The sequence below is a fragment of the Collinsella sp. LCP21S3_C7 genome (genome assembly GCF_052118485.1).
In the GTDB taxonomy this organism is placed as follows: domain Bacteria; phylum Actinomycetota; class Coriobacteriia; order Coriobacteriales; family Coriobacteriaceae; genus Collinsella.
Genome location: NZ_JBQKHC010000002.1, coordinates 55,190 through 112,860, shown reverse-complemented (window position 1 = coordinate 112,860; position 57,671 = coordinate 55,190). Strand labels below are relative to the sequence as shown.

General features: G+C 59.2%; 46 protein-coding genes and 5 tRNA genes (2 of these 51 running past the window's edge). 35 read left to right on the top strand and 16 right to left on the bottom strand.

The annotated features are described in order from the left end of the window. The 6 genes from ispD to ACTQ1E_RS01815 form a co-directional block, all read left to right on the top strand. Positions 1-430 carry the 3' portion of a 2-C-methyl-D-erythritol 4-phosphate cytidylyltransferase gene (gene ispD, locus ACTQ1E_RS01840; protein WP_441564464.1) on the top strand. Its footprint begins 299 nt before the window's first position, so only the last 430 of its 729 coding nucleotides appear in the window; its start codon lies beyond the left edge, outside the window; the stop codon is at positions 428-430. Next, positions 420-914: a 2-C-methyl-D-erythritol 2,4-cyclodiphosphate synthase gene (gene ispF / locus ACTQ1E_RS01835; protein WP_006234975.1), complete on the top strand. Its 495-nt coding sequence runs from the start codon at positions 420-422 to the stop codon at positions 912-914. The genes ispD and ispF overlap by 11 nt, the downstream gene beginning before the upstream one ends. 3 nt (positions 915-917) lie before the next feature. Further along, positions 918-2,384 carry a cysteine--tRNA ligase gene (cysS, locus tag ACTQ1E_RS01830; protein WP_441564463.1) on the top strand — a complete coding sequence of 489 codons (1,467 nt, stop codon included), beginning with the start codon at positions 918-920 and terminating at the stop codon, positions 2,382-2,384. A gap of 167 nt (positions 2,385-2,551) precedes the next feature. Next, a complete protein-coding gene (gene rlmB / locus ACTQ1E_RS01825; RefSeq protein WP_427796169.1) occupies positions 2,552-3,466 on the top strand; it encodes a 23S rRNA (guanosine(2251)-2'-O)-methyltransferase RlmB in 915 nt (304 codons plus the stop codon). A gap of 3 nt (positions 3,467-3,469) precedes the next feature. Continuing rightward, on the top strand, positions 3,470-4,147 hold the full coding sequence (locus tag ACTQ1E_RS01820; protein ID WP_427718358.1) for an NYN domain-containing protein: 678 nt from the start codon (positions 3,470-3,472) through the stop codon (positions 4,145-4,147). Between the two features lie 225 nt (positions 4,148-4,372). Continuing rightward, positions 4,373-4,447 (top strand) — tRNA-Thr (locus ACTQ1E_RS01815). Between the two features lie 632 nt (positions 4,448-5,079). On the opposite strand, the gene ACTQ1E_RS01810 is transcribed toward ACTQ1E_RS01815, so the two are convergent. After that, positions 5,080-5,235 (bottom strand): hypothetical protein, encoded by a 156-nt coding sequence (locus ACTQ1E_RS01810; RefSeq protein WP_441564462.1) that lies wholly within the window; start codon positions 5,233-5,235, stop codon positions 5,080-5,082. Positions 5,236-5,528: 293 nt separating this feature from the next. Here ACTQ1E_RS01810 and ACTQ1E_RS01805 point away from each other — a divergent pair, with 293 nt between their 5' ends. The 12 genes from ACTQ1E_RS01805 to rplA all read left to right on the top strand — a co-directional run bounded on the left by ACTQ1E_RS01805 (position 5,529) and on the right by rplA (position 12,147). After that, positions 5,529-6,200 carry a hypothetical protein gene (locus tag ACTQ1E_RS01805; RefSeq protein ID WP_441564461.1) on the top strand — a complete coding sequence of 224 codons (672 nt, stop codon included), beginning with the start codon at positions 5,529-5,531 and terminating at the stop codon, positions 6,198-6,200. A 161-nt stretch (positions 6,201-6,361) separates the two neighbouring features. Next, positions 6,362-7,228: a hypothetical protein gene (locus ACTQ1E_RS01800; protein ID WP_441547186.1), complete on the top strand. Its 867-nt coding sequence runs from the start codon at positions 6,362-6,364 to the stop codon at positions 7,226-7,228. A 539-nt stretch (positions 7,229-7,767) separates the two neighbouring features. After that, positions 7,768-7,849, top strand: a tRNA-Tyr gene (locus ACTQ1E_RS01795). Positions 7,850-7,859: 10 nt separating this feature from the next. After that, a tRNA-Thr gene (locus ACTQ1E_RS01790) sits at positions 7,860-7,935 on the top strand. Positions 7,936-7,938: 3 nt separating this feature from the next. Continuing rightward, positions 7,939-8,015, top strand: a tRNA-Met gene (locus tag ACTQ1E_RS01785). A 96-nt stretch (positions 8,016-8,111) separates the two neighbouring features. Next, complete coding sequence (gene tuf / locus ACTQ1E_RS01780) at positions 8,112-9,302, top strand: elongation factor Tu (protein ID WP_154514756.1); 1,191 nt, start codon at positions 8,112-8,114, stop codon at positions 9,300-9,302. Positions 9,303-9,562: 260 nt separating this feature from the next. After that, on the top strand, positions 9,563-9,730 hold the full coding sequence (gene rpmG, locus ACTQ1E_RS01775; RefSeq protein WP_427795067.1) for a 50S ribosomal protein L33: 168 nt from the start codon (positions 9,563-9,565) through the stop codon (positions 9,728-9,730). Between the two features lie 13 nt (positions 9,731-9,743). Continuing rightward, a tRNA-Trp gene (locus ACTQ1E_RS01770) sits at positions 9,744-9,819 on the top strand. 76 nt (positions 9,820-9,895) lie between these two features. Beyond that, entirely contained in the window at positions 9,896-10,234 is a 339-nt protein-coding gene (gene secE, locus ACTQ1E_RS01765; protein ID WP_154514754.1) for a preprotein translocase subunit SecE, read from the top strand. A gap of 3 nt (positions 10,235-10,237) precedes the next feature. Further along, entirely contained in the window at positions 10,238-10,774 is a 537-nt protein-coding gene (nusG, locus tag ACTQ1E_RS01760; protein ID WP_427718370.1) for a transcription termination/antitermination protein NusG, read from the top strand. 120 nt (positions 10,775-10,894) lie between these two features. Further along, the gene (rplK, locus tag ACTQ1E_RS01755) at positions 10,895-11,323 is read left to right on the top strand and encodes a 50S ribosomal protein L11 (protein WP_441564460.1); all 429 of its coding nucleotides are present in this window, start codon (positions 10,895-10,897) and stop codon (positions 11,321-11,323) included. 116 nt (positions 11,324-11,439) lie between these two features. Further along, entirely contained in the window at positions 11,440-12,147 is a 708-nt protein-coding gene (gene rplA / locus ACTQ1E_RS01750) for a 50S ribosomal protein L1 (RefSeq protein ID WP_154514750.1), read from the top strand. Between the two features lie 127 nt (positions 12,148-12,274). On the opposite strand, the gene ACTQ1E_RS01745 is transcribed toward rplA, so the two are convergent. The 10 genes from ACTQ1E_RS01745 to ACTQ1E_RS01700 all read right to left on the bottom strand — a co-directional run bounded on the left by ACTQ1E_RS01745 (position 12,275) and on the right by ACTQ1E_RS01700 (position 24,293). Continuing rightward, positions 12,275-12,985, bottom strand: coding sequence for a metallophosphoesterase family protein (locus ACTQ1E_RS01745; protein WP_441564459.1), 711 nt, complete (start codon positions 12,983-12,985; stop codon positions 12,275-12,277). Then, positions 12,982-14,898, bottom strand: a complete 1,917-nt coding sequence (locus ACTQ1E_RS01740; protein WP_427793567.1) for a BMP family ABC transporter substrate-binding protein — start codon at positions 14,896-14,898, stop codon at positions 12,982-12,984. The genes ACTQ1E_RS01745 and ACTQ1E_RS01740 overlap by 4 nt, the downstream gene beginning before the upstream one ends. A 116-nt stretch (positions 14,899-15,014) precedes the next feature. Further along, positions 15,015-15,782 carry a mechanosensitive ion channel family protein gene (locus ACTQ1E_RS01735; RefSeq protein WP_441564458.1) on the bottom strand — a complete coding sequence of 256 codons (768 nt, stop codon included), beginning with the start codon at positions 15,780-15,782 and terminating at the stop codon, positions 15,015-15,017. 128 nt (positions 15,783-15,910) lie between these two features. Then, positions 15,911-17,938, bottom strand: a complete 2,028-nt coding sequence (locus ACTQ1E_RS01730; RefSeq protein WP_441564457.1) for a bifunctional metallophosphatase/5'-nucleotidase — start codon at positions 17,936-17,938, stop codon at positions 15,911-15,913. Positions 17,939-18,054: 116 nt separating this feature from the next. Next, entirely contained in the window at positions 18,055-18,849 is a 795-nt protein-coding gene (locus ACTQ1E_RS01725) for an ABC transporter ATP-binding protein (protein ID WP_117839998.1), read from the bottom strand. Beyond that, entirely contained in the window at positions 18,842-19,765 is a 924-nt protein-coding gene (locus ACTQ1E_RS01720; protein ID WP_427718394.1) for an ABC transporter permease, read from the bottom strand. Before ACTQ1E_RS01720 ends, ACTQ1E_RS01725 begins: the two co-directional genes overlap by 8 nt. 203 nt (positions 19,766-19,968) lie before the next feature. After that, positions 19,969-20,949: an ABC transporter substrate-binding protein gene (locus tag ACTQ1E_RS01715; RefSeq protein ID WP_441564456.1), complete on the bottom strand. Its 981-nt coding sequence runs from the start codon at positions 20,947-20,949 to the stop codon at positions 19,969-19,971. Positions 20,950-21,107: 158 nt separating this feature from the next. After that, a complete protein-coding gene (locus ACTQ1E_RS01710) occupies positions 21,108-21,896 on the bottom strand; it encodes a hypothetical protein (protein WP_441564455.1) in 789 nt (262 codons plus the stop codon). Between the two features lie 250 nt (positions 21,897-22,146). Continuing rightward, positions 22,147-23,550, bottom strand: coding sequence for an asparagine--tRNA ligase (gene asnS / locus ACTQ1E_RS01705; RefSeq protein WP_441564454.1), 1,404 nt, complete (start codon positions 23,548-23,550; stop codon positions 22,147-22,149). A 179-nt stretch (positions 23,551-23,729) separates the two neighbouring features. Next, positions 23,730-24,293: a PTS sugar transporter subunit IIA gene (locus tag ACTQ1E_RS01700; RefSeq protein WP_154514730.1), complete on the bottom strand. Its 564-nt coding sequence runs from the start codon at positions 24,291-24,293 to the stop codon at positions 23,730-23,732. 247 nt (positions 24,294-24,540) lie between these two features. Here ACTQ1E_RS01700 and ACTQ1E_RS01695 point away from each other — a divergent pair, with 247 nt between their 5' ends. The 3 genes from ACTQ1E_RS01695 (at position 24,541) to ACTQ1E_RS01685 (ending at position 29,652) form a co-directional block, all read left to right on the top strand. Further along, positions 24,541-25,440, top strand: a complete 900-nt coding sequence (locus tag ACTQ1E_RS01695; protein WP_441056791.1) for an alpha/beta hydrolase — start codon at positions 24,541-24,543, stop codon at positions 25,438-25,440. Between the two features lie 480 nt (positions 25,441-25,920). Then, positions 25,921-28,332, top strand: a complete 2,412-nt coding sequence (gene feoB, locus ACTQ1E_RS01690; RefSeq protein ID WP_441564453.1) for a ferrous iron transport protein B — start codon at positions 25,921-25,923, stop codon at positions 28,330-28,332. Positions 28,333-28,455: 123 nt separating this feature from the next. Next, entirely contained in the window at positions 28,456-29,652 is a 1,197-nt protein-coding gene (locus tag ACTQ1E_RS01685) for an MFS transporter (protein WP_441564452.1), read from the top strand. Between the two features lie 220 nt (positions 29,653-29,872). Here the strand turns inward: ACTQ1E_RS01685 and ACTQ1E_RS01680 are convergent, their stop codons facing one another. The 4 genes from ACTQ1E_RS01680 to ACTQ1E_RS01665 are packed head-to-tail and all read right to left on the bottom strand — an operon-like array spanning position 29,873 to position 37,030. Next, entirely contained in the window at positions 29,873-30,241 is a 369-nt protein-coding gene (locus tag ACTQ1E_RS01680) for a DUF6985 domain-containing protein (RefSeq protein WP_154514722.1), read from the bottom strand. Continuing rightward, entirely contained in the window at positions 30,234-30,923 is a 690-nt protein-coding gene (locus ACTQ1E_RS01675) for an HNH endonuclease signature motif containing protein (protein WP_441042019.1), read from the bottom strand. Before ACTQ1E_RS01675 ends, ACTQ1E_RS01680 begins: the two co-directional genes overlap by 8 nt. Next, positions 30,923-34,438: an ATP-binding protein gene (locus ACTQ1E_RS01670; protein WP_441564451.1), complete on the bottom strand. Its 3,516-nt coding sequence runs from the start codon at positions 34,436-34,438 to the stop codon at positions 30,923-30,925. The genes ACTQ1E_RS01675 and ACTQ1E_RS01670 overlap by 1 nt, the downstream gene beginning before the upstream one ends. A gap of 9 nt (positions 34,439-34,447) precedes the next feature. Next, complete coding sequence (locus tag ACTQ1E_RS01665) at positions 34,448-37,030, bottom strand: dynamin family protein (protein ID WP_441564450.1); 2,583 nt, start codon at positions 37,028-37,030, stop codon at positions 34,448-34,450. A gap of 237 nt (positions 37,031-37,267) precedes the next feature. On the opposite strand from ACTQ1E_RS01665, the gene ACTQ1E_RS01660 reads away from it, so the two are divergent. Both ACTQ1E_RS01660 and ACTQ1E_RS01655 read left to right on the top strand, forming a co-directional pair. Continuing rightward, positions 37,268-38,644: an alpha-amylase family glycosyl hydrolase gene (locus tag ACTQ1E_RS01660; RefSeq protein ID WP_441564449.1), complete on the top strand. Its 1,377-nt coding sequence runs from the start codon at positions 37,268-37,270 to the stop codon at positions 38,642-38,644. Positions 38,645-38,647: 3 nt separating this feature from the next. Further along, the gene (locus ACTQ1E_RS01655) at positions 38,648-39,211 is read left to right on the top strand and encodes a uracil-DNA glycosylase family protein (protein WP_441564448.1); all 564 of its coding nucleotides are present in this window, start codon (positions 38,648-38,650) and stop codon (positions 39,209-39,211) included. 1 nt (position 39,212) lies between these two features. Here the strand turns inward: ACTQ1E_RS01655 and ACTQ1E_RS01650 are convergent, their stop codons facing one another. After that, positions 39,213-39,872, bottom strand: coding sequence for a hypothetical protein (locus ACTQ1E_RS01650; RefSeq protein WP_441564447.1), 660 nt, complete (start codon positions 39,870-39,872; stop codon positions 39,213-39,215). A gap of 93 nt (positions 39,873-39,965) precedes the next feature. Here ACTQ1E_RS01650 and ACTQ1E_RS01645 point away from each other — a divergent pair, with 93 nt between their 5' ends. The 12 genes from ACTQ1E_RS01645 to ACTQ1E_RS01590 form a co-directional block, all read left to right on the top strand. Next, on the top strand, positions 39,966-41,102 hold the full coding sequence (locus ACTQ1E_RS01645) for a pyridoxal phosphate-dependent aminotransferase (protein ID WP_441564446.1): 1,137 nt from the start codon (positions 39,966-39,968) through the stop codon (positions 41,100-41,102). Positions 41,103-41,609: 507 nt separating this feature from the next. Beyond that, positions 41,610-42,131: a 50S ribosomal protein L10 gene (rplJ, locus tag ACTQ1E_RS01640; protein WP_117646079.1), complete on the top strand. Its 522-nt coding sequence runs from the start codon at positions 41,610-41,612 to the stop codon at positions 42,129-42,131. Between the two features lie 102 nt (positions 42,132-42,233). Further along, the gene (rplL, locus tag ACTQ1E_RS01635) at positions 42,234-42,611 is read left to right on the top strand and encodes a 50S ribosomal protein L7/L12 (RefSeq protein ID WP_154514707.1); all 378 of its coding nucleotides are present in this window, start codon (positions 42,234-42,236) and stop codon (positions 42,609-42,611) included. Positions 42,612-42,922: 311 nt separating this feature from the next. Beyond that, on the top strand, positions 42,923-43,831 hold the full coding sequence (locus ACTQ1E_RS01630) for a UTP--glucose-1-phosphate uridylyltransferase (RefSeq protein ID WP_368136490.1): 909 nt from the start codon (positions 42,923-42,925) through the stop codon (positions 43,829-43,831). Positions 43,832-44,390: 559 nt separating this feature from the next. After that, a complete protein-coding gene (gene rpoB / locus ACTQ1E_RS01625) occupies positions 44,391-47,819 on the top strand; it encodes a DNA-directed RNA polymerase subunit beta (RefSeq protein WP_441564501.1) in 3,429 nt (1,142 codons plus the stop codon). 6 nt (positions 47,820-47,825) lie between these two features. Beyond that, complete coding sequence (locus tag ACTQ1E_RS01620) at positions 47,826-52,301, top strand: DNA-directed RNA polymerase subunit beta' (protein ID WP_441564445.1); 4,476 nt, start codon at positions 47,826-47,828, stop codon at positions 52,299-52,301. A 438-nt stretch (positions 52,302-52,739) separates the two neighbouring features. Further along, on the top strand, positions 52,740-53,117 hold the full coding sequence (rpsL, locus tag ACTQ1E_RS01615; RefSeq protein ID WP_154514699.1) for a 30S ribosomal protein S12: 378 nt from the start codon (positions 52,740-52,742) through the stop codon (positions 53,115-53,117). 73 nt (positions 53,118-53,190) lie between these two features. Beyond that, positions 53,191-53,664 carry a 30S ribosomal protein S7 gene (gene rpsG, locus ACTQ1E_RS01610; protein WP_006235013.1) on the top strand — a complete coding sequence of 158 codons (474 nt, stop codon included), beginning with the start codon at positions 53,191-53,193 and terminating at the stop codon, positions 53,662-53,664. A gap of 19 nt (positions 53,665-53,683) precedes the next feature. Further along, positions 53,684-55,783: an elongation factor G gene (fusA, locus tag ACTQ1E_RS01605; protein ID WP_154514697.1), complete on the top strand. Its 2,100-nt coding sequence runs from the start codon at positions 53,684-53,686 to the stop codon at positions 55,781-55,783. A gap of 60 nt (positions 55,784-55,843) precedes the next feature. Continuing rightward, positions 55,844-56,152, top strand: coding sequence for a 30S ribosomal protein S10 (gene rpsJ / locus ACTQ1E_RS01600; protein WP_427717612.1), 309 nt, complete (start codon positions 55,844-55,846; stop codon positions 56,150-56,152). A gap of 141 nt (positions 56,153-56,293) precedes the next feature. Further along, the gene (locus ACTQ1E_RS01595) at positions 56,294-57,448 is read left to right on the top strand and encodes a cation diffusion facilitator family transporter (RefSeq protein WP_441554677.1); all 1,155 of its coding nucleotides are present in this window, start codon (positions 56,294-56,296) and stop codon (positions 57,446-57,448) included. A 39-nt stretch (positions 57,449-57,487) separates the two neighbouring features. Then, positions 57,488-57,671 carry the 5' portion of a histidine phosphatase family protein gene (locus ACTQ1E_RS01590; RefSeq protein ID WP_441564444.1) on the top strand. The gene runs 437 nt beyond the window's last position, so 184 of the gene's 621 nt are visible here — the first part of the coding sequence; it begins with the start codon at positions 57,488-57,490; its stop codon lies off the right edge, out of view.

Here is a 57,671-nt window from a genome sequence, read left to right as displayed (position 1 = left end):
TGAATACGTCGCCATTCACGACGGCGCTCGTCCGCTCATTACTACCGAGGCCATCGATCACGCTATCGACGTGCTCGTGAGTGACCGCTCGCTCGACGGTGTCGTGTGTGGCCAGCCCGCGATCGACACGCTCAAGATCGTCGATGGGGACAACATCGTCGAGACGCCGCCACGCGAACTCTATTGGGCCGCGCAGACGCCGCAGATCTTTAGTGTCGACGCCATGAAACGCGCCCATGCCGCGGCGATTGCCGAGGGCTTTATCGGTACGGACGATTCGTCACTGGTCGAGCGCATGGGTGGGCGCGTCCACTGCGTCCAGAGCCCGCGCGACAACCTTAAGGTGACGGTGCCCGAGGACTTGCGTCCCGTAACCGCGATTTTGCTCGGGCGGATGGCCGAGAGAGAGGACCTTCCCCATGTTCAGTAACCTGCGCATTGGCCACGGCTACGACGTCCACCGTTTGGTGGAGGGGCGTCGATGTATCATCGGCGGGGTCGACATTCCCTACGAGCGCGGCCTGCTGGGCCACTCGGATGCCGATGTGCTCGCGCACGCGCTGGCCGACGCTATTCTGGGCGCCTGCCGCGGGGGAGACATTGGCAAGCTGTTCCCCGACACCGACCCCGCCTACGAGGGTGCCGACTCGATGGTGTTGCTTGCCCGCGTAATGGACTATGCGCGCGAGCTGGGCTTTGAGTTTGTCGATGCCGACTGCACCATTGCCTGCCAGCAGCCTAAGATCACCCCGCACCGCGATGCCATGCGTGCCAACTTGGCCCATGCCCTGGGCGTTGACGTCGAAAACGTGGGCGTCGCCGCCACCACGACCGAAAAGCTCGGTTGGGAAGGTCAAGGCGAGGGAATTGGCGCCTGGGCCGTCTGCCTGCTACAGAAAACCGTTAAGGAGTAACGAATGCGTATCTACAACAGCGCTACCCATAAAAAGGAAGAGTTCCAGCCCATCGAGCCCGGCAAGGTCCGTATGTACGTGTGCGGACCCACGGTTTACGACAACATCCACATCGGCAACGCCCGCACGTTCATCAGCTTCGATGTGATTCGACGCTGGCTCATCGCGAGCGGCTACGAGGTCACGTTCGCCCAGAACCTTACCGATGTCGACGACAAGATCATCAAGCGCGCCAACGAACAGGGCCGTACGGCCACCGAGGTCGCGACGGAGTTCTCGGATAAGTTTATTGGCGTCATGCGCGCTGCCAACGTGCTCGATCCCGATGTGCGCCCCCGCGCCACCAAGGAGATCGGCCCCATGATTGCCATGATCAAGGCGCTCATCGAGCAGGGCCACGCTTACGCCGCCGATAACGGCGACGTGTACTTTTCCGTGCGCAGCGATCCCAACTACGGTCAGGTCTCGGGCCGCAACATCGACGACCTTATGGTGGGTGCGCGCATCGAGGAGAACGAGGACAAGAACGACCCGCTCGACTTTGCCCTGTGGAAGGCCGCCAAGCCCGGCGAGCCCAGCTGGCCGAGCCCCTGGGGCGAGGGCCGTCCCGGTTGGCACACCGAGTGCGCCGCCATGGTGCACCGCTACCTGGGTACCCCGATCGACATTCACGGCGGTGGCTCCGACCTTGCCTTCCCGCATCACGAGAACGAGTGCGCCCAGGCTGCCTGCGCCTGGCACCAGGGCTTCTCCAACACCTGGATGCACACGGGCATGCTGCTGGTCGACGGCGAGAAGATGTCCAAGTCGCTTGGTAACTTCTTTACGCTGGCCGAGGTGCTCGAGCAGCACTCCGCTGCCGCTCTGCGCCTGCTGATGCTGCAGACGAGCTATCGCTCGCCGCTCGACTTCTCCTGGGAGCGCCTGGAGGGTGCCGAGAATTCGCTCACGCGTATCGCCGGTACGGTCGAGAACCTGCGCTGGGCCGCGAACCATGCGACGGCCGATGCCGATGAGGCAGCATCTGAGGCGTTTGCCGCCAAGGCTGCCGAGACCCGTGCCGCCTTTAAGGAGTGCATGGACGACGACTTTAACACCGCCGGTGCCATGGGCGCCGTCTTTGGTTTTGTCACCGAGTGCAATCAGTATCTGGAGCAGGCGGGCGACGCTGCCGACAAGGCCGCGGCTCTTGCTGCCGCCGATACGCTGGTCGAGCTGCTCGATACGTTTGGCGTTGAGCTTCCCGAGCCCAAGGTCGAGCTGCCGCTAGGCCTTTTGGGCGTTGCTGCCGGCTTGGTTGCCTACACTGGTGACGACGTGGACGAGGCCGCTGCCAAGATTCTCGAGGCTCGCGCCGAGGCCCGTGCCGCCAAGAACTGGGACTTGGCAGACGCCATCCGCGATCAGCTCAAGGACTTGGGCCTGACGATTGAAGATACCGCCGCCGGCACCCGTATCAAATCCCTCTAACCCCTGCGGGTTTCCCAAGCACCCGACCGCCCGAGCCACGGCACCTTGCCTTTCAATCGTCGGGCATGACCTCAAGGTCTATGCCCTCTTCTTTCAAGGCAATCTGCCGCACCTCGGGCGGTCGGTCTATTTGTTTCGTTTGATAGTTGTATTTAGGAGGCCGTCCTATGGCCGACAATCGCAAGCGTGCGCCTCGTGGCGGCAAGCAGGCCGCTTCTGGCTCGCGTCCGATTCGCCGAAATGACCGCGCTGCCGCTTCCAAGGGCCAGCGCGATCGCACCCAAGCTGCGCGTCCGCAGCGCGATCGCAACCGCGACGCTGTCCAGGCTCCCAAGGGCGAGTTTATCGAAGGCCGTCGTGCTGCCGTCGAGGCCCTGCGCACCGGTTTTCCCATCAAGTGCGCGCTCATTGCCGAGGGCGGGGAGCGCGATGCCGCCCTGTCTCGTCTGGTCGATGACCTCAACGCCGCGGGTGTCCGCATTAAGTATGTGCCGCGCGCGCAGCTCGATGCGCTGTCGAGCCACGGCGCTCACCAGGGCATTGCACTCGAGGTGGGCAACTTCCCTTATGCGGATGTCGCCGATATCCTCGACCGTGCAGGCGAGGGTCCGGCACTTGTCGTGGTGCTCGACCACGTGACCGACGACGGTAACTTTGGCGCTATCGTGCGCTCCGCCGAGGTCGTGGGCGCCGCGGGCGTCATCATCGCCAACAAGCGCGCTGCCGGCGTGACCGTGGGCAGCTATAAGACCTCCGCCGGCGCCGTCATGCATCTGCCTATCGCACAGGTCCCCAATATCGCTCGTGCACTCGACGATCTTAAGGCCGCTGGCTTTTGGGTGGGCGGTGCCTCCGAGCACGCCGAGGGCAGTTGCTGGGATGCTCCCTTCGAGGGCCGCGTGGCGCTTGTCATGGGCTCCGAGGGCGACGGCATCTCGCGCCTGGTACTCGAGAAATGCGACTTTTTGACCAAGCTTCCTCAGCGTGGCATGACCGAGAGCCTCAACGTTGCCCAGGCAACGACGGCACTGTGCTTTGAGTGGCTACGTCGCAATGCCGGCGAGCTCATGGGGGAGGAGTAGCGCATGTCCAAGAAGAACCGCGCCAAGTCTAAGGCCAAGCGCTTTGGCGAAGGCTCGGCCAAGCCGATCGTCTCGGCCGCGACCTACGGCGTGGGCGGCAATGCGTTTGCGCAGGCTATCGCCGACCCGGTCTCCACGGTGCACTCCAATAAGCCCGAGCTGCTGGTGGTCGACGGCTACAACGTGATCCACTGCACGCCGCGCTACGAAAAGCTCGTGTACGACCATTCCGACGATCCGTATTCCAGCGACGTTCACGATATGGCGCGCACCGCCCTTATCAACGACGTCGCCGCCTTTGCCCAGGGCCGCTACGAGGCCGTAATTGTGTTTGACGGTGCAGGCAATATCTCTAGCGAGCGTCCCAACTTGCCGGCTCGCGGCGTGCGCATCGAGTTTTCGCCGACGGGCGTATCGGCCGATACCGTGGTACAAAAGCTCTGCATCGAGGCGCGCGAGGAAGGCCGCGCGTGCTCCGTGGTATCGAGTGACGGCACAATTCAAGCCGTCGTCATGGGCAAGGGCGTTACGCGTATCTCGAGCCGCATGCTGGTGGACGAGATCAAACAGATCGATAACGACGTCCGCGAGGCAGAGGAAGCTCCGCAGATCAAGATGACTCTGGGCAGTCGCCTGAGCCCCGATGCCCTGGCCAAGCTCAAGGCCCTGCGCGGGAGGTAGGTAAACCTTCTATGGGGAGCTGCTTTCTCGATTGATCAACCAACTGGTTTGTAATCAATGGGTTGCGGCTTGGCATCGCCAAAACGAATAGTTTTTGGTTCTGGCGAACAGATAAAACTATTCGTTCTGACGAATAGTTTTGAGATGTGGTCGGTCAAAGGGCCTGTTGCGCCTTGTCCGCAATTCCTTTATTCTTAATTGGCTTCGCGCGAAAGCGCCAAGTGTGCCAGTGTGGCGCAACGGTAGCGCAACTGATTTGTAATCAGTGGGTTGCGGGTTCGATTCCTGTCACTGGCTCCATGAGAGTTTCGGGCTCTGTTCCCTAGTGGGACAGGGCCCGTTTCTTGTGGGCAGCTAGATTCGACTGCCCGCCGTCAGTTTAAAAGCTTTCAGGTACAAGATTCCCCCGATAACGTACATGCAGGCATCAAGCGGATCTGGGGTACTAAACTCGAGCGCCATGGGCGCAAGTACTTCCCAGCAGATTGAGCATCCCACCGATAATGCCAAGCTACTTGCAAAGTTGCATATCGGCGTTTTCCCGCTCACCGTTTCGCAGAGGACGTTTACGTAGGCGGGAAAAATGATTCCTCCGCACAGATCTCCGAGCTGATAATGGGCGAAGTCGTAGGGGAGGAAAAAGTCGAAGCTCGCAATGTATCTGTTAACGAGATACACGATGCCGGCAAGCAGCGGCAGAAGATTTGCGCTGGAAATAAGCGCAGATCTGAATCGTTTAGCCACAGACCGCAAACATAGTCAGGCCAAGGCAAATGCCCAAAGCAATGATGATGATCTGGCTGCAGCCGTTACCCGAAGGGACCATGACACTCTCTTTCTCGATACATTAGTAAATTAAAGTATGCCACAGCCAGCAGCGTATTTGTTGAGCAACAACCCGTGGCCGCCGGCACGCTTTCGGTTTGTATCGCCTAAAACGTCAGTCGAATGACCGGGTGCTCGCCGTGATAACTCTTGACAATAGCGCTGGCGTTATCGACAGCCACGAGATTCCTGAGCCTATTGGGGAATCCGCCCGCAATGAGGGCAAATACGACGGCGATGGCAAGGGCACAGTACGCGACCAAGCGTGCCTTCTTGCGAAATTCCCCAAGCTGATCGACCTTATCTCAGTAAAACATTCTGGCGATGATTAGTTGCTTGTGGAGTGTCGCACATGCGGAGGTAGAGGGTGAGGCGTCTCGGCGACGTTGCGTATGGGTGCACCTGCAACGGTATGTGATTCCGCCCAGTTAACCCTCCAGCCCACAATAACCAAGCACTGCTTGGTCGTTTGATATGGCCCCACAAAAGAGAATGGGATCAACAAGGTCAGCGAAACGGAATCGTTGGCATCAGGTCTACGGAAAGGAAAAAGACCATGATTTACCCTCTTTGCGACATTGCCGGCAGGGACAGGGAAACAGATAAGCCGATCGTCAGTACTTGTGTCATGGATATGCAGATGCAGCTACTACGCTACTTTCGCGATTATGGCTTGGATAACGATCCGGATTGGCGCGAGTCCCTCGATACCATTCTCGAGTCTCAACGAGAAGACGGTTGTTTTCCTCTGAGCAGCTATTGCCATATGCCCAGTGATGCACGTGTCGATTTTCTCTATCGACCTACGTACGCTTGCTGCCAGATCATGATGCGAGCCCTATTGGGTGGAAAGCTATCGGACGAGCAGGAGCAACGCGTCAAAACTGCCCTGTCTCGCGGTCTTGCTTTTTCCTGCGGGCGTGGTCTTAATGGTCACGGTATCGAAGATCTTGAGCGCCAGTGCGAGGATGTTGCCGATTTTGGCCATGCGGGGATTACGGAAATAGCCGAGCGTTATCCCATGCTGTGCCCCGAGTTTTTCTCTCTCATTAACAAAATTGGAGACGCATACGTTGAGCGAATCGCCAACGGGGATGTGATTTACTACTTTGGATCAAATCTTGCACAGAAGATTTTGACGGCGGCAGAGTCCCTGGGCCGGACCAATCTGTCGCTCGACAAAATCCAGCGCTATCTTGAGGTGGACTCGAAGAGAAAAAATCGATAGGTTAAAGATTAGAAAGGCGGGCGCCGCCAATGCTGCTTGGACAGTTCATAAAAAGAAACATGCCAGATGCGGCCGAGCTCAACGATATGATTTCCCGTCCAGGCGAGGGATATGCTATTAGCCAGATGGCGGTAGCGCCCGTCGATACGGGGAGCTTGCGTATGCACATCAAAGCATATGCAAATGGACCCGATGGTCCATATTTGGAGGGACGCCTTGCTCTCTACCATCAGGTGCACGAGCTTTTTGCGCTGCTTGCGGCCGAGCCGCCCAACAAAGGCATGAAGGGCTACGAGCTCAAGGATTCCTTTATTGGCGGTGAAGAGGCAGACCTGATTATGCTCACCGTTTCCCACGAAGAGCGCTCGCAGGAAGACATCGCCTATAACGTTTTGCTGTGTAGCAAGAACGCGGTGGGGGAGCGCCGTGCCAGGATTCGCGATGGCGTGCGTATCGGCGGCATGTGCGTAGCCGAGGAGTTTGGGTATCGCGGCGAATTCAGGTCCTCGGTGCACCCGCTGGCGCTGCCGCTCAATTTGAGCGAGGTCTATGTGCTTATGGATGCGCTGGCTGCCTATGAGCGCGGATGCAGCCGGTTTGATCCCCATGGTAGGACGGCTCGGCGTATTGCAGGCATGATCAAGCGCGAGCTGAGCGGTTACGCTAAGGAGAAACTTGGTTCGCGTTTGGAGGGGATGGGCTTTGCTCAACTGGAGGAGGTCGACCCCATGTTTGTTCCTGATATTCCAGGGGATAAAGTGCCTGAGGGCAGATCTTCGCAGGTTGCCAATTGGCTCTTATATGAAAAGGCTGGTCGCTGGGCGCGTGTGTGTCTCGCGGGTGGCGGGAGCGTGCAAGGGATTATCTTGCCGCGAGCTGAGCTTGGCCGCTTCTTTGCGAGTCGTCCACAAGCGGCGAGGGATGGTGCGGCCCAAGCGGATTCACGACCCAAGTGTGTTGTCTGGCGAAGCGATGATGACTACGACGTTATCGATTGGGCAGATGTCGTGGATGTAAGGCGAGAATAGATAAATGTCTCGATCTGTAACACGAAGGGGCGGAAAACCGTTCTAACTGTTACAGAATGAGACGTAAGCTAGGGTCTCTGCGAAACATCTCGATCTGTAACAAATAGGGAAGGAAAACCGTTCTTGCTGTTACAGATTTAGATAAACGGGAGACCGCCAGGAAAACATCTCGATCTGTAACAAATAGGGGAGAAAATGTTCTCTAAATGTTACAGATCGAGACAAAGGCCGGACCGGTCCCAGTCATCCTGGTTGAGCGAGGATATTCGGACGCACGAGGATCGTTATCGAAAGTCGATACCGCAAGGGTACTCCACCACACCAAAGTGTTCCCTCGGGAAATGTCGCCAGCGCAGCCAAATCCGCCGTCCTTCATATCTAAATTCAGCAAAACCGCAGGTCAAAGGTATATAGATACGCCCGGTACCGTGTATTTAGAGGTTTTCGTTGACAGCCCCCAAGGTTGCATCGTATTATCTTTTTCGTTCGCGGGGGCGGAGGCCCAAAAGACCAAAGAACCTGCGGATACTTGAACGATTGGGAGTTTGCCCGAGTGGTTAATGGGGACGGGCTGTAAACCCGTTGGCTCTGCCTACATAGGTTCGAATCCTATAGCTCCCACCCGTCAAGTGCCTGTATAGCTCAGTCGGTAGAGCACTTCGTTGGTAACGAAGAGGTCACCAGTTCAAGTCTGGTTGCAGGCTCCATCCGGCGGTGTAGCTCAGTTGGTTAGAGCACACGGTTCATACCCGTGGCGTCACTGGTTCGAATCCAGTCACCGCTACCATAGGTAACACGGTGGCTTCTCAATAGTATGTTGAGAGGCCACTATGGTATAAAGGCATAGTCCCGTCCGGGGACGACCTGTTTAGAGGAGGGCTTTATGGCCAAAGAGAAGTTTGAGCGCACTAAGCCGCATGTTAACATCGGCACCATTGGTCACGTTGACCACGGCAAGACCACGCTGACCGCTGCCATCACCAAGGTTCTCTCCGAGACCGAGGGCTGCAAGGCTGACTTCACTGCGTTCGAGAACATCGACAAGGCTCCCGAGGAGCGCGAGCGCGGCATTACGATCTCCGTCTCCCACGTCGAGTACGAGACTGCTGCCCGTCACTACGCTCACGTTGACTGCCCGGGCCACGCTGACTACGTCAAGAACATGATCTCCGGTGCTGCTCAGATGGACGGCGCTATCCTGGTCATCGCCGCTACCGACGGCCCCATGGCTCAGACCCGCGAGCACATCCTGCTCGCCCGTCAGGTCGGCGTTCCCTACATCGTCGTCTTCCTGAACAAGTGCGACATGGTCGACGATGACGAGCTCATCGACCTCGTCGAGATGGAGACCCGTGAGCTCCTTTCCGAGTACGAATTCCCCGGCGACGACATCCCCGTCATCCGTGGTTCCGCTCTGGGCGCTCTCGAGGGCGACGCCAAGTGGATGGACGCCATTCGCGAGCTCATGTCTGCCGTCGACGAGTACATCCCGACGCCTGCTCGTGACAACGACCTCCCGTTCCTGATGGCCGTTGAGGACGTTATGACCATCTCCGGCCGTGGTACCGTTGCTACCGGCCGTGTCGAGCGCGGTGAGCTCAAGCTCAACGAGCCCGTCGAGATCGTCGGCATCAAGGATACCCAGAACACCGTCGTTACCGGTATCGAGATGTTCCGTAAGTCCATGGACTTCTGCGAGGCTGGCGACAACGTCGGTCTGCTGCTCCGCGGCATCAAGCGCGAGGACATCGAGCGCGGCCAGGTTCTCTGCAAGCCCGGTTCGGTTACCCCGCACACCAAGTTCACCGGTGAGATCTACGTTCTGACCAAGGAGGAGGGCGGCCGTCACACCCCGTTCTTCGATGGTTATCGTCCTCAGTTCTACTTCCGTACCACCGACGTTACCGGTACGGTCAAGCTCCCCGAGGGCACCGAGATGGCTATGCCTGGTGACCACATCACCATCGAGGGCGACCTCATTCATCCGATCGCTATGGAGGAGGGTCTGCGCTTCGCTATCCGCGAGGGTGGCCACACCGTCGGTTCGGGCATCGTCTCCACGATCATTGAGTAAATTAGCTCTCTGATACAGCTGACTTAGAGAACCCGGCACTTATATGGGTGCCGGGTTCTTTTCTACGTGGGTCTTTTTGCCTGATGATTACGCTTAGCTCGCTCTTAAGTTGAGCGTGAGGAATCGATTAGATCTCGTTGGCTCCATTGATGTGTTCCAAATATGAATGGATCTACCGAGAACCAATTGATTCGAGGTTTTCGTTGACAGCACTTACGTAGAGCTGATAAAGTACCAACTCGTGCCCGTACGGGGCGGATATGAAAGGTTCAGGATACATGCGTACTCTAGTTACTCTTGCGTGCACTGAGTGCAAGCGCCGCAACTATACGACCACTAAGAACAAGGCGAACATGCCTGATCGTATGGAGATCAAGAAGTATTGCCCCTGGTGCCGTCACCACACGCTGCACAAAGAGACTCGCTAGTCTCTAGTCACATACGCCAGTAGTTCAATTGGTAGAGCATCGGTCTCCAAAACCGAGTGTTGAGGGTTCGAGTCCTTCCTGGCGTGCCAGTCATTATTCCGTAAGCTCCCATTTGGGGGCTTACGGTTTACTCATGTATAAGCGCATTGCGCGGAGGTAACCCAAATGGCCAACAAGAAGAACAAGAAGAAGGCACAGCAGCAGGCGCCTGCCAACAAAGCTGCCGCCAACTCCAAGGTTGAGGCCAAGAAGGCCGTTGCCAAGAAGAGCGAGAAGGCTGCGAAGTCCAAGAAGAACGAGAAGCCCGGTTTCTTCGCCCGCACCAAGAAGTATTTTGCTTCGGTGAAGTCCGAGATGAAGCGTGTCACGTGGCCCGATAAGAAGGAGCTCGTGAACTACTCGGTCGTCGTTTGCGCTTCTCTGATCGTCGTCGGCGTCGTCATCGCTCTGCTCGATGCTGGCTTTGGCGAGGCTCTTGCTCTGTTCTCTGGATTGAGGGGCTAAACCATGTCTAAGCGTTGGTACGTCGTCCACACTTACTCTGGATACGAGAACCGCGTTAAGTCCGATCTCGAGCATCGCATCGAGACCATGGGCATGCAGGATCGTATCTTTGATATTGAGATTCCTATGGAGCGCGTCACCGAGATCAAAGAGGGTGGCAAGCGCGAGACCAAGGATTCTAAGATCTTCCCGGGTTATGTCCTGGTTCGCATGGAGATGGATGACGATGCATGGACGTGTGTTCGCAACACGCCCGGCGTCACCGGTTTCCTGGGCGGCAACGGCAAGCCCGCTCCGCTTTCCCGCGACGAGTACAATAAGATGACTCGTCGTCCCGGTAAGGGCGATTCGCCCAAGCGTACGTCGGTTGATATTGAGGTCGGTACGTCCGTCCGCGTCACCGATGGCCCGCTTACCGACTTTGATGGCAAGGTCTCCGAGGTTAACGCCGAGGCAGGCAAGCTCAAGGTCACGCTGATGATCTTTGGCCGCGAGACGCCGGTCGAGCTTGACTTTAACCAGGTCGCTGTCATCGCTTAAGTTTTCGTCCGTTCGCGCGAGCGTGCTTCTTCTGTGACTGCTCATCTCAGGAGTGCTTCTAACACGTGCGTGCTTACGATATAGCAAGTACTTCACACTCGTGATTCGAAAGGAATGACCATGGCTGAGAAGAAGGTTGCCAACGTCATTAAGCTCCAGATTCCTGCTGGTGCCGCTAACCCCGCTCCTCCCGTCGGCCCCGCCCTGGGCGCTGCTGGCGTGAACATCATGCAGTTCTGCCAGGCCTTTAACGCCGAGACGCAGGACAAGAAGGGCGACATTATCCCCGTTGAGATCTCTGTCTACGAGGATAAGTCCTTCTCCTTCATCACCAAGACTCCGCCGGCGGCTCACCTCATCAAGAAGGAGCTGAACCTCAAGTCTGGTTCCGCTAAGCCCCAGGCCGAAAAGGTTGGCCAGCTCTCTCAGGAGCAGCTCACCAAGATCGCCGAGATCAAGATGCCGGACCTCAATGCCAACGACATTGACGCCGCCAAGAAGATCATCGCCGGTACCGCCCGTTCCATGGGCGTCACCATCGCTGAGTAGCGTTTTTCTAGGTAACGACGGGTGCTCCGACCGGGGCGCCCGTTAAATGTGTGCAATAGGGCACACGATACGATGTGGGAGGGCTCACGCCCGTTTAACCACAGGAGGTAATGCACATGGCTAAGCATGGTAAGAGCTATAACGCCGCTGCCGAGAAGGTCGACCGCGCCACGCTCTACACCCCCCTTCAGGCTGCCAAGCTCATCAAGGAGCTCGACACCGCCAAGTTCGACGAGACCGTCGAGGCCCACTTCCGTCTGGGCATCGATACTCGTAAGGCTGACCAGAACATCCGTGGTTCCATCTCCCTGCCCCACGGCACCGGCAAGACCGTTCGTGTTGCCGTCTTCGCCGAGGGCGAGAAGGCCCGTGAGGCCGAGGCTGCCGGCGCCGATATCATCGGTTCCGACGAGCTCGTCGCCCAGATTCAGAAGGGCGAGATCAACTTCGACGCCGCTATCGCTACGCCGAACATGATGGCCAAGGTTGGCCGCATCGGTAAGATCCTTGGTCCCCGTGGCCTCATGCCGAACCCCAAGCTCGGCACCGTGACCATGGACGTCGCCAAGATGGTCTCCGAGCTCAAGGCCGGCCGCGTTGAGTATCGCGCCGACCGTTATGGCATCTGCCACGTGCCCCTGGGCAAGAAGTCCTTCTCTGAGCAGCAGCTCGTTGAGAACTACGCTGCCCTGTACACCGAGATCCTGCGCGTCAAGCCCTCTTCTGCTAAGGGCAAGTACGTCAAGTCCATCTCTGTGTCTTCCACCATGGGCCCTGGCGTCAAGGTCGATCCCGCTGTCCAGCGTGACTTCCTGGCTGAGTAACTTCTAGTTACTGCCTGAGCAAAGCAAGCATTGCTAAAGGAACCCGGTTCTGTCTCGTGCAGGACCGGGCTCCTTGCTATTTCGGGCCAAAACCAACGCGAAGGGGTCAGCGTCCCCTTTGTGGTGGTTACCAGGGGGTTCTGGCGGTTGAGGACTCGATTGCCTCGTGGCGCTTGAGTTCGCGGCGCATGGTTTGCGAATTGAGCCAGGCTGCCTGCCATCCACGGATGGGGTAGCGCGCTTCGTCCAGCTCAAACTGCGTATAGCCGCAGGCGTTGATAATCGTCGTCCCGCATGCGTGCTGGCGTTCGCGTTGAAAGTCGCGAACATAGCATTGGTGCACATGCCCGTGCACCATGTAGTCGGGATTCCATGTCTCGAGCGCTGTGTTAAAGCATCCGAATCCCCGATGCGGCAGATCGTCCAGATCGCCCATGCCGGCGGCGGGCGCATGGGTGAGCAAGATGTCGCAGCCGCCGACCATCCTCACTTTGCGGGACAGCTTACGCATGCGCTTGGCCATCTCGCGCTCGGTGTACATGTTAGCGCCATCTCGATAGCGCATGGAGCCGCCAAGCCCCGCAATGCGGACGCCGCGATACACGTATACGGTGTCTTCGACACAGATGCAGCCGCCCGGTGCATGACGCGCGTAGCGGTCATCGTGATTGCCACGCACGTAGATGAGCGGTCTGTTGATGACCGTAACCAAAAACTCAAGATAGTCCGGGTCCAGATCGCCAGCGGACAAAATTAGGTCGACACCCTCAAAGCGTTCCTTGCGAAAGCACTCCCACAGGCATCGCTCTTCGGTATCGGCTATGGCAAGGATTTTCATAGAGCACGGACCTTCGGCTCATCGTCGGGCTGCGGAATGGTACCCACCACGTTGTCTGCCAGCCAGTCCATCTCGACGATTTGCGTGCTCGGCAGTGGGGGAAAGCCCTCAATCTGCACCACGCCGTCTTGGCTATGGAGCTCGCCGCCAAATGGATTGATGGAGCCCTCGACGATGCCATTGCGGAGGAGCTGAACAAGCTTGCGCGTCTGATAGGGCAGACCCGGAGCGTAGCGAATATCGATAACGCCCGAGCTCATGCCATACCAGTAGTTGACGGCGCGAACCTGGCTGTCGTCACTGGTTTCATCCCAGGTGCCATGCAGTAGACTTCGCACGATAAGCTCGTAGTATCGGCCCCAGTTCCATACCGGCATGGCAATGCCGGTAACCTTGCCATCGACCAGGCGGTGGAGTCCGTAGGCCGTGGGGTCTTCGAGCGACTTTGACATATCGGCGCCGGTCATGACGCTCACGCCTTCGCGGCACATGGCCTCGGCAAGGCCTCCGGCGGGCACATCGCCCCAGGTTAGGATAATTTGCGCACGGGGGTCGAGCAGCGAGGCGCCAATCGCAAAGGCGTTGATCTCGCTGAGTGCACCCGAGGCGAAGACCGACGCGTGGTAACCGATGCGGTGGTTGTCCGCCATGCTGGCGGCAAGGGCGCCCAGGAGAAACTTTGCTTCGTACATCTTGCCAAAGTACGAACGGACGCTTTGGTGAGGAAGGCCGATGGAGCAGTTAAGGAACCGAACCCGGGGATATTCAACGGCAGCCCTGAGCGTGTATTCCATCAGGCGGTGCGAGGTCGAGAAGATGACGTTTGCTCCATGTTTGACAGCCGTTTCCACGGCGGCGTAGAACACGTCCGGATCGTGACAGTCCTCAAACGCCTCGGTGCGCACGATACCTCCAAAGTGCTCATCGAGATACTGACGCCCTTGGTCGTGCAGGCTGTCCCAGCTCGACGTCGCACAGGTGAATTCATGGATAAAGGCGATGCGCAGGGGGTTGGCCGCCGAATAGACGGTCTTGCCCATAAAGAAGTTGAGCATGCCGGAGGTGGACTTGGCGGGCAACTCCTCCTCATCGACGTTCGGCGCTTCGACAAGATCGACCTTGTCCTCGTCACTTTTCCCGGCAATGACCAGCTCGCGCCAAATCTTGCACAGGCGGTTTACGACGATATCCGTCGGCGTATCCAGCAGGCGGTCCTGGTTGTACACATTGAGGTAGACGAGCATGGCGTCGGCGGGCGTAATGTCCAGGTGGTCGCCGCCCGCGCGAAGGTAGGCGCGCTTAAAGAGTAGGAAGGTGTGGCGCAGGTAGTCGACCTTTTTCTGGGGCCATTTTTCGATAAGGTTCTGACCGAGCATCTTGGCGAGCGTTTCGTAGCTTCCTTCGCGCGAGAACTCGATCTCGTATAGGGGGCAGACACGCCAAAACGCGCAGAACTCGCCGTACAGGCGACTTTCGACGGAATCCCATTTGCCGGGGTAGAGGCGGGTGACCTTGGCCGAAACCGTCGGGGCGTCCAGGAATTTGAGGACGCTGACGCGCTTGTTGCCCTCCTGGACATAGAACCGATGCATGAACTCGGTGACGATGATGGGGTCGCGATAGCCCTCGGTTACCTGAATGTCGTAGAGGTTGGACCACTTGCGGGCGAACTCGGTGCTAAACGGCAGCAGGGGCATAAAGTTGCATGAAAAGGCGGACTGACGGCCCTTGGTAACCGTGCCGACAACCATTTCGAGCGGAATATCCCGCAGGCCGACATTCTCTCGCTGACCTAGGGGGAGCTGGGCAACCAAACTGTCGAGGTCCGTAAGGTATGGATGCTCGCTTTGGCTAATGGCGCGTCGACGTCCTTGCTCGCCGCGCTTGCGTGCTTGACGGTAGGCCTCTTCCATAGTTTGCTCCCTTAGTCGTTTAAACAACTGTATGAACTATGGTACCACGAATGAAAACCTCCCATTTCCCGATGTCAAAGAAATGGGAGGCAGTTCACTGTCCCCTTTGCGGTGCTTTAGGCGATGATGGGAGCGATAGCGCGGATGCAGGCGTCGGCAGCGGTGAGTGTGGTGCTGTCGTCACTGACGATAAAGATGATCTTGCCCTTGATGCCAAAGTCGCCGATTTCGCTAAAGAGCACGTAGGGCTCCTGGTCAAAGCCCGAGATGGGAAGCACGGCGGCCTTGGTGGCGCTGGTCAGCTCGTCTGCCAGCGCGTCAAGGGAAGCCCATTTAGACGTGTCCTTTACGGCAACGGGCACGGCCACGCGCGCAAAGGGCATCAGATGCACGAGCGTGTCCTTGGAGATGTTGGAGTTGGGCACAATGATGGTCTGCCCGTAGGCATCCTCGATGGTCGTGTGGCGCCAGGTGATGTCCTGTACCACGCCCGACACGCCGCCGACCTCGATATTGTCGCCGGGCTTGATGATGCCCATAAAGGTCACCTGCATGCCGCCGATAAGGTTCGACAGCGTGTCCTGAAAGCCGAGCGAGATGGCAATGCCGCCGACGCCAAGAGCGGCGACGAGCGCGTTTGCGTTAATGCCAAAGCAGTTGTCGAGGATAAAACTGCCGCCGATCATCCAGATGACGGCGCGCGCAATGTTGATGAAGATACTCGATGCCGGAAGCGGGTTATCGTCGCGGTTGAGCAGGTGACGCAGCGTCTTGGAAACGACTTTGGCGGCGACGGCGGTGCCTATCGCCAAGATACCAGCCCAGATGATGTTGTGGACCCACCGCTGCTCAAAGAAATGAAGAATCGGCTCAAACAATTCCATGTAGGGAAAACCTCCTCAAGATCGTTCAACCATGATACCCACCAAAAAGCCCGTCCGATCACAACGGACGGGCTTTTGCGCTCGATATAAGGTTTGTACGGCGGGGCTGCAAGGCCCGGCGGTGTAGCTTAGCGGCGGCGCTTCCAGATAATGCCGACCATGATGACGATGATGCCGCCGATGAGGCATGCACCGACCACGGTCAGCGTACGGTCTCCCGTTGCGGCAAGCTTACCGGCCGTCTTCTTGGTGGCGATCTGCGTGGTCGTCGTGCCGGGGTTGGATGAGGGCTCAGGCGTTGGGGTCGGACGGGGTGCGGGGCTCTCGGCGGAGCCAAAGCTGATGGTGCCCGCGAGCGAGGCCATCTTGTTCTCCCAGTCGTCCTGCCCGATCAGTGCCCTCAGTGCTGCCTCGCACGTACTCCACTCGGCGCACTTCTTAGCTTTTGCAAAGGTGGGAAAGTCGGCCGTGTTGGTAATGATGTAGTTGTTGGTGGCGACGGCGTAGTTCTTGGCGGGGTCGAGCGCGCTGCCATCCTTGGTGAGTGTGGCGCTCACAATGCGCTTGCCTTCGGGCTGCGTCCAATCAATCGTCACGTTAATGCCGCCAAAGGAGAGAACGCTGCCAGAGTCATCGCGCCACTTGTACTTGTCTTGCGCCTCTTGCTCGGTATGGCCGGCTGCCACGTAGGCTTGCTGAAGCTCGTAGCTGTGATTGCAATCGTCGCTGATCTGCAGTGAGTGCTCAAGCGCTGCGAGGAAGTTTGCACCGGTCATGGTCCAGGTCTCCACGGTGTTGCCATAAGGCGAGATGGCGATGACGTTGCCGGCGGTCACATCGCCCGCCGCGATGCCGCCGCGGATGCCGCCCGCGTTTTCGATGGCGAGGTCTGCCCCCGTCAGGGCAAGATAAGAGCCGCAGATCACATGCCCGATGGTCTGGGCCTTGGTGGTGTCGCTCGCTTTGCTGGGACGCAAATCGGTGGTGCGCACCATCTCCCAGCCATGCGTACCCGCGGCGTCTTCGCCGTAGAAATAGTCAGTGGCGGATGTGCCGATCACTTTGTTCGACTCGATTTTAAAGGCGTCGTCGAGTGGCTTGATTTTGTTATTGCGAACCTCATCGAGTTGACTCTGGTAGAAGGCGCCCTTGTCGGGGTCTGCCAAAAGGTCGTTGACGTTCTTGGCGGTGTAGAGCTTCTCGTCACTGTCGTCTGCGGGGATCGTGACCGTGTCATCGTCGGTCGTCACGGTGCCATTCGTGTCGTACTTGTACGGAATGGAAAGCAGACCGACCTCGGCAAAGGCGCTGCCCGCCTCGACGACGCGGACCGGCTTGCCGTCGGCCCCCGTCACGTTTTCGTCTAAGTTGATGTGCTCGTGGCCCGCGACCAGTGCATCGACCCCAACGAGCTTTGCAGCAAAGGCCTTGGCGTTGAGCGTGTGCGCGATGCAGACGATAACGTTGCAGCCCTCATCCTCGCGCAGTCGCTTAGCCTCGGCATTGATGGCGGCTGCCGCATCCGAGAACGACGTGTCCTGGACAAGGCTCTCGCGCAGTGAGAATCCCAGCGACTCATCCATGGCACCCACGACGCCGACCTTGATTTTGTAGTCGAATGTGGAGTGGTCTTCGCTGTCCTCCCAGGTACGGTCGAGCGTCTTGGTGATGCTCGAGCTCCATACGCCGCTCGTAGACTTCGCGTTTGCGCAGAGCATGGCGAAGGGCGTGCCGGTGGTGCTGTAGCCGGTCATGGTGCGGAGCTTGTCCGCGCCGTAGCTCCAGTCGTGGTTGCCCGGCGTGGTCGCGTCGTAGCCGTTCGCATAAAAGGTGTCCATGAGCTCGGCGATGCTTTTGCCCTCGCTCATAGTGGCGAAGGACTGCCCGTGGAAGGTATCGCCCGCATCGAGCAAAAGATCGGGGGCACTGCCTTGAGCGCTATAGAGAACTGCCAGTCCGTCAAAGCCGACAGTGCCGGTACCCTTGCTTGCGTTGTAGCTGTACTTGTAGCTGCCGTGGATATCATTGGTGTGCATGACGGCCACGGAGCCGTCAATAGCGGCGGGCAGGTTCCCCGCGAAAGCGAGGCTTGGGATGCCTGTGAGCGCGCCGGCAAACAACGCGGCAGCCAACGCAAGGCGGGGGAGTCTTTTCATGGCGGTCTCCTTACTCTTTAACAAAAACCGCCGCAAAGGTGTCTGTCCCTTTGCGGCGGTTTTGACGTCTGCGCAGATAAAACCTGCCAAAATAAACCTGTCCCTTTTTGGTAGGTTTAGCTCAGCAGCATGCGGTCGTTGGCGAGCTCGCCGCCCGAGACTTCCTCGAACTTCTGAAGCAAGTCGGCCACGGTGAGCGATTTCTTCTCATCGCCCGCCACGTCGTAGATTACGTGGCCCTCGTGCATCATGATCAGGCGATTGCCCAGACGGATAGCGTCGTTCATGTTATGCGTGACCATGAGCGTGGTCAGGTGGTTCTCGTCGACGATCTCCTCGGTCAGATTGAGCACCTTAGAGGCCGTCTTGGGGTCGAGTGCCGCGGTATGCTCGTCGAGCAGCAGCAGGCGCGGCTTGGTGAGCGTGGCCATGAGCAGGGTGAGTGCCTGGCGCTGGCCGCCCGAGAGCAGGCCGACCTTGGCGTTGAGGCGCGTGTCCAGACCAAGGTCCAGGCGTTTGAGCAGCTTGACGTACTCGTCCTTCTCGGCCTTGGTGACGCCCCACGAAAGGCCGCGACGCTGGCCGCGACGCTTGGCGAGTGCCAGGTTCTCGGCAATTTGCATGTCGGCTGCGGTGCCGCGCATGGGGTCCTGGAACACGCGGCCCAGGTACTTGGCACGCTGCGACTCGCTCAGACGCGAGATGTCGGTGCCGTCGAGCTCGATAACGCCCGAATCGAGCGGATACACGCCGGCGATCATGTTGAGCAGCGTGGACTTGCCGGCGCCGTTGCCGCCAATCACGGTTACAAAGTCGCCATCGTTGAGGGTAAGGTCGACGCCGGTAAGAGCGCGCTTTTCGGTGACGGTGCCCTTGTTAAAGGTCTTCTTGACGTGCGAGAGCTTAAGCATCTGCCTCATCCCCCTTCGTGTAGGAGCTGCGGAGCTTATAGCGCTCCCAAACTACGGGCACGCATAGGGCCACGGCGACAATCACGGCGGAGAGCAGCTTCATGTCGTTGGCGTCCATGCCCAGCTGCAGCACGATGGCGCGGATGAGGAAGTACACCACGGAGCCAAAGACGGCGGAGGCAAGACGGACGCTAAACTGCGTGAGACCGCCGGGCAGCAGGCGGCCGAGCACCTCGCCGATAACAATGGCGGCGAGACCGATAACGATGGCGCCGGTGCCCATGCCAATGTCGGCGTACTTCTGGCTCTGGCAGATGAGCGCGCCCGAAAGGCCAATGAGGGCGTTGGAGAGCACGAGGGCGATCATCTTAGTGGAGTTGGTGTTGACGCCCAGGGCACGGATCATGTACTCGTTGTTGCCGGTGGCGCGCAGCGCCGAGCCGATCTCGGTGCCAAAGAACCAATACAGGATGGCAACGATAGCCACGGCGAGCAAGATGCCCAGGATGATGGCAACGGTGGACTGCGGCAGGCCCGTCATATTGCTGACGGCCGAGAACACGGTGCCCTTGGCAAGGATGGGCGTGTTGGATTTGCCCATGATGCGCAGGTTGATGGACCACAGGCTGATCTGGGTGAGGATTCCGGCGAGGATCGCGGGAATCTCAAAGACGGTGGTCAGAATGCCCGTGACCGCGCCCGCAATGGCGCCGGCGCACATGCCGGCCAAAACGGCGAGCAACGGGTCGGCATTGTTGTTGACGATGAGCACGGCGCAGACGCAGCCGCCGAGGGCAAAGCTGCCGTCGCAGGTCATATCGGGGATGTCGAGCAGGCGGAACGTGATAAACACGCCAAGCACCATAATGCCCCAGAGGACACCCTGCGAAACGGCGCCCTGCAATGCAATGAGCATGCTTCATACCTCCTAGGATAGGGTGGACACGTGATTTTCCATAATAGCGGTACCAATGCATAAAAGAGCAGCGGACGGACATTTTGTTTTACCAAAAACAAGCAGGGCGAACGCCGGTCTTTAGCGTTCGCCCCAATGACTCAGATATTGAATAACACAGCTATGGCGCAAGCGCGTGCCTAGCTGCGTTACCGCGCATGGCGCTACTCGTCTAGAGCGGAAAGGTCGATGCCCAGGGCCTCGGCCATCTCGTCGTTCTTGACGACGACCAAATCCTTGCTTGGGAGGTGCTTGATCGGCATATCCTCGGGCTTGGCCTCGCCCTTCAGAATCTTAACGGCCATCTCGCCCGCGGCGTAGCCCAGGTCCTCATAGTTGATGGAAAGGGTGAACAGGCCGCCGGCCATGCACATGCCCTCCTCGCCGGTCACAAAGGGAAGCTTGTTCTCCTTGCAGATCTGACCGACCTGCGAAGCGCCCGCAGCGATGGTGTTGTCAGTGGGGGAGTAGAGCGCGTCGACCTTGCCCACGGCAGACTCGACGACGGACTGGATCTCGTTGGAGCTCGAGACGGTGAAATCGGTGTACTCCAGGCCCAGCTTGTCGAGTTCCTTCTTGGCGGCCTTGATCTGGACGTCGGAGTTGGACTCGGCGGTGCAGTAGAGCAGACCGACCTTTTTAACGTCGGGCAGGACCTTCTGCATCATCTCGAGCTGCTCGGCGACCGGGGTGAGGTCGGAGGCGCCGGTGACGTTGGTGCCGGGCTTGTCGTTGTCCTGGACCAGGCCGGAGGCGGCGTAGTCGGTGATGGCGCAGCCCACGATGGGGATATCGGCCGTGGCGCCGGCGGCAGCCTGTGCGGCAGGCGTGGCGATGGCGTAGATCAAGTTGACGTTGTCGCCCACAAACTTGTCGGCGATGGACTTACACGTGGACTGGTCGTTCTGGGCGTTCTTCTGGTCGATCTTGACCTTGAGTCCACTCTTCTTGATGGCCTTGACAAAGCCGTCGTTGGCGGCGTCGAGCGCGGAGTGCTCAGTGAGCTGCAGAACGCCGATGGTGTAGTCGGCACCGGCGGCTGCAGAGCCGGAACCAGAGTTGCCGCCGCATCCGGCGAGCGGGGCCAGTGCGAGCAGGCCGGCGGAGACCAGAAGGCTCCTGCGGCTGATGGTGATGTCGTTCATGTCATTACCCCCAGTATAGAAATTGCTGGAAACACTGCACTCAAACAAAGTGCAAGTGGGTCTATAGTAGCGCCGATGCCCATTTTTTCAACAACCTGTCGGGTTTTTTAATACTGAACCGGATGGACGGCGGGGGATTTGGCGGGCAACGGCAAGACTTAGGCGGCGGGCGCGGGCCGCTCCCCCTCGTCCAGCGCGGCAAAGAGCTTCTTGCCGTCGAGCAGACGCGTGCTAACGTTTCTCATGCGGCCGACCTCGACGGTGCGTAGGGTGTCGTCTGAGCCGTGCCCGTCGACGACCGTTCCCAGCAGATACGAGACGCCGTCTCGCTGTTTGATGGCAAAAGGCCGAACGGTCATCCGCGTCACTTCGATCTTGTCATGTGTTGTGACGCTTGAAATGTCAAAGTTCACCGTGGTTCCGTGGTCGATGGCCTGCTCGATGAGCTCGCAGGTATCGATGCGTTTGGCGGGCGGTCGCGTGGTCTTGGCGGGTTTGCCTTCTGCGCTTGGTGCCGGCTCGGACGTATCGAGATAGCCGCGAACGTCGGCGCTTGCCATGGCGACCAGATGGCGCGCTATGCTTTTTCTGGTCGCGATGGGTGTGGAGCGGTTGCGCATGACCATGCCATGGAGTCGAATGATTTCCTCGTCGGAGAGCGGTCGGGTGAGAAGTCGGTAACCCGCGCCGCGCTTGTACTCAATCTCGTATCCGGCATGTCGCAGGGCGGAAATCGCGGTATGGATACTGCGCCGCGCTGCCGAGATGGGCATGCGAGCGGGGTCGTCGGGATGGGCGAGACGCTCGATCAGCTCATCGGGAGGAAGCGCTTTGTCCTCACCGGTATGCTCGCTTAAGAGTTGCAGGATGCGCACAGCGCGATAGGCTGCCATGGAAGCAGCACCCCTGGTCGTGGCCTCGTAGTTCTCAACAGCGGGTTTGGCCATTGCGTTCACGTCCTTTCCGTTTTTGGGTGATGACGCTACGGAGCCTAGGACACGGGGTTTGCTTAGGGACACAGGGCACTCTGGGTGGTCGGTAGTCGTCGGCAAGCGGCGGGTCGAGTTTTCAACAGCCCTGATCAGCTGACCAAAAACTTGACGAAAGCTTGACGGATGCTGTTGAAAAAAGCGCCCCTCGGCTTGCCGAGAGGCGCTGGTGCGACACGCTGTAACGCGCGGAACGGAGCTGTGGCGATTAGAAATCGGCGTTGCCCACGGTGCGGGGGTGCGGAAGGACGTCGCGGATGTTGCCCACACCCGTCAGGTACATGACCAAACGCTCGAAGCCCAGGCCATAGCCGGCGTGTTTGCAGGAACCGTAGCGGCGCAGGTCAAGATAGTACTTGTACTGCTCGGGGGCCATGCCAAGGTCCTTGATGCGGGCCTCGAGAAGATCCAGGCGCTCCTCGCGCTGGGAGCCGCCGATAATCTCGCCGATACCGGGAACCAGGCAGTCGGCGGCGGCGACGGTCTTGCCGTCGTCGTTCATGCGCATGTAGAAGGCCTTGATCTCGGCCGGGTAGTCGGTCACGAAGGTCGGGCGCTTAAAGTGCTCCTCGGTCAGGAAGCGCTCGTGCTCGGTCTGCAGGTCAATGCCCCAGCTGACAGGATAGTCAAACTTGTGACCGGCGGCGACGGCCTGCTCCAGGATCTCGACGGCCTCGGTGTAGGTGACGCGGGCAAAGTCGGAGTTTGCAACGTGGTTCAGGCGCTCGATCAGGCCCTTGTCCACAAACTTGTTGAGCATGTTGAGCTCGTCGGGGCAAGTGGCCATAACGTCCTTAAGAACGTACTTGAGCATGGCCTCGGCGTTATCCATGTAGTCGTTCAGGTCGGCAAAGGCCATCTCGGGCTCAATCATCCAAAACTCGGCGGCGTGGCGCGTGGTGTTGGAGTTTTCGGCGCGGAAGGTGGGGCCAAAGGTGTACACGTCGCCAAAGGCCATGGCAAAGTTCTCGGCATTGAGCTGGCCGGACACGGTAAGGCTTGCATGCTTGCCAAAGAAGTCCTGGCTCCAGTCGACCTCTCCGGACTCGGTGAGAGGCGGATTTTTGGGGTCGATCGTGGTCACGCGGAACATCTCGCCGGCGCCCTCGCAGTCACTCGTGGTGATGATGGGGGTGTTGACGTAGACAAAGCCCTGCTCTTGGAAGAAGCGGTGGATGGCGGCAGCCGCGACAGAGCGGATGCGGAACACGGCGCGAAACAGGTTGGTGCGCGGGCGCAGGTGCTGCTGGGTACGCAGGAACTCGACGGTTGCGCGCTTCTTCTGCAGCGGGTAGTCCGGGGCGCTCGTGCCCTCTACCTCGATGGAGGTGGCAGAAAGCTCGAAAGGCTGGGGCGCATCGGGGGTCAGCTTGACGGTGCCGGTGCAAATGAGTGCAGCCGAGACGTTTTGGTGGGCGATCTCGTCGTAGTTGCCGAGCGTCTCGCGGTTCATGACGACCTGCAGGTCGCGGAAGCAGCTGCCGTCGTTGAGCGTGACGAAGCCAAAGTTCTTCATGTCGCGGACGGACTTGACCCAGCCGGCGACAGTGACGGTCTGGCCGCCGAGCGACTCGGAATCGGCATAGAGCTGCGCGATTTTGGTGCGGTTCACGTATCCTCCCATAGCGGTTGAATGATAGTTATCCATACAGTTCGATATTCTAGCAGCTCGGCTCATTTGGGCTATACAGATAAGGCATTGACGGGACGGTTTTCAAACGAAAAGCGCCCGCGGCCAGATGGTCGTGGGCGCTTGGCGTGTTGCCTATTGGCTGTACGGCGCAGGACTCGTTACTTGGTCTTAGCCACCAGCAGCGGGTCGCCCAGCTTGACGAGCGGGTTGCCGCCGATAAGCGTTCCAGACTCGCCGACATGGTCGATGCTCTTAAGACGATCGAGCTCGGAGATGATGACGGTCACGATGTCCTCGTGGCCAGCGGCCTTAATGGCATCGCGGTCGAAACTGATGAGCGGCTGGCCTGCCTTGACCACATCGCCCATCTCGACAAAGCGGGCAAAACCCTTGCCGTTCATTTGTACGGTGCCCAGGCCGACATGGATGAACACGCGAAGGCCGTCCTCGGTGATCATGCCAATAGAGTGGTTGGTGACGGTGGTGGCGCCGATGCGGCCGTTAGCGGGCGCATAGATGGTGCCGGTGATGGGCTCGATGCCGTAGCCCTGGCCGAGCATACCCGAGGCGATGGTCTCGTCGGGAATCTCGTTTAGATTGACGAGCACACCGTTAACGGGAGCGTAGATGACGCCTTCGCGGGTGGCGAAGCTTGCTGCGGGCGGTACGGACGCCTCGCCCGACGAGTTGAACGTGGACTTGAGCGAATCGAGCAGACCCATAGATGCCTCCAACGTATCAAGTGCGCATGTGGCGCACGCGTAGTTTTGCCGGAAACGTTTCGTGTGTGTTTACCGGCTCGGTCAGCGTCTCTATTTTACGCTGCTCAACGACGGCCCTGAGCTGGGATTATGTGATATATCAGTTGAAGGGAACTTATTGCGGATACGTTTCGATGCCGTGCGTCCAAGTGGGGTACGCTTGAAGGCGATACATAACGTGCGCACGAATCGCGCGAAGGGAGCATATATGATCGTCGAGAGCCATGCGCTGTGGGGCGAGGAGCCGACCGAGGAATATCCGGCGACGTTTACCTATATGGGGGCCGAACCGCTGCCCGGCAAGCCCAATGGTCGTCGCCCGGCAGTGATCATCTGCGGCGGAGGCGCGTTTACGCACATCGCCCCGCATGAGCAAGATCCGGTGGCGTTTGCCTTTTTGGATCACGGGTACCAGGCCTTTGTGCTCAACTATGTCACGAGTGGCACGGGTGACGTGAGCTTTCCGCACCCCCAGGCAGATCTTGCCAAGATGGTCGCCACGGTTCGTGCGAATGCCGACGAGTGGCATGTCGATCCCAAGCGCGTGTGCGTTGTGGGCTTTTCGGCGGGCGGCATGATTTGCGCCTCGCTGGCAACGCAGTGGAAGACCGGCCCCTTCGCGGCACTTGTCGGGGCGCGTCCGGACGACATTCGTCCCGATGCCGTGGTGCTGGGCTATCCATTGCTCGACTTTGCCTATGTCCGCGACATGCAGACGCGCGATCCGCGCATCGACTTGCGCGTGCCCAAGACAGGTGGCAAGACGGGGCGCGATTTGCTCAACGACTACCTGTCGATGGTGACCGGCGGCGAGGCCACCGAAGAGCACCTGGCCGATATTTGCCCTACCACGCATGTTTCGCGTCAGATGCCGCCGACCTTTGTGTGGGGCGTGTCCGATGACAAGACAGCGCCGATCGCGCAGGTCTATCCGTTTGCTCAGCGCATGGCCGAGGAGGGCGTCGCTTGCGAGATGCACGTCTTTGACCAAGGCGGTCACGGCCTTTCGCTCGGCAATGCCAATACCGCGGTCGACAACGAGGACAAGCAGGTGGCGGTTCGCCCTTGGATTCGCCTAGCCTTCCGCTTCCTGGAACGCCATCTGTAAGAGAGTAAGAGGGCCAGCCCCATCCCGTCCCTCGTAACTTGCGGTGAAATAGTTCCTGTTTTTGCTGGTTAAAGCCCCAAGCAGGAACTATTCCACCGCAACTTCGTTTTGATGCCCGGACCGGAAACCGCGTCCCAGTTTTGCCCCTCAAGGTGGGATACAGTTTCCCGCAGAGGGTCGATCGGGAAAATGCGTCCCGGTCTGAGCGACGATTCCGGGATGCATTTTCCGCAAGATGCCTCAACCGGAAAACGCATCCCGTTTTGAAGCTTCAGAGTGGGACGCGGTTTCCCCGAGAGGCCCCATCGGGAAATCGGGGACCGGAATTCGCCTGAGTAGTGGGATGCAGTTTCCGCAGCAGGCTCGTCTGGAAAACCGGGGTCCGGAATCCCCATTGCAACAATCTGTTGATTGAACGTCGCTGCATGTTCGCGCTATCATGCATGGTTAAAATTGGTTAGCCATGGCAAACGGTTAGCAATGGTGAACATAAATGCAACGCCCTGTGGGCGTCGGGGGAGGAACACGGACGTGAAGCTCGATACACTCGAGATTGGAAAGGACGCCGTTGTCGCATCGGTGGCATCGGACGATCAGGCACTCCGACAGCATATTTTGGACATGGGCTTAACGCCGGGCACCGAAGTCACCATGATGAAGTACGCCCCCATGGGTGACCCGCTCGAGATTCGCCTGCGTGGCTACGAGTTGACGCTGCGCAAAGACGATGCTGCTCGCATTGAGCTCGTGGGTATTCACGACACCGATACGAGCCCGCGCGTTAACGCCGCAATCGGCACGACGGAGCACCCGGCGCTCGGTGAGGGGACGTATTCGCCCCGTGCGGCAAAAACGGCCGTGCCCGAGGGCGCGCCGCTGCACTTTGCCCTCGCCGGCAACCAAAATTGCGGCAAGACCACGCTGTTCAACCAGCTGACGGGTTCCAACCAACATGTTGGTAACTTTCCCGGTGTGACGGTCGACCGCAAGGACGGTACTGTCCGTAACCACCCCGAGGTAAGCGTTACCGACCTGCCCGGTATTTATTCGTTGTCGCCGTACACGGGCGAGGAGATTGTCAGCCGTCAATTCATCCTTGACGAGCATCCCGACGCCATCATCGACATCATCGATGCCACCAATATCGAGCGCAACCTCTACCTGACGCTGCAGCTTATGGAGCTCGACTGCCCCATGGTCATCGCGCTCAACATGATGGACGAGGTGACGGCCAACGGCGGCGCCGTGGACGTCAACCTGCTCGAGAGCCTGTTGGGCGTGCCTGTTGTCCCCATTAGCGCTGCCCGCAACGAGGGTATCGGCGAGCTGGTGGATCACGCTCTGCATGTGGCGCGGTTCCGCGAGCGCCCGGGTCGCCTGGACTTCTGCGCGCCCGATGGCCCGGACGGCGGTGCGCTGCATCGCTGCATCCACGGCATTGCCAACCTGATCGAGGACCATGCCGTGACGGCCCGTATTCCGGTGCGTTTTGCGGCGACCAAGCTGGTTGAGGGCGACGAGCTGGTGACCGAGGCACTTCACCTGGATCGCAACGAACTTGACGCTATCGAGCACATCATTACCCAGATGGAGGACGAGGCTGGCACCGACCGCCTGTCCGCGCTGGCCGATATGCGCTTTAGCTTTATCGGCGACGTGTGTGGGCGCTGCGTCGTCAAGCCGCACGAGAGCCGCGAGCACGTGCGCTCCGTTAAGATCGACCGCATCCTGACGGGCCGCTACACGGCCATTCCGGCGTTCCTGGCGATCATGGGCCTCGTCTTTTGGCTGACGTTTGGCGTAATCGGCGCGGCGCTGCAGGGACTCATGGAGGACGGTATCGCTGCCATCATCGCCTCGGCCGATGCGGGTCTCAAGGCGTTTGGAACCAACGACGTGGTGCGCTCACTGGCTGTCGACGGCGTGCTTACGGGCGTGGGCAGCGTGCTGACCTTCCTGCCGATTATCGTCGTGCTCTTCTTGTTCCTCTCCATTCTGGAAGACTCCGGCTACATGGCGCGCGTGGCCTTTGTCATGGATAAGGTGCTGCGTCGCTTTGGCCTGTCGGGCCGCAGCTTTGTGCCCATGCTCGTCGGTTTTGGCTGCACCGTGCCGGCTATCATGTCGACCCGTACACTCCCATCCGAGCATGATCGCAAGATGACGGTCATGCTCACGCCGTTCATGAGCTGCTCGGCCAAGTTGCCGGTTTACGGCTTGCTGTGCGGAGCATTCTTCCCGCAGGCGACGGTCCCAGCCATGGTCTCGCTCTATCTGATTGGCATTGCGGTCGGTTGCATCGCAGCTTTGGTGCTCAACCGCACGGCATTTAAGGGCGACCCGGTGCCGTTTATCATGGAGCTACCCAATTACCGCCTGCCGAGCATCAAGACGACGGTGATGCTGGCGTGGGATAAGGCCAAGGACTTTATTACCAAGGCCTTTACCATCATCTTTGCCGCCACCGTGGTCATCTGGTTCCTCCAGACGTTTGACATCCGCTTTAATGTGGTCGCCGATCAGTCGCAGAGTCTACTTGCCGGTCTGGGTAGCATCATCGCGCCGGCGTTGGCACCGCTTGGCTTTGGCGACTGGCGTGCATCCACGGCGCTCGTCACCGGACTTATCGCCAAGGAGAGCGTCATCTCGACCCTCACCGTGCTTTTGGATGCAACGTCACCCGCGGCGCTGTCGACCATGTTTTCGCCGTTTACCGCCTACGTGTTCTTGGTCTTTACGCTGCTGTACCCGCCCTGCGTGGCGGCAATCGGTGCCGTCAAGAGCGAGTTGGGCGCGCGCTATGCCGTTGCCGTGTTCGCGTTTCAGGTGACGGTCGCCTGGATCGTGGCGTTTGTCGTGCATTCGGTGGGCATATTGCTGGGGTTGGCTTAGCTATTTATTGACGGCGCAACCTCTGTGTATTGAGTTGATTGCGGCCCCGCATCTGTACTGACGGATGCGGGGCCGTTGCTATATAATCGCCCACCGCCCAAGACAATCGGAGAGGTTTCCTACATGACTCAGGCAAGACAAGATGGCATCTCGCTCAAGCAGTGGCTCCCGCTTATCGGGCTCGCCTGCTGCGCGTTCGTGTTCAACACATCGGAGTTCATGCCCATCGGCCTTCTGACTGATATCGCCGCGTCGTTCTCGCTCACCGAGGCCCAGGCAGGCATCATGATTTCGGTCTACGCCTGGGGCGTCATGCTGCTGTCGCTGCCGCTTATGGTGTTTGCCTCGCGCTTTGAGTTCAAGCGTATGCTGCTCGGCGTGCTCGCCGTGTTCTCTCTGGGTCAGTTCCTGTCCGCCGTGGCGCCCACCTATCCTATTTTGGTCTGCGCACGCCTGGTGGTCGCTTGCGCACATGCCGTGTTCTGGTCGGTCGCCTCGATTATGGCCTCGCGCCTGGTCGACACCCGTCACGGGGCGCTCGCCATCAGCATGATTGCCACGGGCTCGTCCATCGCGCAGATCTTTGGCCTGCCGATCGGCCGCGCCATCGGGCTGGCTGTGGGCTGGCGCATGACATTCGCTGTGGTCGGGGCCTTTTCTGCCGCCGCGGTGGTGTACCAGGCAGCGGTGTTCCCGGCCATGCCGGCGGGTGAGCGCTTTGCCGTTAAACAGCTGCCCGAGCTGCTCAAGAACCCGTTCCTCATCGCGCTCTACGCGGTCACGGTTTTTATGGCGACCGGCTATTACACAGGCTACAGCTATATCGAGCCCTTCCTGGCGCAGGTCGCGCACGTCGACGCGGGCGCCATTACCATGACGCTGACGGCGTTTGGCTGCTCCGGTCTGGTGGGCAGCTGGCTGTTTGGCCGCCTGTTCGACGGGCATCGCTTCCCGTTTTTGGCTATCACGCTCTCCGGTGTGCCAGCGGCCCTGCTGCTCATAGGTTCGGCCGCATCGTCGCTCGCAGCAGTGCTTGCCGTCTGCGTGCTGTGGGGCTGCTGCGCCACGGCCTTTAACGTGGCGTTCCAGGCCGAGCTCATCAAGTACACGCCGGCGGATTCGTCGGCTGTCGCCATGTCGATCTTCTCGGGCCTTTTTAATCTGGGTATCGGCACGGGCACCGCGATCGGCGGCGCCGTGGTTTCGGGCCCCGGTATCGCCTGGATCGGCTTCGCGGGCGGGGCGATTGCCGTCGTGGGCGTCATCCTCGCCATCACGGTGATGTTCCCGGCCATACGCCGCGCAAAGCCCGTCGCCTAATCACGTTTCCTCATCAGTTGCGGTGAAATACGGTCTGCTGGGCCCAATAAACCCGGCAAACAGTCCGTATTTCACCGCAACTTAGAAAGGGTCTGGGGTAGCTAATTTGGGACGGGGCTATTTTAGCTACCTCGCTGAGTATACGTAAAAGAGGCCGAGGCCGCTCCGGTATGTACTGGAGTGGCCTCGGTTTTCGTTTTTCTGTCTGCGTATGATCGACCTAGAGCTCGTCTTGGGGGACGACGGCTGTAAGTTTTTCGTTCTCAAATACCGCAGCAAGTCCGTGTTCGGGGTCAAAGCGATAGTTGCACATGAGCGCTGCTTTGCGAGCATCATCGCTTCGCAGTACCACGATGCTGGTCGGAATAACGTATCTAAAGATGTTTGTAATGGGGCCCTCAATCTGATCGCCGTCTCTTTCGAGACAATAATCTTCGATCGCTTCCTTGCTGTCCTCAACGGTATTCCAGCTTGCAAGCAGGGCGTCCTTTGCTTCCTTTTGAATGTCGAGGACGCCTTGGTCCGAGTCGCACTCGTAATAGACGGGGAGCGAGAAATCCCTGCCCCACAGATTCATGCCGTTAGTCATCGAAGCCGCCAATCTGATTCAGTATGTTTTTGATTTCGCTTACGCCGCCGAGATGCCTGCATACGTCGTGAACTTCGGTCGGAACAAGGTAGCACGTTTTCATGTCATTGTGCTCGTGCCAGGTGTACCCATTTGCCTCGCGCCAATTCTTGACATCTTCGTGCGTCCAATCATCTTTGCCATCGCGCTGCTCAAGGTTCCAAGCTTTTGCGCATTCAATGTCTGCCTTTTCATAGTTGCCGACTATGCGCTCGCCATTTTCGCCTATCAGCGAATGCCTATGTTGGCTCATACCTTGTATGGTTACCTTTGCTTCGGCGATGGGGCCGAAATCGGGAATAGCATCTTTGTAATTGATGCCCTCAAGACCTTTGTTTCGAAGAATCTCGCAAACCCTATCGACTGTGGGAACAAACATCGACTCCCCTCGATCGCCCGACCATTTGCCATGGGGATTCTCCGTAGTTGGAGTACGGCCCAGCCGCTCCTTATAAGTCGAAGGATAGTCGCACGATTCCACCGAAGGCTTAATCAATTTGTCGGGATCGAGGGATTCATTGCGGCCGACATTTTTAATCTCAGCCTTGGCTTCTCTTGATTCGGAACCAATAAGCTTGTCGGGATTAAACCCATGCTTATCACTCGGCTTTGCTTCGCCGACTTTCATTTGCCTGAGCTCCACTAGCTCACCTCGCAATTCTCGTTCCAGTTACGCCAGTCGTCATATGACTTTGAATCCTGCATTTGCAGGTACAGGATGTCTGTCATGATGCCCTGAATGATGACCTGCCTGGTGCGGCTGTCGATATCGCGGTTGATGGAAGCCCCGAGCGCCTCTTCTGCCGCTCTTGTCAATTGCTCGGCTTCATTGCTGCTCTTGAGCTCACGTTCGACCGTTTTGACGACATCGGGGAACAGCGCGCTCATAATGGGCGCCAGCTTGGTCATGTGCGGTTCGTTGGGCGGGTTTTGGGCAGTGCGCAGAATACTGACCTTTGTGGACGCGCCGATATGGAGGCGATCGAGCCGTTCGCGAATGCTATGCAGTTCCGCCTCGGTTCCAATGCTGATGCCGTATGCCAACATGCGCGCTACGGAAAGAGCGTCATCGTGTTGGTTGTCTGTGGTGTCTTCGATGGGGCGGCTGTACGTAAAGTGCTCGCCTTCGTCTGCTTTGGCGATCTTGCAGAGCACCGGCTCAACCCAATCGTTTTGGTAAATGGCCGCAACGCCCTTAGGCAAGCGTGCCAGCTCGATGATCTGTTGGTCGTTTAAGTTGGCAGCGCGACCGGCGAGCTCGCGGTCCGAAAGATCGGGCAGGCGATGGATGATCTTGGTATTTGTGTTGCGAATGGCTGCCATATCGAGAAGGCCGGGCGCCTGGTCGGCGATGATGAAGCCTTCGCCGTATGTGCGCATCTCGGCGATGGCATTTGAGATCATCTCGACGCTCTTGCCTGTCAGGTCGCCGCTCTCCGAGCCTTGGTTGCTCGACGATCGCTTAAGCAGGTTGTGCGCCTCTTCAAGCACGGTCAGATGGCGAAGCGGCTGGTTCATGTCCTTTTTCTCGGCCATGCGATGTTCTTGAAGTTTGAGTACAAGAAGACCCATGAGTAGGGATTTTGTTTCGGCGGAGCCAATGCGCGATAGATCGATGACTGTGTTGGCGTCAAAAAGCACGCTAGCATCGACTTCGTTCGACGAAAGCATCATGCCGTTGAGCCCGTTGGTGAGAGAGTTGAGACGCGTGAGCAGCGACCCCTTGTAGGCGCCTTTATTTTCGGCATCGTACTCGCTGGAGTCGAGAATCTCGCGGACGTTGCGGGCAACATCTGCAAAGCAGGGAAAGAGATCGGCTCCATACGGGTTATCAGAAGCGGCAAGATCCCATCCGCAATCTTCGTATGACCTGGCGACAGCGTCTTTAAGGACGGCGGGCATGGCGGCGTACATGGGCCAGCAAACATTAAAGATCTCAACGAGTCGGTCGAGGTGCTCCAGCACATGGATGCCGGACGGGAAGCTAAAAGGATTGATGCGCAGGAGCGGTGTGAATTCTGGATTGGTTCCAAAGACGTTTACGTCTTCGCGGCCTCCGTACACGTCCTTGTATTCGCCCTTGGCAGGTTCAATAACAAGAAAGTTGACCTGCTGATCGAGCGCCTGATCGAGGATGCGGTAGACGGTATTGGTCTTTCCTGCGCCGGTGCTGCCCGTAACAAAGGTGTGCGAGGCGAGCGAGTCTTTTGACAGGAACGTTTTGATGCGTTCCTCACGATGCATATGGAAAACCCTGCCTATGCAAAGGCCTTGTTGGGGCTGCGTGCCATCGAACGTTGAGACATTGCGTCCAAAAGAGGCACACTCGATAACGGGCAACCCTGGGACGGATTTCTTGGGAAAGTTGAGCGAGTAGGCAAGCTCCTTGCCCGAAAGGGCGGTCGTTGCATCGACTGTTGCTGGGTAAACCGAAAAACTTGGATGTTGATCGAGCAGGGCGGGGGAGAGGGCAAAAACAGGGTGGCGCAAATCGCGAAGGTAGGAACAGACTGCCACAGCGTCGGCGCTTTGCTCTCCGAGGTCTCCGCGCCAGAGGTTTACCGCAGCCTGAGACATATAGGACTCTTTGCCCTGGGTGAGGGCGAGGTAGGTGTGGGCAACGTTATTCGCGACGTTGTGGTCTTCTGACAGCACGTAGGCGCAAAAGTCCCACATGCCGAGTGCCGAGGCGAGGTCGTAGCGTTTCATTTGCAACTCGAGGATTTCGAGCGCGTGTTGGATGGAATAATTCTTGAACGTCTGTGTGATGCCTTCGTCGGCGCCGATGGTAGCGGTGACCGTGCTTGAGCGCGCGAATGATCCGCCAAAGTTGGCGCCAAGATTTACGGCCTGCGAAACGCCGGAAGTTACGGACGCTCCCTTAGAGACAGCCTTGCCAACGCCGCTGGTAACGGCTTTGCCGAGTGAGTTTGATATGGCTTTGCCGGTAGATGAACTTGTGCCTTTTGACGTAGATGTGGAGTGTGACGAGCCCTCGGTATGGCTTGCGGATACGCCGAGATTGCCGCCGCTGTATACGCCTGCGGATACGCCGAGATTGCCACCGCCGCATACGCCTGCGGATGCGCCTGCGCCTACACCTAGGCTTACGCTCCCGCTCGAGGATTCATTTCTGCCGTCGGTGACCGTATCCGTGATGCTTTCGGTCGATGTGGACGAGTCGGTTACGCTCTCGTTGCTCGATTCCGAGGTCGACTCGTTTGTCGAGTCCGTTTCGTTGTAGTTTTGAGCAACAGCCTGATTGCTCCCCACCTGCCTGCCAGCACTCACGCCTGCATTGATGCCAACCGTCGCGGACGATCCGATGGAGTCGTTTTGGTGGTAGGTATAGTTGGTCGTCCATGAGGCATAGGGCGTCAGCAGTGAGTGGAGTTCGGCGAGACGGAGTTTGCGCGATTCGATATCATGGATCGGGGTTGCGAGCAGCACGATAGTGTAGTCTTCGCTCGGCCTGCCAGGCACAATGCCGTCAAGAACTTTTTCAATGGTTTGCGTGACGAACTTCTCGTTCTTTTCGGCCGGAATATTCGAAACGGCGGCAACCGAAGACGAGCGTCGATTGTCTAGACACGGAATGGGGCCGCGGTTGGCGGGTCCCACTTCGGAACCGGGGAAGTTACCCTTCAAGGCATCCGACATGCGCCGGGAAAAATTATCGGCGTCGATGTTGTCGCGGGCATTGTCGCTGTTGACGACTGCAAGGAATACCTCGGTGCTTGCGCTGGTTCGATTAAAAACCAGCGCAATGTTGCAATCTTCGTCAGAGAGAACGTCGTACACATTTACGAGCTTCTCGAGACTGTCCTCGTTGGGGTCGACGACCCACTTCGTGATATTCATGAAGCGGATGTTGTTGTCGGCGTTAAAGCCCGTGGGGTATTCGATAGAGGGGTCAATCGGCGCGTATACATTTCGTAGCTGCGGCAGATAGGCGTTGTGAAGCTCAACGGCGGCAGTTGCCAAGAGCCGATTGGTGAGCTCGATAGCTTGCTCGTCTGCCGGATTCGGCTTTTCTGACAAGTATGCTGTTCGCTTTTTGTCGACCTCATCGAGTTGGGAGCTGCTGAGTACCGAGACGGTTGCGACCGCGTTGCCGGCTTTATCGGCAGTGCGCATAATCGCGTTTTTGATGCCCATGCGATCAGCCTATTCCTTCCAATTAATGACGCGCGCAATGTACTCTTTTCGATTATTGAGCGTCTCGAGTTTTGCCTCGAGAGCGTTGATCTCCGCGGTTTGCCTGTTGATGTCTTCGACATGGCCATGGAGCACCGGGTTGTAGTCGGTGATATTGCTCGTAATTTGGCCGAGCAGCTCGTTGAGCCATTCGGTAAAGCCGTAGGTATGCTCGCGCTCTGTTTCGGCGCGTGCTTCGCAGAAACACCGTGAGATTTCGCGGTTGAATTTGTCTTCGACTTTCCTAAGCAAAAGCTTGTCAGATTTAAAGATGACACGGTCCATGAGCTTCAGTTCGGTAAAGTCTGCCTTGCTGAAAATGGGACCCTTTGTCTTATTGAGCGCGAGGCCACGATATTTAAGAATGATATCGCCGACCTCTCGGCGCTTCTCTTCGGAAAGAGGATTGTCGCTGCTGGTAGCGATGCGATAGAGGGCATCGCGGCTATGCTCCGCACAATCCTTCCAATAGCTTTGTGACAGCTCATCGATGGTCCGAGCTATTTGCTCGGTACATTCGTCATAGTGATTGATGACCTCGTTAAAGAGCTGGTCGGCGGCATCTTTGTCGGCTGTTCTTTCGGCAGCCTTTGCGTCGGATCTTTTTTGGAGCGCATCGGTGATGTCATCACAAAGGCCTTTGCCAACCTCCGCTAACCCAAATGTTGGGTGAGAGCCGACGTCCTTTTGTGTGTTTGCCGGGCTTCCTTTTATCGAATCGCCGAGCCTATTGAAAAAGTTAGGGGCGATTGAGTCAAACGCTTGCGCGGCTGCGTTCGATCGTTTTGAGTATTCGAGGCGCTCTCGCTTGTCTTCGGTAATGGCGCCTTGACGTGCTTGAAGCGTGTCAAGGTTGGTTTTCCACTGCTCGGCGGAAACGTTCCTGTCGATGGCGTCGGCATAGCTGGCCGAGGAGTCCAGCCTTGCATGCTCTCTGCAGTCTTCGAGCTGGTTGATGAGATTGCGCTTATCCTCTTCGAGCTCGGCTTCTCGCTGTGCTTTCTTTTGTTCGAGGTCGGTTTTCTTATTGGCAATCTCTTCTTCGGTTATGCTGACAATATCTTGTAGGAGCGATTCCGATCTGCTGCATTTGTTATATGCGGAGTACCGCTCGGCAAACAGGCGTATCTCGTTTTCGATACAAAAGAGTCCGCTGTTGGCAAGAAGGAGGTCCTTGCAAGCCTCGGATTCGCGGTTGGTTCTGCGCGAGATCTGTCCTGGAAGGATGTCGTAGCGGTAGAGCGTTTTGTAGAAGCGGCTTGTCGGATCGGTGTATTTACGCTGCTGGTCTTCGAATTTTTCGGCATAGTTGTCGCTTATAAACTCACTGGAGTTCTTTGAGCCTAGGCCGAGGATGGAAGAAACAAAGTAGATACCTTGCCCGTAAAGGCTGGCCGGAATGGACCAACGCATGATTTGCGAGACGGCTTCATCGTCGAATCCGCCTTTGGGAAGGTCGGCGGAATCTGCTTTGTTGACTACGATCATGGCAAAGCGTTCATCGATTGCGGGGATCTGCTCTATTTCGTTGGAGAGGTTCTTGTTGTCCTTCGTATCGAGCGAGTTGTACTCCGCAACGAAAATGGGAAGGCCATTTGAGAGGCCCTCCATTGCCTGTTTGAGCACTCGGGCGTGATCGGCGTTGGAGGCAGAGTTTGAGCCCGGGGTGTCAAAGATGACAAACTCCCTGTCATGGGGCCACGGGTCGGTATCGCTAAAGGGGACTTCGATTCTGATCAGATCGGAGATAGTCCGGTCGTCTTCATCGGCATGATATGAGTTAAGAACCTTGAGAGCGCTGTTCATATGGGAGGCCATGCCGGGCATGGAATCGGCGACTTTGGCTGCGATCATGTCGTATAGGGGCTCCCCCACAAGCTCTTTGTTTTCCATGAGGCCATCAAGATCAAAGCGCAGCAAGAATCGCCTGTTGCCACAGGAGAATTGAACCATCGCGCGATCTCGGTCTTTTGAACGTTTGATTTGGAATATGCGGGCCGTTACAGGCTCGTCGCCGCTGGGAAGGATCTCCATGCCAATGAGGGCGTTGATGAACGTCGATTTGCCTGCACTATAGCTGCCGAGTACACACAGTGGGATGATGTCGCTCGAGACATCGGTGAACTTTCTAATTTGCTCAGAGACTTTTGTTCGCTCGGAGACTGATTCGTCTACAAGCCCCTGGATTTCCCTGAAGACTTCGACAATTTCTGGCAAGACGTCTCGGGCGTTTGATAGATAACGCTCGTCTCGTATGGCCTCGTATGTGTTGGCGCGTGGCCCTTCGGTGCAGATGGCGAGCAACTCCTGCCATTCGTCATCCGCGCCTTCAAAATGCAATTCGATTTTGTCGCCGTCGCCGAACTCTTTGGCGAGGATGTCGATGATCTCTTCGGCCTTAAAGGGGAAGAAACCATTAACGATCTTCGTGCTATGGAGCGCGCTATTGGGATTTGTAGATGTCGTTATTTCTTGCCAGCCGTTATCCCATCGGAAGAACCGAACAGTTTCTTGATATGGATTGCTGACGATCTTGATTTTAATGTCTGCCATCGTTCAACTACCTTTGTAGGTCAGGTGTGGGAATATGCCGCCTTCATCATAGGATAGCCACTCGTGCGGACACCTCTTTATTCGCTCAGCGGCATCTCGGCAGTACCATTTATTTGGCAAGATTCTCGTCATCACCGTGCTGTTCCCGGTCATACGCTGCGCCAAGCCCGTCCCAAATTAACTACCCTGCCGGGCATACAATGGATGTCGTTGTGTTGAGCTTACCGGGAGGTTGCTATGTGGGCATACGAGACGACGTTCTATCAGATCTATCCGCTGGGCTTTTGTGGAGCTCCGCGCGAAAACGCCGCGCCCGTTGCCGAGGATGAGCTTGCCCAGGCTGCCAACGATGCGCCCAACCCCGATGCCCCCATCATGAAAATCGCCCAATGGGCCGACTACCTGCAGGAACTCGGTATTGGCGCTGTGCTCATCAACCCACCGCTCGAGTCCGATAGCCATGGCTACGACACGCGCAGCCTGCGCCACATCGACCGTCGCCTGGGTGGGGATGCCGACTTTGCCGCCGTGTGCGAGACGCTGCATGCCCACGGCATCCGCGTGGTGCTCGACGCCGTCTTCAACCATGTGGGCCGTGGCTTTTGGGCCTTCCGCGATGTGCAGGAGCGCAAGTGGGACTCGCCCTACAAGGACTGGTTCCACATCAGCTTTGACGGCGACTCATGCTACGGCGATGGCTTTTGGTACGAGGGCTGGGAAGGCCATTTTGAGCTCGTGAAGCTTAACCTGCAAAACCCCGCCGTGGTCGATTACCTGCTCGAGTCCGTGCGCCGTTGGGCCGATGTCTTTGGCGTCGACGGTCTGCGCCTGGACGTCGCCTATATGCTCGACCGCGACTTTATGCGCCGCCTGCACGCCTTTGCCCGTGAGCTCAAACCCGATTTTGTGCTGATCGGCGAGACGCTCCACGGCGACTACAACCAGATCGTCAACGACGAGATGCTCGACTCCTGCACCAACTACGAGTGTTACAAGGGACTGTACTCCAGCTTTAACTCGATCAACATGTTCGAGATCGCCCACTCGCTGCACCGTCAGTTTGGCGGCGACCCGTGGTGCATCTACCGCGGCAAGCACCTGCTGTCGTTTGTCGACAACCACGACGTGCCGCGCCTGGCGAGCATCCTCACCGACAAGTCCTGTCTGCGCCCCGCCTATGGCATGCTCTTTGGCATGCCGGGCATCCCGTGCGTCTACTATGGCAGCGAGTGGGGAATTGCTGGCGAAAAGGGCGGCCCCGATGGCGACTGGGCGCTGCGCCCTGCGCTCGATGAGCCTGCGCCCAACGAGCTGACGGCGTTCGTCACACAGCTTGCGCACCTGCGCTCGGCCGACGACGCGGCGGCACGCGCCCTCAACTACGGTGCCTATCGCAACGTGGTGATCCAGAACAAGCAGCTGCTGTTCGAGCGCGCCTGCGACGACGCGACGGTGCTCGTGGCGGTCAATGCCGTGAACGAGCCTTATACCTTTGGAGCCGGCGAACTCAACGGCTCCTTCGTCGACCTACTTGCCGACGATGCACCCACGGTCGAGCTGACGGGTGCGCTTGAACTTGCGCCCTACGAGGTGCGCTATCTGTTGAGGGCCTAGGTCATGGCGGCGTCAGACGAGGGCTATCAACATATTGAGCATGGGTTTGAGCCCGTGTTTGACCAGCACTCGCGCGTTTTGGTGCTCGGGTCGTTTCCCTCGGTGCTTTCGCGCGCCAATGCCTTTTATTACGGCAACCCTCAGAATCGCTTTTGGCGCGTGATGGCCGCGTGCCTTGGTGTGCCTGTACCACCCAACGAGGGCGACCCTTTGGTGGGCGGCGAGCCCGCGACGCTCGACGCCTCTATTGCCGCCAAGCGATCCATGCTGTTGAACGGTGGTGTGGCCCTGTGGGATGTGGTCGAGAGCTGCGACATTAAGGGGTCGAGCGACGCGAGCATCAAAAACGTTGTGCCGGCATATATCGAACGCATCACTGGAGCTGCGCCCATCGAGCGGGTGGTATGCAACGGAGGTACGGCGGGGCGCCTCTATAAGCGCTATCTACAAGAACGCACCGGGCTGCCCGCCATCGTCCTCCCCTCGACAAGTCCCGCTAACGCGGCCTGGCGCCTGGAGCGGCTTGTCGAGCGCTGGCGCGAGGCAGTTGACTGGACCGCACGGTAATCTAAATCCTTGATTGAGCATGGGCGCCGAGGCGTTTGATGATGGCATGCCAGATTGGTGCGGGCACGGCGGGCTTGACGCGCACCATGCCGTCGACATCGACACTATCGGCATCGCCGCCGCCAAGCAGCTGCGCATGCTCTATGGAGCAGCCCATGCGCACAGCGCCTACAAGCTTATCCATCGCTTCGGAAAATGGCCGGCGTAAGAGGCCCATACGCGGGGAGTGGCGAAGCGCCGCAATACCGCTGCCGGCACAGATGACAACGCCACCGCACCATGGCAGGTCACGTAGAATACACGCCCGGTACAGGTGGTCGAGGACTTCGTCCGCCTGCTTGTTGTTTTTTGACAGGGCCTGGACGACGACATAGACGCGTGTCTCTGTATCCCCGAAGCGATCGAGTATCTGCTCGACAGCGATTATCGCCTCATCATCAAATGCATCATCAACAGCGAACACCATGCCATCGACTGCACCGGTGTCATTTGCCTCCAAATCGACCGGACGGGGGAGCGCGGTGCCGGAAAGCTGAGCATAGGCGGCGATGGCATCCTGCAGGTCCCAAAGCAAAAACTCAAGATCGGCGCTATCGGGAATACTGATATATGCAATGGTTTGCAACGTTTTTGGTACATCGCCGCGTGCAGTCGTCTCCATGCCGCCTCCTTTCCGGTTGGTTTCCGTTTAGGTTACACCGTCTGGTGGCGCGCGGGCGCGCTATCCTAGTGCAACCCTTACGAAAGGAATGCCATGCGACTGCCCATGAACACCTCGCTTGCCACGCTCAAGCCCTCCGGCATTCGCCGGATCAACGCGCTCGCCGCCCAGCACCCGGGGTGCATCGCGCTCGCGCTTGGCGAGCCCGATTTTCCCACGCCCGATGTGATTAGCGCCGAAGTGACTGCTTCGTTGGACCGCGGTGACACGCACTATCCGCCGAACAACGGCCGTCCCGCCCTGCGCGAGGCGCTGTCTACCTACATGGGAGACGCGGGCCTTACGTTTTCGGCCGACGAGGTCATCCTGACCGACGGCGCGACCGAGGCCCTGTCGGCAACATTTATGGCCATGCTCAACCCCGGCGACGAGGTTATTATCCCCACGCCGGCCTTTGGCCTGTACGAGAGCATCGTCGTGGCCAATCACGCCAAAGCGGTCTTTTTGGATACGGAGCCCGCGCAATTTCAGATTGACGAGGACGCGCTTCGCGCCTGCGTGACGCCGGCGACTAAGGCCATCGTCATCTGCACGCCCAACAATCCTACGGGCTGTATCCTCGACGCGGCATCGCTCGACGCCGTGGCACACGTGGCAGAGCAAGCGGGCATCTACGTAATCTGCGACGACGTATATAACCGCCTGGTCTATGTGGATGGCTATGAGCGCTTTGCCCAGCGCCACCCGGAGCTGCGTGAGCAGACGGTGGTCATCGAGAGCTTCTCCAAGCCATGGGCTATGACCGGCTGGCGCTTGGGCTGGCTCGCAGCTGCAGCCCCCGTCATCGCCGAGATCGCAAAAGCTCACCAATACCTAGTATCGAGCGCCGTCTCCTTTGAGATGGACGCCGCGGCCCGAGCCCTGACCGTCGACCCAACCCCCATGCTCAAAGTCTACCGAGCCCGCCGCGAACGCGTGCTCGCAGCCTTAGACACCATGGGCCTCGACGTAGTGGAACCAGCCGGCGCCTTTTACGCTTTCCCCAGCATCAAACAATTCGGCCTAACAAGCGAAGACTTCTGCATCAAAGCCATCAAAGAAGCCAACGTAGCCCTAGTCCCCGGAGACTGCTTCGGCACCGAAGGCCACGTCCGCTTAAGCTACTGCGTCTCCGACCAAGATCTGGACGAAGGCCTCCGCCGCCTGTCCACCTTCGTCTCAACCCTATAACCATCAGGGACGCAACACATCAGCCCACCGACATAAGGGTTATGCGTGGGGGCGTCGCTCAACGGAAAACCGGGCTGCCCCATAGTTGACGCAGGCACGCGCCGCCGAAGGCCAGGCGCAAGGTTTCCGTAGATTCCGCACGAGCCGAAGGCCACTTAATGTGGCCTTCGTGCGAGCCCAGGACTTGACCGAGCGGAAACCTTGCGCCTGGCCTTCGGCGGCGCGCGCCGGATGGTGGAATTGTGTGCAGCCCGGTTTTCCGTTGACCGACGCCGGGGTCCCCGCCATAATACTTTCGGTTCACGCACGAATCCGCTGCCAGAGACAGCCGGTGCGAACGGGCATTGCCCGCGAGCTTAATGGGACATCCCGCCAGCCGAGGTGGTCGAGTAGATATGTCTTCTCGCCCCCGTCGCTCATGCAGCGCGGGGGCTTTCTTTTTGGACATGCCCCCGTCACGTCCTTGTGGCGGACCGTGCCCGGAAAGAATTCGAGGAGGTGTAATTCATGCCCCAGCAGTACAAAATCGACAAGGTTGCAGAGATCGAGTCCCGTATCGCCGAGAATGCCGGTCTGTTCGTCGTCAACTACAACGGTCTGACGGTTAAGCAGGCTCAGGAGCTGCGTCATCAGCTTCGCGAGTGCGGCGCCGAGATGAAGGTCTACAAGAACAACCTGGTCAAGATCGCTCTCAAGAACCAGGAGCAGCCCGAGCTCGACGAGATCCTCGCCGGCCCCGTCGCTTATGTGTTCTACGAGACCGAGCCGGTCGAGGCCGCTAAGACCCTTAAGGACTTCTCCGCTAAGTCCAAGGGCGTCCTTGAGATCAAGGGCGGTATCTCCGACGGCAAGGCCGTTTCCGCTGATGATGTTAAGGCTATCGCCGAGCTGCCCACCAAGGACCAGCTTCTCGGCCAGATCGCCGGTCTCATCTCCGGTTTCGCTCGCGACATCGCTGTCTGCGTCAACGGCGTTTCCTCTGGTCTCGCTCGTTCGATCCAGCAGGTCTCCGAGCAGAAGGCAGCCTAGTCGCTGTTTTCACCCGCGGCGGCAACGCCGCACCCCTGGCGCATTCGCGCCGTGTTTTAACTGATCTCCGTGCACAGACACGGAAACCGAAAGGACTTAGAAATGGCTAAGCTTACCACCGATGAGATCATCGATGCTCTTAAGGAAATGACCCTTCTCGAGGCTTCCGAGCTCGTTAAGGCTATCGAGGACACCTTCGGCGTTTCCGCCGCTGCTCCTGCCGCTGTTGTCGCCGCTCCCGCTGCTGGCGCTGCTGAGGCCGAGGAGAAGACCGAGTTTGACGTCGTGCTCGAGGGCTTCGGCGACAACAAGATCCAGGTCATCAAGGCCGTCCGTGAGCTCACCAACCTTGGCCTGAAGGAGGCCAAGGAGGTCGTCGAGAGCGCTCCCAAGGCTGTTCTCGAGGGCGCCAAGAAGGAGGACGCCGAGGCTGCCAAGGAGAAGCTCGAGGCTGCTGGCGCTGCTGTCACCCTCAAGTAATCAGGCTTTCTCGCCAGATTTCTTTGCAGACGGGGTTCGCATTGCGAGCCCCGTCTTTTTTGTTTTGGCCCCTCATTCCCATTGCTCGGCACGCAGAACACCGCCGTCTTCGCCGTGCCAATCCCGTTACCGCTGGGGCATAAAATTGCACCATTCGAGCAATAATTTGCGTTGACCTGCTGAAGAATTGCGTTTGCCTTACGGGGACGTATGTCTCCGGCGGTAAGATACTTCGGTATCGCAATTTGGTCTGCGGCCGCCGTGCCGCACGCTTGGGGCGCTTTGCGCCTGCGAAAGGATCCTTGAATAATATGAAGGCAATCATCCCCGCCGCCGGTCTAGGCACGCGTTTTCTGCCTGGCACTAAGTGCACGCCCAAAGAGATGCTGCCGGTGCTCGACAAGCCGGTTATCCAGTACGTCGTTGAGGAGGCACTCGACCCCGAGGAGGTCGACGACGCCATCATCGTTACCTCTCCCGGTAAGCCCGAGCTGCTGAGCTACTTCCAGCCCGACCGTTCGCTCGAGAACCTGCTGCGCGAGCGCGGCAAGAACGCCTATGCCGATGCCGTCGCCCACGCTGGCGGTATGCCGGTCGATTTCCGTTATCAGTACGAGCCCAAGGGCCTCGGCCATGCCATTCGCTCGGCGGCCGATGCTGTGGCGGGGGAGAACTTCCTTGTTCTTCTGGGCGACTATGTTGTGCCCAACCATGACATTTGCGACAAGATGCTTGCCGTCTCCAAGGAGCATGGCGGCGCTTCGGTTATCGCTGTTGCCGCGTGTGCTCCCGAGGAGGTCAGCCGCTATGGCGTTATCGCCGGCGAGCGCGTGGGCTCCCTCGAGGGCGCTGAGGGCGTTGGCGATGCCGAGCCTGGCGCCGTGTGGCGTATCGGCGGCTTGGTGGAGAAGCCTGCTCCCGAGGCTGCGCCTTCTAACCTTTACATCGTCGGACGCTATCTGCTGAGCCCGCTGGTCATGGAGCTGCTTGCCGACCAGCAGGCCGGCAAGGGCGGCGAGATTCAGCTCACTGACGCCATGGCCCGCTCGCTCGACCGCGAGGCTATGTACGCTGTCGTCATCGACCCGCTCTCGGGCTACGACACCGGTACCCCGTCTGGCTGGATGGCCACCAACGCCCTCATGGCTGCAAGCGATCCTCGCTTTGCCGATGCCTTCTGGGATGCCATCGACGAGCGCGGCGGCTTGATGCGCAAGTAAACAGCGCTTACGGGTGCGGACTTCGGTCTGCACCCGTTTTTTTGCGAAGTGCCGCTTAGCTCCGGAAAGTGCGACCCACAATTTGATCGAATTCTGGGATGCGCTTTCCGGCTGAGGACCCTAGCGGAAAGCGCATCCCAGAATATCGGATCAGGACGGGATACAGTTTCCCAAACAGGGCTCAATCGGAAACTACGACCCAGTTTGAGGCCTCAAAACGGGACGCAGTTTCCGCCCGATCAGCCTTCGCCGCCATTCCGCCATTCAGCGACGCGCATCAGCAACTCTGTTCACAGAAAATATATGAACATATGTTCGATATACGCACATCTACCTGGGTATTTTCTGTCGAAAAACTTTGCTACTCCAAAAACTCAATCGCGTCAAGGCTTTTCTTGCCCAACGGTCGGTACCTGATAAACTATTAGGTTGCGATAACTGGCGAAGCTATGCCTCGCCAACCCACCGAGCATTTCCGTGAAGGAGGAAAAACCTGGTGACCTACGCATACACTGCCACTGAGCGCAAGCGCGTCAGCTTCGGGAAAATCCCGGAGGCCATGGAGCTCCCCAACCTTATCTCTGTTCAAAGGGAATCCTTTGAGCGTTTTAAGGACGAGGGCCTTCGTGAGGCGTTTAAGGAATCCAGCCCCATCCAGAGCCAGAACCATGTTCTCGAGGTTACCTTCGGCGAGCATCAGTTTGGCGACCCCGCGCACACCGTCGAGGAGTGCCGCGAGAAGGATATGACCTATCAGGCTCCGCTTCTGACCGACGTCCGTCTCACCAACAAGGAGACCGGCGAGATCAAGGAGCAGCTCGTCTTTATGGGCGACTTCCCCATGATGACCGATCAGGGCACCTTCATCATCAACGGTACCGAGCGTATCGTCGTCTCGCAGCTCGTCCGTTCCCCGGGCGTGTACTTCAGCTCCGAGATGGATTCGGGCAAGCAGATCTACAAGGCTCAGATCATCCCGTCCCGCGGTGCCTGGCTTGAGTTTGAGGTCGACAAGCGCGACCAGCTCATGGTCTCCATCGACCGTAAGCGCAAGCAGAGCGCCACGATGTTCCTGCGCGCCCTTGGCATCGCCGTCACCAACGACGACATCATCGAGCTGCTCGGCAACTCCGATGTGATCAAGCGCACCCTCGAGCGCGATACCGCCCTTACCCGCGAGGATGCTCTTATCGAGATCTACCGTCGCCTGCGCCCGGGCGAGCCTCCCACCGTGGATGCTTCCCGCAGCCTGCTCGAGGGCCTGCTCTTCAACCCGCAGCGCTACGACCTGGCCCGCGTCGGTCGCTACAAGGTCAACAAGAAGCTCAACCTCACTACCGAGGAAGAGGTCACGGTGCTCACCGACGAGGATATCGTCGCGACGCTGCGCTACCTCCTGTCCCTCGCTGCCGGCGAGCAGGGCTTCAAGGTTGACGACATCGACCACTTTGGCAACCGCCGTATCCGCACCGTCGGCGAGCTCGTCGCCAACCAGTTCCGTATCGGCATGAGCCGTATGGAGCGCGTCGTCCGTGAGCGCATGAGCTCCCAGGACATCGACGAGATTACCCCGCAGTCGCTCATCAACATCCGCCCGATCGTGGCCTCCATCAAGGAGTTCTTCGGTTCCTCGCAGCTCTCGCAGTTCATGGACCAGGCGAACCCTCTGACCGGTCTGACCCACAAGCGCCGTCTGTCCGCACTCGGCCCTGGCGGTCTTGCCGGCCACAAGTCGGGCTCCAGCCGCCGCACCAACGTGCCGACGGCCGTCCGCGACGTTCACAACTCGCACTACAGCCGCATGTGCCCGATCGAGACCCCCGAAGGCCCCAACATCGGCCTGATCGGCTCGCTTGCCCTCTACGCCCGCGTCAACGAGTATGGCTTCATCGAGGCCCCGTTCCGCCGCGTCGAGAACGGCGTTGCCACCGACCAGATCGACTGGATGACCGCTGACGAGGAAGAGAAGCACGTTATCGCGCCGGCCAACACGCCGCTCGATCCCAAGACCAACGAGTTCATCACGACCGATGCCGAGGGCAAGATCGTCCGTCCGCATTCCGTGATCGCCCGTACCCGCGACTTCGACGGCTCCTTCGGCGCTCCCGCCGACGTGCCCGTCGAGGACGTCGACTACATGGACGTCTCGCCGCGCCAGATGCTCTCCGTCGCAGCCACGCTGATCCCGTTCCTCGAGCACGACGACGCTAAGCGTACGCTCATGGGCGCCAACATGCAGCGTCAGGCCGTGCCGCTGGTTCACCCCGCCGCTCCCTATGTCGGTACCGGCATGGAGCGTCGCGCCGCCCTGGACTCTGGCGAGGTCACCCTGGCCAAGAACGCCGGCGAGGTCGTCTTTGCCGACGCCTCCAAGATTATCGTCAAGCATGCCGGCGGCATGGACGAGTATCACCTGGCCAAGTACCAGCGCTCCAACCAGTCCACCTGCATCAACCACCGCCCGCTCGTGCGCGTCGGCGACACCGTTGAGCAGGGTGAGCCTCTGGCCGACGGTCCTTCGACCGATCACGGCGAGCTCGCACTGGGCCAGAACCTCACCGTGGCCTACATGCCGTGGGAAGGCTTCAACTACGAGGACGGTATCGTCGTGTCCGAGCGCCTGGTGGCCGAGGACCTGCTGACGACCATCAACATCACCCGTCACGAGATCGACGCCCGCGATACCAAGCTCGGCCCCGAGGAGATCACTCGCGAGATCCCGAACCTCTCCGAGGACATGCTTGCCAACCTCGACGAGGACGGCATCATCCGCATCGGCGCTGAGGTCGGCCCTGGCGACATCCTGGTCGGCAAGGTTACCCCTAAGGGCGAGAGCGCTCTGACTGCCGAGGAGCGCCTGCTGCGCGCCATCTTCGGTGCCAAGGCTCACGACGTTCGCGACACTTCCCTTAAGATGCCTCACGGCGCTTACGGCCGCGTCATCGACGTCGTCCGCTTTAGCCGCGAGAACGGCGACGACCTGGCCCCCGGCGTCAACGAGCAGGTGCGCGTCTACGTCGCCCAGCGCCGTAAGATCCAGCAGGGCGATAAGATTGCCGGCCGCCACGGCAACAAGGGTGTTATCTGTAACGTTCTGCCGGTCGAGGACATGCCCTACATGGCTGACGGTACCCCGATCGACGTTATCCTCAACCCGCTGGGCGTTCCTTCGCGTATGAACGTCGGCCAGCTGCTCGAGTGCCACCTTGGCTGGGCTGCTGCCTGCGGTTGGGATACCGAGGATGCCGATTCCGACAAGTACGTCCCCGGTCCGTTCTTTACCGCGACGCCCGTCTTCGACGGCGCCAAGGAGGACGAGATCGCCGAGGTCATCCGTCGTGCCAACAAGAATATGCTCAACAAGGCCACCGCTGCCTTTGGCGATCACATGCGCCCCGAGTTTGTCACCCAGCTTGACGAGCGTGGAAAGACCCGCCTGTTTGACGGCCGTACCGGCGAGGAGTTCCGCGAGCCCATTACCGTGGGTACGTCCTACATCCTCAAGCTCGGTCACATGGTCGACGACAAGATCCACGCCCGTTCGACTGGCCCTTACAGCTTGGTTACCCAGCAGCCGCTGGGCGGCAAGGCCCAGTTCGGCGGCCAGCGCTTCGGCGAGATGGAAGTTTGGGCACTGTACGCATACGGTGCTTCCAACGTCCTGCAGGAGATCCTGACCGTCAAGTCCGACGATACCGTGGGCCGCGTCAAGACCTACGAGTCCATCGTCAAGGGCGAGAACGTCCCGGTTCCGGGTATCCCCGAGTCCTTCAAGGTTCTCGTCAAGGAGATCCGTTCCCTCGCACTGGACATCGAGCCCATGCACGATGCCGACGAGGACGCCTCCGCCCCCGTGACCGCCGAGGAGACCTCTGCCCTCGATGACCTGGCTGCGCTCGCCGGCGTTGACGCCGACGTCGAGGCCCAGGATGCCGAGACCGCCGAGGCGCCCGAGGCTGTCGCCGCCACGACCACTGATAAGGAGTAGTTGACTGTGGCAGATTTCGAAGCTACTGAATTTGACTCGGTAAAGATCTCCCTTGCCTCCGCCGACCAGATCCGTTCCTGGTCGCACGGTGAGGTTAAGAAGCCGGAGACCATCAATTACCGTACCCTCAAGCCCGAGAAGGACGGCCTGTTCTGCGAGAAGATCTTCGGTCCCGCCAAGGACTGGGAGTGCTCCTGCGGCAAGTACAAGGGCATCCGCTTTAAGGGCATCGTCTGCGAGCGCTGCGGCGTCGAGGTCACCTCGGCCAAGGTGCGTCGCGACCGCATGGGCCATATCGAGCTCGCCGCTCCCGTGTCCCACATCTGGTACTTCAAGAGCCCCACGAGCTTCCCGATGAGCCGTATGCTCGACATCAAGTCCAAGGACCTCGAGAAGGTTCTGTACTTTGCCAGCTACATCATCACCGAGGTCGACTACGAGGCTCGCGAGGCCGACGCTGACGACCTGCGCGAGGAGCTCGCCGCCGATCTGGAAGAGATCGATGCCGAGTGCGCCCGCCAGATCGAGTCCCTCAAGGAGCAGGGCAACCCCGAGAACTTTGACGAGTTCTCCGACGAGGAGCCGCTGAGCCCCGAGGAGATCGCCTCCGGCATCGTCGACATCGAGGAAGAGTGCAAGGACGAGAAGCAGCTCCGCACGGACGCCTTCAACGCCTTCATGAAGCTCACCGAGCGCGACCTCATCTCCGATGAGCCGCTGTTCCGCGAGATGACCCGTTACTACTCCATGTACTTCAAGGGTGGCATGGGTGCCGAGGCCGTCCGCGACCTGCTCGCTGCCATCGACCTCCCCTCCGAGGCCGAGAAGCTCAAGGCCATCATCGCCGACGAGGACTCCCAGAAGCAGAAGCGCGAGAAGGCCGTCAAGCGCCTCGAGGTCGTTGACGCCTTCCTGAAGGGCGGCAACAGCCCCGCGAACATGATTCTGGATGTCATCCCGGTCATTCCGCCCGATCTGCGCCCGATGGTCCAGCTCGACGGCGGCCGCTTCGCCGCGTCCGACCTCAACGACCTGTATCGTCGCGTGATCAACCGTAACAACCGACTCAAGCGCCTGCTCGACCTGGACGCCCCTGCGATCATCGTGAACAACGAGAAGCGCATGCTCCAGGAGTCCGTGGACGCCCTGTTCGACAACGGCCGCCGTGGGCGCCCGGTCTCTGGCCGTGGTGGTCGCCCGCTCAAGTCGCTCGCCGAGGCCCTCAAGGGCAAGCAGGGCCGTTTCCGCCAGAACCTGCTGGGCAAGCGTGTCGACTACTCTGGCCGTTCGGTAATCGTTACCGACCCCAAGCTGCTGCTGCACCAGTGCGGTCTGCCCAAGACCATGGCGCTGGAGCTCTTCAAGCCCTTCGTCATGAAGCGCCTGGTCGAGCTTGGCAAGGTCGAGAACATCAAGGGCGCCAAGCGCGCTATCGACCGCGGTGCCACCTTTGTGTGGGACATCCTCGAAGAGGTCATCGACGGTCGTGTCGTGCTGCTCAACCGTGCACCGACCCTGCACCGTCTGTCCATCCAGGCCTTTGAGCCGGTGCTGGTCGAGGGCAAGGCTATCCACCTGCACCCGCTGGTCTGCGCGCCCTTCAACGCCGACTTCGACGGCGACCAGATGTCTGTCCACGTGCCGCTGTCCAGCCAGGCTCAGGCCGAGGCCCGCGTGCTCATGCTCTCTGCGAACAACCTGCGCTCGCCGGCATCCGGCAAGCCGGTCAACATCCCCTCGCAGGACATGATCATTGGTGTGTACTACCTGACCCAGGTCCGCGACGGTCTGCCGGGCGAGAACCACGTGTTCTCGAGCTTCGACGACGCGCTGCACGCCTATGACTGCCGCTCCGAGGTCGACATGCAGGCCAAGATTCAGGTCCGTGTGTCCGCCGAGAACGCCAACGTCATCAACGAGGACGGCACCCGTATCTTCCGCGTCAAGAACGGCAAGAACGAGTTCGTCGACTACGATGTCACCGGTAACAAGACCGCACGCTTCGAGACGTCTATCGGCCGCATCATCTTCAACCGCCAGTGCCTGCCCGAAGACTACGAGTTCATGAACTACAAGATGGTCAAGGGCGATGTGGCCAAGCTGGTTGCCGACTGCTGCGATCGTTACCCCGAGGCCAAGGTCGGCCCGATCCTCGACTCTATCAAGTACTCCGGCTTCCACTACGCTACCCGCGCCGGCCTCACCATCTCGGTGTGGGACGCTCTCATCCCTGCCGAGAAGCAGGAGCTGCTCGACCGCGCCCAGGCCAACGTCGACCAGATCAACGAGTACTTCGAGGAGGGCTTCATCAACGAGACGGAGCGCCACATCGAAGTCGTTAACGAGTGGACCGCTTGTACCGACAAGGTTGCAGCGCTCATGCTCGACATGTTCGACGAGGAGAACCCGCTGTACATGATGGCCGACTCCGGCGCCCGTGGTTCTAAGACCCAGCTGCGTCAGCTCGGCGGCATGCGTGGCCTGATGGCAGATATGTCCGGCGAGACGATCGACCTTCCCATTAAGGCGAACTTCCGCGAGGGCCTGCTGCCGCTCGAGTACTTCATTTCGACCTACGGCGCCCGTAAGGGCCTGGTCGATACCGCATCCCACACCTCGGACTCTGGCTACCTGACCCGTCGTCTGGTCGACGTGGCCCAGGACGTCATCGTCCGCGAGGAGGACTGCGGTACACACGAGGGCGTCACCTACAACCTCATCATTCCCGGCACCACCGACCTCAACACCGATCTTGTCGGCCGTTGCTTCATCGAGGACGTCGTGGCTCCCGATGGCACCGTGCTCTTTGAGCAGGACGGCTATATCGAGAAGGTCGCCGACATCCAGAAGATGGTCGATGCGGGCCTTAAGAAGGTCAAGCTTCGCGCGCTGCTCACCTGCCGCTCCAAGTACGGCGTGTGCCAGAAGTGCTACGGCTGGGATCTTTCCACCCGTCGTCCGGTCGCCATCGGTACCGCAGTCGGTATTATTGCCGCCCAGTCCATCGGCGAGCCCGGTACGCAGCTTACGATGCGTACCATTCACTCCGGCGGCGTCGCTGGCGTCGACGATATTACGCAGGGTCTGCCTACGGTCAGCCGTATGTTCGATATCGTCGGCAACGTCAACGAGAAGATCCTGGGTCGCGAGGCCGAGCTGGCTCCGTACTCCGGCCACCTCTCGATTAAGCCCGAGAAGTCCGAGTACGTGCTGACGCTCACCGACTCCGAGGATCACACCCGTGTCCTCGACGAGCGTCGCGTCCCCGCTTCGGTGCGCTTTATGCCCGAGATCGAGGACGGCTGCGAGGTTCGCGCCGGCGACCAGATCACCAAGGGCTTCGTCAACTTCCGCAACCTGCGCAAGCTGACCGACATCGAGTCGACGATGCACACCTTCGTCGAGAGCGTCAAGGACGTCTACACCAGCCAGGGCGTCGACCTGAACGACAAGCACATCGAGGTGCTCGCACGTCAGATGCTGCGTCGCGTTCAGATTACCAACCCCGGCGACTCCAAGTACCTGCTTGGTCAGTACGTCGACCGCTACGAGTTCGCCGACGAGGTCGAGCGCGTTGCCCGTCTGGGCGGTCAGGCTCCCGTGGCTGAGCCCGTCATCTTGGGTACGCTCAAGGTTGCGTCCAACATCGACTCCTGGCTGTCGAGCGCTTCGTTCATCCGTACCGCCGGCGTCCTTACCGAGGCTGCTATTGAGGGCAAGGTCGACCACCTGCTCGACCTTAAGTCCAACGTCATCGTCGGTAAGAAGATCCCGGCTGGTACCGGCCTCAAGCCGTACGCTAACGCCAAGCTGACGTATCGCACGGCCGACGGCTACGTGGACATCGATGGTCCGGCTTCGCCCAACGCCAAGTCGCTGCCCGAGTGGGCTCCCGTGGAGCTCAAGGACCTGGACGAGCGACTCCCACAGCAGCTCGACTGGGCCGGCTACGACGAGTTTGGCGGTGCCGACGGTTCGTTCACCCGCAACGGCCACACCATCTCCGCCGAGAAGGCTCGCCTGTACCTGTTCGACGACCTGGGCGTGTCGCAGCGCTGGACCAACAAGTTCAGCGAGGTCGGCATCGAGACGGTCGGCGACCTGGTTGGCAAGTCCGAGGAGGATCTGCTGCGCATCGATGGCATCGGTGCCAAGGCGATCGAGGAGCTCCGCGACGGCCTCGAGGCCCACGACCTGCTCTACATCCTCGAGAACAACGACGACGTTGCCGACGAGGAAGACCTCTCGCAGCTGCTGCAGATGGTCTTTAGCCCCGACGGTCCGGACGACATCCTGCTGGGCACCTCCGCTCCTTCGCATCACGCCGATGCCGACGAGGAGCTCCTGGGCGCCCCGATCGACGACAAGAAGGCTTCCGCCAACGGTGCCATCAACGAGGACATGGCTTCCCTCGACGAGCTGCTCAACCAGCTCGTGGACACCGACGACGCCGAAGAGGCCAAGGACAACGACGGGGAGTAATTTCCTAGTACGTTAACCGTTCTTCCAAAGACCCGTTTCCCAACAGGGAAGCGGGTCTTTTTTGTTGAGGAACGTTGCCCCGACGAGTACGTCGGATTCCCGGGACGGGCGGCCTTGGGGTTAAGTTTGTCGCGAGTTCCGCACGAGCCGGAGGCCACTTAATGTGGCCTCCGTGCGAGCCAGGACTGTAGAGCAGCAAACTTAACCCCTGGGCCGCCCGTCCCGGAAATCCGCCCTCGCGCACAGGAGGGGATTCCTTTTGTGTAGGCTTTGCGGAAATGTGGCTATTTTAGGATACGCCCGGCGGCGTGGTCTGTTGACGACACAGCTAACGGCACGTATCCTATCGAACTGCGTGTTTCGTAGGGGGATGCTGACCCCTCGATTCAAGCCGTTGCACTTTACAGAAAGCTGGAATCATTCGAGAAGGAGTACGCTTTGCCTACTATTAACCAGCTGGTTCGCCAGGGCCGTCGTTCCGCGCCCAAGAAGTCCAAGAACGCTGCTCTGCAGCACAACTCCCAGAAGCGCGGCGTGTGCACCCGCGTCTTCACCACGAGCCCCAAGAAGCCGAACTCGGCGCTTCGTAAGGTTGCCCGTGTTCGCCTCGTCAACGGCATCGAAGTTACTGCTTACATCCCGGGTGAGGGCCACAACCTGCAGGAGCACTCCATCGTGCTCGTCCGCGGCGGTCGTGTTCGTGACCTCCCTGGTGTCCGTTATCACGTCATCCGTGGCGCCTACGATGCTGCTCCGGTCCAGAACCGTATGCAGGCCCGTTCCAAGTACGGTGCTAAGCGCCCCAAGGCCAAATAAGCCAGATAACGTTTTGATACTTTCGCCGTGTGCCGCCTAAGCGCCGCACGGTAGACACTTAAGGAGATTTCACATGCCGCGTCGTGCAGCAGCTAATCGTCGTGAGGTTCAGCCTGACGCCGTTTACAACAACCGCCTGGTGACTCAGCTCATCAACAAGGTCCTTCTTGACGGCAAGAAGGCCACCGCTGAGCGCATCGTTTACACCGCTTTCGAGATCGTTGCCGAGAAGTCCGAGGGTGGCGACGCTCTCGCTACCTTCAAGAAGGCTATGGACAACGTCAAGCCCACGCTCGAGGTTAAGCCCAAGCGTGTCGGTGGCGCTACCTATCAGGTCCCGATGGAGGTCAACTCCCGTCGTTCCACCGCTCTGGGCATCCGCTGGATCGTCAACTTCTCCCGCGCTCGCAAGGAGAAGACCATGGCTGAGCGTCTCGCAAACGAGATTCTCGATGCTTCCAACGGCCTGGGCGCTTCCGTCAAGAAGCGTGAGGACGTCTTCAAGATGGCCGAGGCCAACCGCGCGTTCTCTCACTATCGTTGGTAAGTTAAGGTAAGGAACTAATATGGCTAAGGCTAAGCACAAGCTTTCCGATACCCGTAACATCGGCATCATGGCCCACATCGATGCCGGTAAGACCACCACGACCGAGCGTATTCTTTACTACACCGGTAAGACCCACAAGATCGGTGAGGTCCATGAGGGCGCTGCCACCATGGACTGGATGGTTCAGGAGCAGGAGCGCGGCGTAACCATTACCTCCGCTGCTACCACGTGCTTCTGGAACAAGGACGGTAAGGACTACCGCATCCAGATCATCGACACCCCGGGCCACGTTGACTTCACCGCCGAGGTCGAGCGCTGCCTGCGCGTCCTCGATGGCGCTGTCGCCGTCTTCGACGCCGTTGCCGGCGTCCAGCCCCAGTCTGAGACCGTTTGGCGTCAGGCTTCTACCTTCAACGTTCCCCGCATCGCCTTCATCAACAAGTATGACCGCGTGGGCGCTGACTTCTTCAACGCTATCGAGACCATGAAGGATCGTCTCGACGCTAACGCCGTGGCCGCTCAGGTCCCGATGGGCGCCGAGGACAACTTCTGGGGCGTCATCGACCTGGTCACCATGACTGCATGGGACTTCAAGGCCGACGAGAAGGGCATGACCTACCCCGAGCCGATGGACGAGATCCCGGCTGAGTTCGCCGACATCGCTGCCACCAAGCGCGAGGAGCTCCTCGACGCCGCTGCCAGCTTTGACGACGAGCTCATGGAGAAGATCCTCATGGAGGAGGACTTCACCGTCGAGGAGCTCAAGGCTGCTCTGCGCAAGGGCGTTCTGGCCAACGAGCTCAACCTCGTCTTTGTGGGCTCCGCCTACAAGAACAAGGGCGTTCAGGAGCTGCTCGACGCTGTCGTCGACTACCTGCCCAGCCCGCTCGACGTTGAGGCCGTCACCGGTACCGATCCGGAAACCGGCGAGGAGATCGTGCGTCATCCCTCCTTCGACGAGCCCTTCTCCGGCCTGGTCTTCAAGATCATGACCGACCCGTTCGTCGGTAAGCTCACCTACGTCCGCGTTTATTCCGGTCGCGCCGAGTCCGGCTCCTACGTGGTCAACGCTTCCAACGGTCAGCGCGAGCGCCTCGGCCGCATCCTCGAGATGAACGCCGCCGAGCGTATCGACCGTGACGACGCTTGCGCCGGTGACATCGTCGCCTGCGTTGGCTTCAAGAACTCCACCACCGGTGACACCCTGTGCGCCGAGGGCAAGGAGATCGTCCTCGAGAAGATCGAGTTCGCCAAGCCCGTTATCGACGTTGCTATCGAGCCCAAGACCAAGGCCGAGCAGGACAAGATGTCCCTGGCTCTGACCAAGCTCGCCGAGGAGGACCCGACCTTCACGGTGTCCACCAACCACGAGACCGGCCAGACCATCATCGCCGGCATGGGCGAGCTGCACCTCGAGATCATCGTTGACCGTCTGCTCCGTGAGTTCAAGGTTGACGCTAACGTCGGTAAGCCCCAGGTTGCCTACCGCGAGACCGCTGGTCACGACGTCGAGAGGGCTGAGGGCAAGTTCGTCCGTCAGTCCGGCGGTCGCGGTCAGTACGGCCACGCCGTCATCAAGCTCGAGAAGATGGAGGAGGGCTTCGGCTACGAGTTCGTCAACGCTATCGTCGGCGGCGTCGTGCCCAAGGAGTACATCCCGTCCATCGACAAGGGCATCCAGGAGGCCCTGAACACCGGTGTTATCGCCGGCTTCCCGGTCCTCGACGTTAAGGTCACCCTGTTCGACGGTTCTTACCACGAGGTCGACTCCTCCGAGGCCGCCTTCAAGATCGCCGGTTCCATGGCTATCAAGGACGCCCTCAAGAAGTCCGATCCGCAGCTGCTCGAGCCGATCATGGCTGTCGAGGTCGAGACCCCCGAGCAGTACATGGGCGACGTTATGGGCAACCTCTCCGGTCGCCGCGGCAAGATCGAGGGCATGGAGGATCGCAAGAACACCAAGCTCATCCGTGCCAAGGTGCCGCTGGGCGAGATGTTCGGTTACGCTACCGACCTTCGCTCCCAGACCCAGGGCCGTGCATCCTACACGATGCAGTTCGACTCTTATGAGCCTGCGCCCAAGTCCATCGTGGACGAGGTCATGAGCAAGAACGCCTAAGTTCGAGCTCCCTGTTACGTAATCCGCGAGAACATCTCTCGCACTCTTTGGAGGTTTAAGTTGGCTACCCAGAAGATCCGCATTCGCCTCAAGGGCTATGATCACGAGGTCGTCGATCAGTCCGCGAAGCTCATTGTCGAGACCGCTCAGAAGACCGGCGCTCGCGTTTCCGGTCCTGTCCCCCTGCCCACCGAGCGCAACCTCTACACGGTCATCCGCTCGCCGCACAAGGACAAGGACTCCCGTGAGCAGTTCGAGATGCGCACCCACAAGCGCCTCATCGACATCCTCGACCCCACCTCGGGCACCGTTGATTCGCTCATGCGTCTCGATCTCCCCGCTGGCGTCGACATCGACATCAAGCTCTAAGCTTTTTGCTCGATAGTGCGATTTGTAAGGCCGCAGCCCTAAGGGTTGCGGCCTTTTTTTGTATCGATGGGGTAAAGGGTCTACACTACTGAGCTATTCGACAAACGAGTGTATGAGTAAAACTGTTGGGGGCAGATATAGATGGTCGAGTGGATCGTTCGTCGTGCGCAGGGCGACCGTGCGCGCGTGGGCACGTTGGCGGGCGTGGTGTGTATTCTCGCCAATGTGGCGCTATGCGCTGCGAAGGGTGCAATTGGCGTGCTGTCGGGATCGGTTTCGATTGTGGCGGACGCCATGAACAACCTGTCCGATGCCAGCTCAAACATCGTGAGCGTGCTTGGCTTTAAGCTGGCGGGCAAGCCGGCAGACCCCGAGCACCCTTACGGCCATGGCCGCTACGAGTATCTCTCGGGTCTGGTCGTGGCGGCGCTCGTGCTGCTCATCGGCCTCGAACTGGTGAAGTCCTCGTTTGAGCGTATCGTCCACCCCGAACCCGTCGAGTTCTCGCTTGCCCTGGTGGCAGTCTTGGCGCTTTCGATGGTTGTTAAACTGTGGATGGCGGCCCTCAACCAAAAGCTCGGTGACCGTATTGAGTCTGAGACGCTGCATGCGACCGCGCAGGATTCCAAGAACGATGTCCTTGCCACAGGCGCCGTGTTAGCGTGCGCAATTGTTTCGCAGGTGACGCATATCAATCTTGATGCTTGGGTCGGCCTTGCCGTTGGCGCCTATATTGGCTGGAGCGGTTTTGAGCTCATCCAGGATACGGTGAGCCCGCTTTTGGGTCAGGCGCCCGATCCCAAGCTGGTCGAACATATTCGCGGCAAGATCATGAGCTACCCTGGCGTTTTGGGCGTTCATGACCTAATGGTTCACGACTACGGCCCGGGCAGGAAGTTCGCAAGCGCTCACGCCGAGATGGCGGCCGAGGCCAGCCCGCTGGAAAGTCATGACACGCTCGATAACATTGAACAGGCATTTAGGGACGAAGACGACATGATTGTCACGCTTCACTACGATCCCATCGTGACCGATGACCCCAAGGTGGCGAGCATGCGTTTGCGCATTCACGCCATGGCCCAACAGATCGATAGCCGCCTTTCGATTCATGACCTGCGCTGTGTGCCGGGTCCTACGCACACCAACGTGATCTTTGACTGCGTGCGTCCCTCGGATTTGGGCATGGGGTCCGATGAGCTCAAGCACGCGTTGGCCCAGAGGGTCGAATCGGAATTTCCCAAGTCGATTGCCAAGATTACGATCGACGATGACTACGTAGGGCATACCCACGAGTAGGTCTGCGCCGGCAAAGCACGTTATACAGAAGGGGAGAATATGAAGAGGCTGTATCTGCTCCGCCACGGCCAGACGGAATTCAACGTAAAAAAGCTCGTCCAGGGTCGCTGTGATTCACCGCTTACCGATTTGGGCTGTCAACAGGCCCAAGCGGCAGCCGAATGGCTCAAAGCCCACGGCGTCGTCCCCGACAAAGTGGTCTCTTCGCCTTTAGGCCGAGCTA

Bases quoted from the DNA above. Each gene is read 5' to 3' on its own strand.
- ispF (WP_006234975.1), top strand. From the start codon at position 420: ATGTTCAGTAACCTGCGCATTGGCCACGGCTACGACGTCCACCGTTTG.
- cysS (WP_441564463.1), top strand. From the start codon at position 918: ATGCGTATCTACAACAGCGCTACCCATAAAAAGGAAGAGTTCCAGCCC.
- rlmB (WP_427796169.1), top strand. From the start codon at position 2,552: ATGGCCGACAATCGCAAGCGTGCGCCTCGTGGCGGCAAGCAGGCCGCT.
- ACTQ1E_RS01820 (WP_427718358.1), top strand. From the start codon at position 3,470: ATGTCCAAGAAGAACCGCGCCAAGTCTAAGGCCAAGCGCTTTGGCGAA.
- ACTQ1E_RS01805 (WP_441564461.1), top strand. From the start codon at position 5,529: ATGATTTACCCTCTTTGCGACATTGCCGGCAGGGACAGGGAAACAGAT.
- ACTQ1E_RS01800 (WP_441547186.1), top strand. From the start codon at position 6,362: ATGCACATCAAAGCATATGCAAATGGACCCGATGGTCCATATTTGGAG.
- tuf (WP_154514756.1), top strand. From the start codon at position 8,112: ATGGCCAAAGAGAAGTTTGAGCGCACTAAGCCGCATGTTAACATCGGC.
- rpmG (WP_427795067.1), top strand. From the start codon at position 9,563: ATGAAAGGTTCAGGATACATGCGTACTCTAGTTACTCTTGCGTGCACT.
- secE (WP_154514754.1), top strand. From the start codon at position 9,896: ATGGCCAACAAGAAGAACAAGAAGAAGGCACAGCAGCAGGCGCCTGCC.
- nusG (WP_427718370.1), top strand. From the start codon at position 10,238: ATGTCTAAGCGTTGGTACGTCGTCCACACTTACTCTGGATACGAGAAC.
- rplK (WP_441564460.1), top strand. From the start codon at position 10,895: ATGGCTGAGAAGAAGGTTGCCAACGTCATTAAGCTCCAGATTCCTGCT.
- rplA (WP_154514750.1), top strand. From the start codon at position 11,440: ATGGCTAAGCATGGTAAGAGCTATAACGCCGCTGCCGAGAAGGTCGAC.
- ACTQ1E_RS01745 (WP_441564459.1), bottom strand. From the start codon at position 12,985: ATGAAAATCCTTGCCATAGCCGATACCGAAGAGCGATGCCTGTGGGAG.
- ACTQ1E_RS01740 (WP_427793567.1), bottom strand. From the start codon at position 14,898: ATGGAAGAGGCCTACCGTCAAGCACGCAAGCGCGGCGAGCAAGGACGT.
- ACTQ1E_RS01735 (WP_441564458.1), bottom strand. From the start codon at position 15,782: ATGGAATTGTTTGAGCCGATTCTTCATTTCTTTGAGCAGCGGTGGGTC.
- ACTQ1E_RS01730 (WP_441564457.1), bottom strand. From the start codon at position 17,938: ATGAAAAGACTCCCCCGCCTTGCGTTGGCTGCCGCGTTGTTTGCCGGC.
- ACTQ1E_RS01725 (WP_117839998.1), bottom strand. From the start codon at position 18,849: ATGCTTAAGCTCTCGCACGTCAAGAAGACCTTTAACAAGGGCACCGTC.
- ACTQ1E_RS01720 (WP_427718394.1), bottom strand. From the start codon at position 19,765: ATGCTCATTGCATTGCAGGGCGCCGTTTCGCAGGGTGTCCTCTGGGGC.
- ACTQ1E_RS01715 (WP_441564456.1), bottom strand. From the start codon at position 20,949: ATGAACGACATCACCATCAGCCGCAGGAGCCTTCTGGTCTCCGCCGGC.
- ACTQ1E_RS01710 (WP_441564455.1), bottom strand. From the start codon at position 21,896: ATGGCCAAACCCGCTGTTGAGAACTACGAGGCCACGACCAGGGGTGCT.
- ACTQ1E_RS01700 (WP_154514730.1), bottom strand. From the start codon at position 24,293: ATGGGTCTGCTCGATTCGCTCAAGTCCACGTTCAACTCGTCGGGCGAG.
- ACTQ1E_RS01695 (WP_441056791.1), top strand. From the start codon at position 24,541: ATGATCGTCGAGAGCCATGCGCTGTGGGGCGAGGAGCCGACCGAGGAA.
- feoB (WP_441564453.1), top strand. From the start codon at position 25,921: ATGGTGAACATAAATGCAACGCCCTGTGGGCGTCGGGGGAGGAACACG.
- ACTQ1E_RS01685 (WP_441564452.1), top strand. From the start codon at position 28,456: ATGACTCAGGCAAGACAAGATGGCATCTCGCTCAAGCAGTGGCTCCCG.
- ACTQ1E_RS01680 (WP_154514722.1), bottom strand. From the start codon at position 30,241: ATGACTAACGGCATGAATCTGTGGGGCAGGGATTTCTCGCTCCCCGTC.
- ACTQ1E_RS01670 (WP_441564451.1), bottom strand. From the start codon at position 34,438: ATGGGCATCAAAAACGCGATTATGCGCACTGCCGATAAAGCCGGCAAC.
- ACTQ1E_RS01665 (WP_441564450.1), bottom strand. From the start codon at position 37,030: ATGGCAGACATTAAAATCAAGATCGTCAGCAATCCATATCAAGAAACT.
- ACTQ1E_RS01660 (WP_441564449.1), top strand. From the start codon at position 37,268: ATGTGGGCATACGAGACGACGTTCTATCAGATCTATCCGCTGGGCTTT.
- ACTQ1E_RS01655 (WP_441564448.1), top strand. From the start codon at position 38,648: ATGGCGGCGTCAGACGAGGGCTATCAACATATTGAGCATGGGTTTGAG.
- ACTQ1E_RS01650 (WP_441564447.1), bottom strand. From the start codon at position 39,872: ATGGAGACGACTGCACGCGGCGATGTACCAAAAACGTTGCAAACCATT.
- ACTQ1E_RS01645 (WP_441564446.1), top strand. From the start codon at position 39,966: ATGCGACTGCCCATGAACACCTCGCTTGCCACGCTCAAGCCCTCCGGC.
- rplJ (WP_117646079.1), top strand. From the start codon at position 41,610: ATGCCCCAGCAGTACAAAATCGACAAGGTTGCAGAGATCGAGTCCCGT.
- rplL (WP_154514707.1), top strand. From the start codon at position 42,234: ATGGCTAAGCTTACCACCGATGAGATCATCGATGCTCTTAAGGAAATG.
- ACTQ1E_RS01630 (WP_368136490.1), top strand. From the start codon at position 42,923: ATGAAGGCAATCATCCCCGCCGCCGGTCTAGGCACGCGTTTTCTGCCT.
- rpoB (WP_441564501.1), top strand. From the start codon at position 44,391: ATGGAGCTCCCCAACCTTATCTCTGTTCAAAGGGAATCCTTTGAGCGT.
- rpsG (WP_006235013.1), top strand. From the start codon at position 53,191: ATGCCGCGTCGTGCAGCAGCTAATCGTCGTGAGGTTCAGCCTGACGCC.
- fusA (WP_154514697.1), top strand. From the start codon at position 53,684: ATGGCTAAGGCTAAGCACAAGCTTTCCGATACCCGTAACATCGGCATC.
- ACTQ1E_RS01595 (WP_441554677.1), top strand. From the start codon at position 56,294: ATGGTCGAGTGGATCGTTCGTCGTGCGCAGGGCGACCGTGCGCGCGTG.